General features: G+C 48.7%; 44 protein-coding genes (2 of these 44 only partly in view). 16 read left to right on the forward strand and 28 right to left on the reverse strand.

Features of this window, described 5'->3' with window-relative positions; genetic code table 11:
- From infB to LQ777_RS18295, 3 genes are all read right to left on the reverse strand, one after another.
- Positions 1-2144 carry the 5' portion of a translation initiation factor IF-2 gene (gene infB / locus LQ777_RS18285; protein ID WP_232559379.1) on the reverse strand. It extends 1267 nt beyond the left edge of the window, so 2144 of the gene's 3411 nt are visible here — the first part of the coding sequence; its start codon is at positions 2142-2144; its stop codon lies beyond the left edge, outside the window.
- A 168-nt stretch (positions 2145-2312) separates the two neighbouring features.
- Complete coding sequence (nusA, locus tag LQ777_RS18290) at positions 2313-3557, reverse strand: transcription termination factor NusA (RefSeq protein ID WP_232559380.1); 1245 nt, start codon at positions 3555-3557, stop codon at positions 2313-2315.
- A 77-nt stretch (positions 3558-3634) separates the two neighbouring features.
- Positions 3635-4147: a ribosome maturation factor RimP gene (locus LQ777_RS18295; protein WP_232559381.1), complete on the reverse strand. Its 513-nt coding sequence runs from the start codon at positions 4145-4147 to the stop codon at positions 3635-3637.
- Positions 4148-4483: 336 nt separating this feature from the next.
- Here LQ777_RS18295 and LQ777_RS18300 point away from each other — a divergent pair, with 336 nt between their 5' ends.
- Positions 4484-5464: an endonuclease/exonuclease/phosphatase family protein gene (locus LQ777_RS18300; RefSeq protein WP_341871358.1), complete on the forward strand. Its 981-nt coding sequence runs from the start codon at positions 4484-4486 to the stop codon at positions 5462-5464.
- A 22-nt stretch (positions 5465-5486) separates the two neighbouring features.
- Here LQ777_RS18300 and LQ777_RS18305 read toward each other — a convergent pair whose 3' ends face one another.
- The 5 genes from LQ777_RS18305 to LQ777_RS18325 all read right to left on the reverse strand — a co-directional run bounded on the left by LQ777_RS18305 (position 5487) and on the right by LQ777_RS18325 (position 8362).
- Positions 5487-5897, reverse strand: coding sequence for a molybdenum cofactor biosynthesis protein MoaE (locus LQ777_RS18305; RefSeq protein WP_232559383.1), 411 nt, complete (start codon positions 5895-5897; stop codon positions 5487-5489).
- 55 nt (positions 5898-5952) lie between these two features.
- On the reverse strand, positions 5953-6201 hold the full coding sequence (locus tag LQ777_RS18310; protein WP_232559384.1) for a MoaD/ThiS family protein: 249 nt from the start codon (positions 6199-6201) through the stop codon (positions 5953-5955).
- 150 nt (positions 6202-6351) lie between these two features.
- Positions 6352-6633: a hypothetical protein gene (locus tag LQ777_RS18315; protein WP_232559385.1), complete on the reverse strand. Its 282-nt coding sequence runs from the start codon at positions 6631-6633 to the stop codon at positions 6352-6354.
- Positions 6634-6699: 66 nt separating this feature from the next.
- Positions 6700-7722 (reverse strand): S1C family serine protease, encoded by a 1023-nt coding sequence (locus tag LQ777_RS18320; protein ID WP_232559386.1) that lies wholly within the window; start codon positions 7720-7722, stop codon positions 6700-6702.
- Between the two features lie 49 nt (positions 7723-7771).
- Positions 7772-8362, reverse strand: coding sequence for an RNA polymerase sigma factor (locus LQ777_RS18325; protein WP_232559387.1), 591 nt, complete (start codon positions 8360-8362; stop codon positions 7772-7774).
- A 144-nt stretch (positions 8363-8506) separates the two neighbouring features.
- On the opposite strand from LQ777_RS18325, the gene LQ777_RS18330 reads away from it, so the two are divergent.
- Positions 8507-8710 (forward strand): hypothetical protein, encoded by a 204-nt coding sequence (locus tag LQ777_RS18330; RefSeq protein WP_232559388.1) that lies wholly within the window; start codon positions 8507-8509, stop codon positions 8708-8710.
- 385 nt (positions 8711-9095) lie between these two features.
- Here the strand turns inward: LQ777_RS18330 and LQ777_RS18335 are convergent, their stop codons facing one another.
- The 3 genes from LQ777_RS18335 to LQ777_RS18345 all read right to left on the reverse strand — a co-directional run bounded on the left by LQ777_RS18335 (position 9096) and on the right by LQ777_RS18345 (position 14560).
- Complete coding sequence (locus LQ777_RS18335; RefSeq protein WP_232559389.1) at positions 9096-9353, reverse strand: hypothetical protein; 258 nt, start codon at positions 9351-9353, stop codon at positions 9096-9098.
- A gap of 117 nt (positions 9354-9470) precedes the next feature.
- Positions 9471-11168, reverse strand: coding sequence for a RagB/SusD family nutrient uptake outer membrane protein (locus tag LQ777_RS18340; RefSeq protein WP_341871359.1), 1698 nt, complete (start codon positions 11166-11168; stop codon positions 9471-9473).
- A gap of 119 nt (positions 11169-11287) precedes the next feature.
- Complete coding sequence (locus LQ777_RS18345) at positions 11288-14560, reverse strand: SusC/RagA family TonB-linked outer membrane protein (RefSeq protein ID WP_232559391.1); 3273 nt, start codon at positions 14558-14560, stop codon at positions 11288-11290.
- 329 nt (positions 14561-14889) lie between these two features.
- Here LQ777_RS18345 and LQ777_RS18350 point away from each other — a divergent pair, with 329 nt between their 5' ends.
- The 3 genes from LQ777_RS18350 (at position 14890) to LQ777_RS18360 (ending at position 21894) form a co-directional block, all read left to right on the forward strand.
- Complete coding sequence (locus tag LQ777_RS18350) at positions 14890-18501, forward strand: CRTAC1 family protein (protein ID WP_232559392.1); 3612 nt, start codon at positions 14890-14892, stop codon at positions 18499-18501.
- 110 nt (positions 18502-18611) lie between these two features.
- Positions 18612-20159, forward strand: a complete 1548-nt coding sequence (locus tag LQ777_RS18355; protein ID WP_232559393.1) for an FG-GAP repeat domain-containing protein — start codon at positions 18612-18614, stop codon at positions 20157-20159.
- A 67-nt stretch (positions 20160-20226) separates the two neighbouring features.
- A complete protein-coding gene (locus tag LQ777_RS18360) occupies positions 20227-21894 on the forward strand; it encodes an NFACT RNA binding domain-containing protein (protein WP_232559394.1) in 1668 nt (555 codons plus the stop codon).
- Positions 21895-21934: 40 nt separating this feature from the next.
- On the opposite strand, the gene LQ777_RS18365 is transcribed toward LQ777_RS18360, so the two are convergent.
- The 4 genes from LQ777_RS18365 to LQ777_RS18380 form a co-directional block, all read right to left on the reverse strand.
- Positions 21935-23149, reverse strand: a complete 1215-nt coding sequence (locus LQ777_RS18365; protein WP_232559395.1) for a glycosyltransferase family 1 protein — start codon at positions 23147-23149, stop codon at positions 21935-21937.
- Positions 23150-23295: 146 nt separating this feature from the next.
- Positions 23296-24894 (reverse strand): sensor histidine kinase, encoded by a 1599-nt coding sequence (locus LQ777_RS18370; protein WP_232559396.1) that lies wholly within the window; start codon positions 24892-24894, stop codon positions 23296-23298.
- Positions 24895-25220: 326 nt separating this feature from the next.
- Positions 25221-26318: a glycoside hydrolase family 5 protein gene (locus LQ777_RS18375; RefSeq protein WP_232559397.1), complete on the reverse strand. Its 1098-nt coding sequence runs from the start codon at positions 26316-26318 to the stop codon at positions 25221-25223.
- Positions 26319-26425: 107 nt separating this feature from the next.
- A complete protein-coding gene (locus LQ777_RS18380; protein WP_232559398.1) occupies positions 26426-29143 on the reverse strand; it encodes a DUF5686 and carboxypeptidase regulatory-like domain-containing protein in 2718 nt (905 codons plus the stop codon).
- A gap of 217 nt (positions 29144-29360) precedes the next feature.
- Here LQ777_RS18380 and LQ777_RS18385 point away from each other — a divergent pair, with 217 nt between their 5' ends.
- Complete coding sequence (locus tag LQ777_RS18385; RefSeq protein WP_232559399.1) at positions 29361-30728, forward strand: M24 family metallopeptidase; 1368 nt, start codon at positions 29361-29363, stop codon at positions 30726-30728.
- A 53-nt stretch (positions 30729-30781) separates the two neighbouring features.
- On the opposite strand, the gene LQ777_RS18390 is transcribed toward LQ777_RS18385, so the two are convergent.
- Positions 30782-31909 (reverse strand): efflux RND transporter periplasmic adaptor subunit, encoded by a 1128-nt coding sequence (locus LQ777_RS18390; protein ID WP_232559400.1) that lies wholly within the window; start codon positions 31907-31909, stop codon positions 30782-30784.
- A complete protein-coding gene (locus LQ777_RS18395; protein ID WP_232559401.1) occupies positions 31893-35210 on the reverse strand; it encodes an efflux RND transporter permease subunit in 3318 nt (1105 codons plus the stop codon). Before LQ777_RS18395 ends, LQ777_RS18390 begins: the two co-directional genes overlap by 17 nt.
- Positions 35211-35649: 439 nt before the next feature.
- Here LQ777_RS18395 and LQ777_RS18400 point away from each other — a divergent pair, with 439 nt between their 5' ends.
- Complete coding sequence (locus LQ777_RS18400; RefSeq protein ID WP_232559402.1) at positions 35650-36237, forward strand: hypothetical protein; 588 nt, start codon at positions 35650-35652, stop codon at positions 36235-36237.
- Between the two features lie 75 nt (positions 36238-36312).
- Here LQ777_RS18400 and fbaA read toward each other — a convergent pair whose 3' ends face one another.
- Complete coding sequence (gene fbaA / locus LQ777_RS18405) at positions 36313-37392, reverse strand: class II fructose-bisphosphate aldolase (protein ID WP_232559403.1); 1080 nt, start codon at positions 37390-37392, stop codon at positions 36313-36315.
- A 142-nt stretch (positions 37393-37534) separates the two neighbouring features.
- Here fbaA and LQ777_RS18410 point away from each other — a divergent pair, with 142 nt between their 5' ends.
- The 3 genes from LQ777_RS18410 (at position 37535) to LQ777_RS18420 (ending at position 40711) form a co-directional block, all read left to right on the forward strand.
- Complete coding sequence (locus LQ777_RS18410; RefSeq protein ID WP_232559404.1) at positions 37535-38182, forward strand: hypothetical protein; 648 nt, start codon at positions 37535-37537, stop codon at positions 38180-38182.
- Positions 38183-38276: 94 nt separating this feature from the next.
- Positions 38277-39050, forward strand: a complete 774-nt coding sequence (locus LQ777_RS18415) for a sugar phosphate isomerase/epimerase family protein (RefSeq protein WP_232559405.1) — start codon at positions 38277-38279, stop codon at positions 39048-39050.
- Between the two features lie 98 nt (positions 39051-39148).
- The gene (locus LQ777_RS18420) at positions 39149-40711 is read left to right on the forward strand and encodes a hypothetical protein (protein WP_232559406.1); all 1563 of its coding nucleotides are present in this window, start codon (positions 39149-39151) and stop codon (positions 40709-40711) included.
- Here the strand turns inward: LQ777_RS18420 and LQ777_RS18425 are convergent.
- The gene (locus tag LQ777_RS18425; protein WP_232559407.1) at positions 40680-40910 is read right to left on the reverse strand and encodes a DUF2905 domain-containing protein; all 231 of its coding nucleotides are present in this window, start codon (positions 40908-40910) and stop codon (positions 40680-40682) included. The two genes, LQ777_RS18420 and LQ777_RS18425, sit on opposite strands and share 32 nt — an antisense overlap.
- Positions 40911-41440: 530 nt before the next feature.
- Between LQ777_RS18425 and LQ777_RS18430 the strand changes: the two genes are divergently transcribed.
- Positions 41441-43483, forward strand: a complete 2043-nt coding sequence (locus LQ777_RS18430) for a DEAD/DEAH box helicase (RefSeq protein WP_232559408.1) — start codon at positions 41441-41443, stop codon at positions 43481-43483.
- Between the two features lie 58 nt (positions 43484-43541).
- Here LQ777_RS18430 and LQ777_RS18435 read toward each other — a convergent pair whose 3' ends face one another.
- Positions 43542-44627 (reverse strand): zinc dependent phospholipase C family protein, encoded by a 1086-nt coding sequence (locus LQ777_RS18435; RefSeq protein ID WP_232559409.1) that lies wholly within the window; start codon positions 44625-44627, stop codon positions 43542-43544.
- A gap of 91 nt (positions 44628-44718) precedes the next feature.
- On the opposite strand from LQ777_RS18435, the gene LQ777_RS18440 reads away from it, so the two are divergent.
- The 3 genes from LQ777_RS18440 (at position 44719) to radC (ending at position 46303) form a co-directional block, all read left to right on the forward strand.
- The gene (locus LQ777_RS18440) at positions 44719-45114 is read left to right on the forward strand and encodes a Dabb family protein (protein WP_232559410.1); all 396 of its coding nucleotides are present in this window, start codon (positions 44719-44721) and stop codon (positions 45112-45114) included.
- Between the two features lie 107 nt (positions 45115-45221).
- Complete coding sequence (gene rpsT, locus LQ777_RS18445) at positions 45222-45488, forward strand: 30S ribosomal protein S20 (RefSeq protein ID WP_232559411.1); 267 nt, start codon at positions 45222-45224, stop codon at positions 45486-45488.
- Between the two features lie 119 nt (positions 45489-45607).
- Positions 45608-46303: a RadC family protein gene (radC, locus tag LQ777_RS18450; RefSeq protein ID WP_232559412.1), complete on the forward strand. Its 696-nt coding sequence runs from the start codon at positions 45608-45610 to the stop codon at positions 46301-46303.
- A gap of 15 nt (positions 46304-46318) precedes the next feature.
- Here the strand turns inward: radC and LQ777_RS18455 are convergent, their stop codons facing one another.
- From LQ777_RS18455 to LQ777_RS18470, 4 genes are all read right to left on the reverse strand, one after another.
- Positions 46319-47470: a site-2 protease family protein gene (locus tag LQ777_RS18455; RefSeq protein WP_232559413.1), complete on the reverse strand. Its 1152-nt coding sequence runs from the start codon at positions 47468-47470 to the stop codon at positions 46319-46321.
- A gap of 57 nt (positions 47471-47527) precedes the next feature.
- Complete coding sequence (locus LQ777_RS18460) at positions 47528-48145, reverse strand: HAD family hydrolase (protein ID WP_232559414.1); 618 nt, start codon at positions 48143-48145, stop codon at positions 47528-47530.
- A 99-nt stretch (positions 48146-48244) separates the two neighbouring features.
- Complete coding sequence (locus tag LQ777_RS18465; protein ID WP_232559415.1) at positions 48245-49198, reverse strand: acetyl-CoA carboxylase carboxyltransferase subunit alpha; 954 nt, start codon at positions 49196-49198, stop codon at positions 48245-48247.
- A gap of 76 nt (positions 49199-49274) precedes the next feature.
- Positions 49275-50720: an MBL fold metallo-hydrolase RNA specificity domain-containing protein gene (locus tag LQ777_RS18470; protein WP_232559416.1), complete on the reverse strand. Its 1446-nt coding sequence runs from the start codon at positions 50718-50720 to the stop codon at positions 49275-49277.
- A gap of 143 nt (positions 50721-50863) precedes the next feature.
- Here LQ777_RS18470 and dacB point away from each other — a divergent pair, with 143 nt between their 5' ends.
- Complete coding sequence (dacB, locus tag LQ777_RS18475; RefSeq protein WP_232559417.1) at positions 50864-52393, forward strand: D-alanyl-D-alanine carboxypeptidase/D-alanyl-D-alanine endopeptidase; 1530 nt, start codon at positions 50864-50866, stop codon at positions 52391-52393.
- Positions 52394-52456: 63 nt separating this feature from the next.
- Here the strand turns inward: dacB and LQ777_RS18480 are convergent, their stop codons facing one another.
- From LQ777_RS18480 to LQ777_RS18495, 4 genes are all read right to left on the reverse strand, one after another.
- Positions 52457-52921, reverse strand: a complete 465-nt coding sequence (locus LQ777_RS18480; protein ID WP_232559418.1) for a response regulator — start codon at positions 52919-52921, stop codon at positions 52457-52459.
- Positions 52875-54362, reverse strand: coding sequence for a sensor histidine kinase (locus tag LQ777_RS18485; RefSeq protein ID WP_232559419.1), 1488 nt, complete (start codon positions 54360-54362; stop codon positions 52875-52877). The genes LQ777_RS18480 and LQ777_RS18485 overlap by 47 nt, the downstream gene beginning before the upstream one ends.
- A 97-nt stretch (positions 54363-54459) precedes the next feature.
- Positions 54460-54999 carry an ATP-dependent protease subunit HslV gene (hslV, locus tag LQ777_RS18490; RefSeq protein ID WP_232559420.1) on the reverse strand — a complete coding sequence of 180 codons (540 nt, stop codon included), beginning with the start codon at positions 54997-54999 and terminating at the stop codon, positions 54460-54462.
- 96 nt (positions 55000-55095) lie between these two features.
- A complete protein-coding gene (locus LQ777_RS18495) occupies positions 55096-55575 on the reverse strand; it encodes an Lrp/AsnC ligand binding domain-containing protein (protein WP_232559421.1) in 480 nt (159 codons plus the stop codon).
- A 489-nt stretch (positions 55576-56064) separates the two neighbouring features.
- Between LQ777_RS18495 and lepA the strand changes: the two genes are divergently transcribed.
- A protein-coding gene (gene lepA, locus LQ777_RS18500; RefSeq protein WP_232559422.1) for a translation elongation factor 4 crosses the window boundary here: on the forward strand, positions 56065-57671 show its 5' portion. It continues 181 nt past the right edge of the window; the window shows 1607 of its 1788 coding nt (coding positions 1-1607); it begins with the start codon at positions 56065-56067; the stop codon falls past the right edge of the window.

Raw genomic sequence — 57671 nt, forward strand, 5'->3', positions numbered from 1 at the left:
ACAATAATAACGACGTCGGTTACTTTCGCACCGCGTGCCCGCATGGCCGTAAAGGCTTCGTGACCCGGTGTATCAAGGAACGTGATCATCCGGTCGTCAGTCGCTTTCACGCTATAGGCACCGATGTGCTGCGTGATACCACCGGCTTCACCGGCGGCTACTTTTGCACGACGGATGTAATCAAGCAGCGACGTTTTACCGTGGTCAACGTGACCCATGATCGTAACGATTGGCGCACGAGGCTGAAGTTCATCCGGTTCGTCCGCTGTTACGTCAATACCCGCTTCCGTTTCATCTTCTGCCGATACAAACTGTACATCGTAACCGAATTCATCCGCAATAACCGTAATCGCTTCCGCATCTAACCGCTGGTTGATCGAGACGAACATACCCAGGTTCAAACAAACCGAGATAACTTCGTTGATCGACACGTTCATAAGCGAAGCCAGATCGTTTGCCGATACGAACTCCGTTACTTTCAGGATTTTTGCTTCCAGTTCCTCCTGTTCGCTGGCTAAACGATCACGTTCAGCCCGGTCGGCCCGGCGGTCACGTCGGCGGTCAGCTCCCCGGTTGGGCGAATTACCCTGCATCCGGGCGTTTGTCTGCTGAATCGACTTACGAACATCAGCTTGCGTAGGTGCTTCACGACGGTTTCCTCCGCTACGGCCACTGTTGTTGCCACCACCTGCCCGATCACGGTTTCCACCGCTACGACCATTGTTGTTATTACCACCACCTGTCCGGTTGTTGGTATTTTGGTTGTCTGACGAAGGCTGGCTCTGAGCGTTCCGATTTTGGTTACCCTGACCTTGCGGCTGGGCGTTATTGTTCGAATTCGCAGAACGGTTTGCCGGTGCCTGGTTACGATCACCCTGTGGTCGGTTGTTATCCCGTTGTCCACCTTGGTTGCGATCACCCTGCGGCCGGTTGTTATCCCGGTTTACAGGACTACGATCACCTTGTCCGTCACGAGGTCCACGGTCATTCCGGTTTTGATTACCTTGGCCTTGTGGCTGATTACCGCCTTGATTCGGCTGGTTGGTACCACCAACAGCTCCATCGCGACCACCGCGAATGCGTTTCCGTTTTTTCTTATCGGCGTTGCTATTGCCACCACCACCCTGACGCGGGTTGTTGACAGGCAATTCAATCTTGCCAAGAATTTTCAAACCACCAAGTTGATGGCTACCAGCCGCCCGAATTGTCTCGGTTTTAGCTGCTGGTTCCTCAGCGTCATTCGCGACTGGAGGAGTTGGCACAGGGGCAGCAGCTTTTGGCTGACTGCTTGCAGTAGTATCACGATTCTCCTGACGCGTCGGTTCCACCTTGGCAACTGGATTATTTACAGGTTCAGCTGGTTTAGGGGTCTCCACACGAGGAGCTTCTGTACGAGCTACTGGCTGCGCTGGTTCAGGCCGTGGCTGAACAGGAGCGACCGGAGCTGGCTCGATTTTAGGCTGCGCAACGGGTGCTGGCTGAGGAGTCTCCACTTTGGGAGCTACCGCAGGAGCAGGGGTTACCACAGGTGGTGTAACGGTAGGCTTAACCTCAGCAGGTTGAACCGGCTTCGGTGTTTCTACAGGCGGCTGTGCAACTACCGGTTGTGATGGTACTGGTTTAGCAACCTCCGCTTGAGCTGGCTCTACACGAGGTGTTTCTACTGGTTTCGCTACCTGCGGAGCCGGAGCTTTAGCCGCCGGAGCTGGTTTCGCGTTAAGATCAATTTTGCCGATCACTTTTAGCCCTGGCAAACCGGTTGCTGCGGTTTGCGGAGCTGGTTTTGACTCGGCTGACACTGGTTTAGGAGTGTCTACCCGAGGGACGTCTGTTTTAGGGGCGTCCGCCTTCGCGTCCGAAATAGGACGACCTGCGTCATCACGACGGTACAAAATAACCTCTTCCTCCCGACGACGCGGTGGCTCGGCGACCGCAACCGACGGTTCGGACCGGCGAGCTCCGTTCAGGAGTTCCGTTGATTTATACTCCTTCGCTAACACCTCCAACTGTTCCATGTTGATTTTGGTGTTAGGATTAATTTCCACCTTAAACCCTTTGGCAGACAGACTATTCGCAACAGAGGAAAGTCCTTTGTTGAGAATTTTTGCCACTTGGCTCAGGCGCATTGACTTATCTTCTGCCATACGTTCGGTCTATATTCGGCAAATTTAATGGTTGTTGATATGGTATGAACAACAGTTAGGGCAATAAAAATCCCTTTTCCTGATAATGAAGAATGAAAAGTTAAAAAGTGAGGACTAACTGCGTATTATTTCAGCCTCCATATCTAACTCGGCAATCGTTTATCAGGCCTACTCAAATTCCTGCTTGAGGATATTTACAATCTCCTCGACAGTGTCCTCCTCCAGATCGGTACGACGCACCAGTTCTTCTTTGCTCAGGGCAAGTACACTCTTGGCGGTATCGAGACCAACTTTACGAAGTTCATCGATCATCCACTCGTCGATTTCGTCAGAGAACTCCATCAAGTCAACGTCTTCGTCGTCTTCATGGCCTTCATTATCCCGGAAGACATCAATTTCCATGTCAACCAGTCGGCCCGCCAGTTTAATATTCTGGCCACCTTTACCGATTGCCAGCGAAACCTGATCAGGCTTCAGGAAAACAGATACGCGCTTCGTATCGCGGTCGATTTGCATCGAACTGATCTTGGCGGGGCTCAACGCCCGGCTTATCAGCAGTTCGAGGTTTTCGGTATAGTTGATAACGTCGATATTTTCGTTACCTAGCTCGCGCACAATACCGTGTATACGCGATCCTTTCATCCCAACACAGGCACCTACGGGATCGATACGATCATCGTACGACTCAACGGCTACTTTAGCCCGTTCGCCCGGCTCCCGGACGATCTTACGAATCGAGATTAAGCCGTCATAAATTTCCGGAACTTCGACTTCAAATAACCGCTCCAGAAAAACGGGAGAAGTGCGCGACAAAATAATCTTGGGTGTACCGTTGAGCATGTCAACACGGCTTACAACCGCTTTTACGGGTTCGCCTTTGCGGTACCGGTCCTTCGAAATCTGCTCTGTTCGAGGTAAGCTCAGCTCGTTATTTTCCGAATCAACCAGGATGATTTCGTGCTTTAGGAGTTGATACACCTCAGCCGTAACCAGATCACCCACCTGATCCTTGTATTTCTGATAAAGGAGTTCTTTTTCCATATCCTTTATCTTCTGAATCAGCGTTTGACGAGCGGTTTGTACGACCCGACGGCCAAAATCTTCCAGCTTCACTTCTTCGGCAACCTGTTCGCCAACCTCGAAGTCGTCCTGGATTTTGCGAGCCTCAGCGAGTGGAATTTTATCATAATCCCAAATATCCTCTGAGTCGTCGTCCACAATTTCCCGCGTTCTCCACATTTCCAGATCACCGCTTTCGGCGTTGATGATCACGTCAAAGTTCTCATCGGTACCGTATTTTTTGCGAATCATCGTCCGGAAGACATCTTCCAGAATGGCGATCATGGTGGGGCGGTCAATGTTTTTCGACCGGGCGAAATCGGCAAACGATTCGATTAATAATCCACTGGTCATGGTAGTGTTTCGTCTAGTTTCGTAAAGCGTTCATCAACGAGTGTTTGTACCTTCGTTAATGGCTAGTCCTTACGACTTCATTTGAATGATATTTCTACGACAGCCTTCTTAATCTGTTCAAACGGCACTGACACGGGGCCAGAAACGGGGGTTTCAACAGTCAGATTTGCTTCTTTCTTCTTTTTGCTCTTAGGTTTCTTTTCCGGCTCAATAATCAACACAATACCCGTGTCATCTGCTGATTCCAGTTTGCCCTTATAGGTTGTACCATTGGTCAGCAAAACGGCGAGGTTTCTGCCTATATTACGAATATACTGCCGTGGAAACGTTAATGGGAAATCGACACCCGGCGAAGAAACTTCGAGTGTAAATGGAGCTTCGCCGAAGAAATTTGACTCATCCATCTGTAAACCCAGCCGACGGCTGATGTCAGCGCATTCGTCAATGGTAATCCCAGCATCGCTGTCCAGCAGAATGGTAACCTTGATTCGACCACCCTGCCGGCCAACTACCTGAACATCAACAATGTAAATTTGTCCATTGTTCAGGTAAGGCTGTAATAGTTCGGTTATTTGTGCTTTATCGTCCATAAGGTAGGGCTAACAAAAAAGGGAGTTTGACTCCCTTTTTTCACTAACGCCATACGGTAATTATGGGGCAAATATACAGTATGTTTTGCGGTTTTGCAACTCCCTCGTCGGCGTCACATAGCGTGTTTGTCTGGCTAATGCCCTAATTTTAGCCCGAAAACGAATTTTGGGCTGCTCAACAACGCTATGTCGGTACGTTTCCAACTTGGTCGACTCGTTACATTTTTTTTTCGATCTTTATTCTGGTCACTCAATTTACTACTTGCTTTATATACCCTGTTAAGCTACTGGCTTTTACACTCGCTGCCTACAGAACACTGGACAGCCAGTATGGTCATGATTTCAATACCTGTAGCCTGGCTTCTCAACGGTATATGCATTATACTTTGGCTTACCTGGCGTCCCTGGCGGAGTTGGCTATCGGGTTTGGTGCTTATTATCGGGGTGTTGTTATTTGGCCAGCGAACCTTTGTCTGGAATTCGCCGGGAGTGTTGACCAACAACTATATCCCGCTAAAAGTATTTAGTTATAATGTCCAGTCGTTTGGACTGGATACTGAATGGGAGCGGATCGGCAGATCGCCTAGGGTACGACGAATAATTGATTACACCGTGAGGTATGATGCTCCGGTTAAGTGTTTTCAGGAGTTTTTTTCGTCAACAACAACACCCGACTACGACGCCGTTCGGAGATTACGCGAAGCTGGTTATAGCTATTCTGCTTTTCTGCATCCCGAGATGACCAACGTTCCCAACGGATCGGTTGGCGTAGCTATTTTTTCTATTTACCCAATCATTCACTCGGGACGGGAAATATTCAGCAGAGGGAACGGCTTGGTCTGGGCCAATATAAAAGTGGGGAATGATACCGTACGCGTCATCAACGTTCACCTGCAATCAATGGGCATCCGGGTTGGGAAAGTGCTTCGTCAGGAAAAACTGACCGGTGTCAAACACGAAACGCACGGTGTTCTCAGTGCCCTCCGCTATGGTTTCATCGAGCGACGTAAACAGGTGCAACAGGTTGAACGACACATCCGGGAAAGCGAATTTCCGGTGATCGTCACGGGCGATCATAACGACACTCCTTACAGTGTCGTCTATGAGCGCATGCGTCGCATACTTCCGAATAGTTACGAAGATGCCGGTCGTGGTTTTGGCTTCAGTTATAATAAACTACCAGGCTTTATCCGCATCGACCACCAGTTCCACGACCCACAGATTTCTTTGCTAAACTTTGAAACAATTAACTACGTCAGCTATTCAGATCATTATCCAATCGCAGGTACGTATTTAATCAACAAAGCGACGAAGTAATCCACCAGATGCTTCCGTGGATTTAGGGGTGCGCGTTGACCCAGACTTCACCATCCGTAAAAACCTCTTTTTTCCAAATCGGCACGGTTTGTTTGATCGTGTCGATCATGAACCGACATGCGTCGAAAGCATCCGCACGGTGCGCAGTTGCGACCCCGATGAAGATAGCTGTTTCGCCAATGGCTAATACGCCTTTTCGATGAATGATTGTATAGCGCAGGATAGGCCAGCGACGATGCGCTTCATCCGCGATTTTCTGCATTTCGCTGATCGCCATACGATCATAAGCTTCGTATTCCAGCCGGTCGACCGGGCGTTCCTGTGTGTTGTCACGGACAACGCCTAGAAATAAGTCAAGTGCTCCCGCCTGATCGGATTGCAGATACGTAAGAGCCGAAGCAACATCAATGGGATCGCTAGTTAGAGAAATCATGGTACAAGAAAAATTACCAGTAGAAGAAAAGTGGGCTACAGTAACCGGATTACAACTAACCTCCGCTAACGGGCGGAATCAGCGCAATCTCGTCTTTGCTGGTAAGCACTTGATCTACTTCCGCATACTCGCCATTGACAGCAACCAACAAGGACCGAATGCCAGACAATTTGGGGTATTCCTGATAGAGTTGATCAAGCAGGTCACTCACGCGGGCGCCTTCACTAATCGGCACAGACACAGCTGATTGACCGGTCAGGTCACGAGTAATACCAAACAGAAGTACCGAAACTGGGGTGTTCATCAAGTAAAATAAATTATATAGGATGGTAAGCAACGTTGTGGTGATAACGTTGCGAGGGCAAAATGAAGTTTCTCAGTTGACCAATAAAAAACGGTACCATTACTTTATAGTAACGGTACCGTTTTACTCTCAAAAAACGACAAAGATTCGTTATTTCGAGTTATCCATTTTGCGTTCGGCTTTTTTCATTTTCCGATCCGCTTTGTTAAGTGCTTTGTTTGTACCGTCTTTTACATCTTCAGCCGTATTTTTAGCGGCATTCGATACCTTCCGGCCAGCTTTTTTGGTCTCACGACCTGCTTTATCAGCCGCAGCATCAACTGTCTGACCTGCTTGACGAGCCGTTTCTTTTGCGTTTTGTTTTGTGTCCTGAGCTGAAGCAACGGTGATCGTGAACATCAGTGAAGCAGCCAGCAGCATTAATTTTTTCATAGTAGTTGAGTGTTTGTGAACTTACCTCTATAAAACTATCAATACCGTAAATTGTTCGAGAAGCTGCTACTCTTTATGCTTAAAGACTTTCACCTGATACACGTACGCTTGCATCCGTTTGATCTGTAATTTACGGGGTAAGCGAGCAAGGGTATTTTTATGGTTCAGCCGTATGGGTAACCCTTTTAGGGAATCGCCCGGAATATTATTCAGCGCTTTGAGCAGGTAGTTTGTTTTGACAGCGAAGCTTACCCCTTCCGACGTTGTCTGCTTGCCACTGATTATGCCAATCACGTTCCCTTTTTCGTCTAACAGCGGTCCACCTGAGTTACCGGGATTGACGCCAATAGCGACCTGATAAGCCGTTGTATCGCCCCTGTATCCAGTACCGGAGCTAAGGTAGCCCTCGCCATAAACGATTTCTTCACGCGGATAGCCTAGGGTAAAGACACGTTCACCCAGATCGCTCTGGCTGTTCTCGAAGCTATACGGTAACGACGGTAAAGCGCGAAACGCACTGTCGTCACAGAGTTGTAGAAAAGCCAGATCGTACGTCTGGTCGGCGTGAACAACCCGCGCTTTGTACACTTCACCGGCAGGACTCTGCACGTACACCGAATCAGCTCCCCGAACAATGTGATTGTTGGTAACCATATAACCATCGGCTGTCAGCATAAATCCAGAACCGGACACCTGGGCCGGATTGACAAACAACGCCCGGCCTCTGCCGTTAAGATCATTCATCAATTTGCGTTGAGATGATTTGACGGCCTGAATTTCTTTACTGAGCAAACTGTATTGCTGTTCCTGTTGCTGATGGCTCTGCCGATACGAATGATACAGAAAGATAGATCCGAACGTGGTAATGGCGGCTACGGTAGCGGCAACTGCCAGTGTCGTACGGTAGGTGCGCCACAACGAACGAACCTGGCCCGATGGCTCTTGCTCCATGCTGTACGTACTTACCTCTTCCCGCACAGCATCCATATCCAGACTCGAATGAATGGCGGCTAGTTTCTGCCGAAGTCGGTTCCGTTCGCCATAAGCGTGTAAGGCTGCTTCGATATCTCTTTCCTCATTAGTTTCCATTGTTGTCATCGTTCGTTAAGTACACAGATACCAGGGTACGGAATACTCCTCAATTTTGTTTGTACTCTGAAAAAAACAATCGCTTCAGCCGCATCAGGCATTTGTACTTCTGCGTCTTTGCGTTGTCCGCGTTGGTGTAGCCAAACTTATCCGTTATTGCCTGCATACTCAGATGCCGGATATAAAAATCTTCCAGCAGTGTGCGGCAGGGCTCACCAAGCTTTTCGAGCGAATCGGCCATTAAATCAAACTGTCGATCCCGCTCTTCATGCTCATTTAAATCACTGTCAATCTGCTGCCCCGCATCGTCATCGACGGCGGGCGTTTCTACGTCGCGAACCAAAAACCGATTGCGCTGCGTCAACTGCTTTAGCCAAAGACGACGGCCAACAGAATACAGGTACGTTTTCAACTGACAATGCAGCTCTAATGAGCCGCTTTGCACTTTCTCGTATAAAACAACGATGGCCTCCTGGTAAATATCTTTAGCATCGTCTTCGCTCCCGCTATTGCTTGTAACCAGGTGCAGCACCATTGGAAAATACCGTCGGTACAGTTGGTTAAGCACGTCATCGGAACCCGTAGCCAAGCCCGCCAGCAATTCATCGTCGGTTAATACGGGCCGCCTACTTTCCTTCATCGCCTTGGCTCATTACTTAATACAAAATCAATTTAAACGTAACCCAAAAAAAAGTTAAAAAAAGTTGGGTTACCTTTTTCCCTATCGAGTATTAACGTCGACATTGGTTTATTAATCACCCGTAAACAAAAACGCCCCAAAACTATGAAAGCAATTACGAAATCTGCCTTCTTTTTCATGGCTATGATCGCCCTTGCAACCTCTTGCAGCTCGAAAAAGACTGAAACTGAAACGACTTCGACCGATTCTACGTCAACCATGATGTCTGATTCATCGTCTACGATGGCTACAGATTCTTCGATGGCTGGTGATTCGGCTTCGACGATGTCATCTGATAGCGCGAAGTAATTTTTGCTAAGGCACAACTGCCGGTACTAAATACCGACAACGCTATAAACGTATGGAAGCCCCTCGACTATCGAGGGGCTTCTTTTTTTATCTGAATACAAATAGAATAAAAAAGCGGTTCATTAAAAGCCTTTCACGGCTTCATTAGCAAACGAATCCGTGAAAGGTGTATTTTTTTATGCAGCGTAGCACATCTGAGTAGCCCGTTTCGACAATCGATCAGTCGGCCCCAGAAATAAGCAGCGGCAACAAATCTAAAATCTAACGATTTTAGGCTTAACGAATAAGTCCACTCAATGCGCGATATACTGCATTGAGTGGACTTGTATTTTTGGCATCGTCATTGACTTGCCCCTACCTATTACACGAAAACAACTTTACTGAGTTACCGGCTTCCATTCCGACTACCGCTGTGACCGGAGTGGCCATGCCCTCCGCGTTCATAAGCAAGCTCTGCTGTGGTTTTGTTTTCCGTCGAGTGATCGTCTTCCGGACCCTGTTTGCTTTTATTCGAGCTTGTCATTTCTCGTTCAGCATTTGGACGGTCTTTACCGGTGTCATGGGCTTCCTGATTACGGGTCCGCTTATGATTTGCCTGCAAATCTTTCGAACCGGGCTGATCTGTGGTTTTGTTGTGAGCCATGATAGTAATCTTGTTGTTGAGTAGGATAATAACAAACCACTAATCCGATTGTTTTTACAGCAAAAATCCACACCGGTACCAGTGTGGATTTTTGTTAAAGTAACTAACTGTTTATGCTTAGTAGCCAGGATTCTGTTTCAGAATAGCTGCGCTACCATTTTGCAGGTCAAGCTGCGTTTGAGGAAGCGGCAGATACTCGTTCTTACCGGCTGTAAAGACCGCACCGCTATACGCATTCGACAGTTTCGTTTTCTCGTACGTCAGGAACGCCGTCAGCGTTGGCGCAGCAATACCCCAGCGTACCAGGTCGAAGAACCGCTGTCCTTCTTGTGACAGCTCTAGCTTACGCTCGAACCGAACCGTGTTACGAGCTACATCCTGCGACGAGAAAGCCGAAGCCGGATATGGGCTGATTACGTAGTTAGCGGCTGGCTTACCATCAGACGTTGTTACGAAACCGGCAGGATTGGCCGCGCGATTCCGTACTAAGTTGACGTATTCCATTGCCTTCGATAGACTTCCTACTTCTACCTCCGCTTCAGCAGCCATCAGTAGAACATCCGAATAACGCATCAGTACGATGTTCGTCGCCGACCAGCCTTTCGTCCAGTTCGATACGTCAGCCACTTTGCCTTGTTGAGCTAGGTAGAAAACGTATTTTTTCGTCGAGTACGGACCGCCAAAGCCTTGGTTACGAGTCCAGGCGCTGGTGAAATTACCATAATCCAGATAAGGAATACCCCGACGGCCAACCGTATGGTCAAGACGTGGATCGACGGTTTTGGTGTCAGGCGTGAAAGCATCAGCTGGCAGAAGCCCCATATCCGTTTTCAGCTCGTTGGTAGCATTGTCGTACGCGCCGTTAGCCTGAGCCATATCAATCGGCAGACCATTTGCACCCGTACGGAACGAGTTAGCTGCATCGAAGCTTGGCTTAAAGAAGTCGCAGCAAGTAGCGCCGATACCCGCACTATACGGATAGTTTAGGTTCAAATCGCCAGAAGCGGCATCTGAGCTACCGGCGTTTGCTACGTTCTGAGTAGAGAATACGGCTTCTTCGCTGTTTTCGTTGGCAGAGTTAAATACCTGAGCGTATTGCGATACGAGACCATATTTTTTACCGTTGGCCGTTTTACCGTTAGCGATAATGAGGTCGTATAGCTTCTTAGCATCAGAAAATTTCTTCTGATACATATACGTTCTAGCCAGGTAAGTAGCCGCAGCCCATTTGTTCGCGCGACCTGCCTGAGAATTCGTTTCAGCCAGGTTGTCATATGCGAACTGGAAGTCAGCCTCAATTTTAGGCCAGATATCGACATCGTTCTTTACAGTAGTAGCACCACTTCCATAATCTAACGTCTCGTCGATATAAGGAACCATGTTAAAGGTCCGCTTAAGATCAAAGTAATACAGGCCTCTCAAAAAACGAGCTTCGCCAGCAAACTGCTGCTTCGAAGCGGCAGTTACGGTAGAGGCAGCGGAAGGCAGGGTACGAAGTACCGAATTAGCCCGACTAACCCCTTCGTATAATGCCTGCCACCGAGAGTTCACTTCAGCACTGGATGCGTTAATTAAGTAGGTTTCAAACGGTGTAATCGCACTGAAGTCAGATGGATCAGACCCTTTGTTGGCATCCCCACCCATAATGCTACCATAAACCCAGTTCGTAGGACTGGCCGTTTGCGAAAAGCCCCGTCCGTTCAGTTGTGTGTAAGCACTAATCACCAAGCCTTGCAGACCGGCATTTGTTGTTATATCTGCGTTTTGCAACTGACCAGTTGGCGCTACGTCCAAAAAGGAATCTTTGCAAGACACTGAGATTACGGTCAAAAGTAGTGTAACCCCCACTCCTTTTGTGATTATATTTTTCATATTTATTAATTCTAGGAACAAAGTTAATGCGTTTCGAAAAGCTGTTAGCTTCTTGAGTTTAATTAAAAACCGATGTTCAGGCCCACATTATAGCTCCGGGTGATCGGATAGTTACCGATGTCAACGCCAAGGTTCTGGTCAGCCGCTCCACCAACACCTGGATCTAGGCCTTTATAGCCTGTAACGGTGAAGACGTTGTTAGCCGCAAGCGAGATCCGAACCCGGCTCAGGTTGACCTTGTTCAGCAGCGTCGCTGGCAAGGTATAACCAAGCGTAATGTTCTGCATCCGCAGGAACGATCCATTCTCAACATAGAACGAGTTAGGAACTGTGTTGGTACTGAGGTTTGCTACATCTTCAAAAATTGGCTGTGTCGTATTGGTATTTGTGGGTGTCCATGAATTTTTCACCCGCGCACTAACAGCTGCTCCTGAGAAAGATGGGTAGAAGTCGGTATACCACTTCGACATGTTGAATATCTTACCGCCCAGTGATGTATACAGATACGTAGCCAGATCAAATCCTTTGTACGTAAGGCGCAAATTCATACCGCCCGTGAACTTAGGTACTGGACTACCGATAAACGTACGGTCATTATTGTCAATTACACCATTACCATCTACATCGGCGTAACGGAAACGTCCCAGACCCGCTCCTTCTTGTTTTGGCGCAGCATTAATTTCTTCCTGCGTGTTGAACAAACCAAGTACTTTATAGCCAAAGAACGAAGCAATCGACTGACCAGGTTGGTTACGAGTCATAGGCAATGAAAGCCGGTTCGTAGGTGGGCTCACGTCGAAGTAAGGAACGCCTGGTGCCAACGTTAGAATTTTGTTGCTCAAGAAACTACCATTTACGTCCACTTCATAACCTAGATCGTTAGCCACTTTACCCCGGGTAATCAGTTGAATATCGATACCCTGGTTTCTCATGCTGGCGATATTTACCGACGGCGCTGTTGCACGGACACCTACGACACCCGCAATAGGTACTTGGTATAACAGATCTTTGGTATCCTTCCGCCAAACATCGAATACAACATCAAGCTTGCCGTTGAAGAACGAACCATCGATACCGATGTTTGTCGTGGTACTGGTTTCCCATTTCGCATTTGGGTTACCGATCCGGCTACGGAAGAAACCGGGATCTACACCCGAGTTACCACCGCTAATATCGTACGAGTTCGCGATGTTCGACTGAAACAAGCTGTACTGGTTGTTTGGGTTTACGTTATTCGAGTTACCCATTTGTCCCCAACCACCACGAACTTTCAAATCCGTGATAAAGGGCAGGTTTTTCATGAAGTCCTCACCCGATAACCGCCAAGCGGCCGAGAAAGCTGGGAAAACCCCGTAGCGGTTGCTAGCCCCGAAGCGTGATGAACCATCGCGACGAACTACTGCCGTAACAATGTATTTATCCATCAGGCTGTAGTTAACGCGGCCAAACTGCGAATAGAAGTTTACACCACTGAACAGATCACTGTTTGATTGCCGACCTGAAGCCTGTGACGTTGTGATACTAGCATACGCAGGATCCGTTGAGAATGGGTTCAGACCCACACCACTGATGTTCCGGCCAAATCCGTCGTTCAGTGCTTCAAGACCAGCTAACACATCGAGGTGATGGATACCAAACGTCCGCTTGTACTGAGCGGTATTTGTAAACGTCCAAGCGATTGTATAGCCAGCTCCTTCGTTGATACGGAAACCGCCGTTGTTTCCTTCGGCATTTTCGTAGGTATTACGCGACGTAGTTTTGTTGTAGTAGTTCGAGAGAACACCACCGATGCTACTGCGAACGGTTAAATCAGGGATGATGTCATATTCCAGATACGCATTCCCAAATAGGCTTACGTTGAAGTTCCGGTTATTTTTAGCCGCATCGCGGTTTGCTCTAGGGTTGGAAGGGTTGTTGAAACCTTTAGCTGCCGTACCTGCATAACCACCGAATACGTCGTATACGGGAACAATGGGAGCCATCCGAAAAGCAAGCAGAATATCATTCTCTTCTTGTGATGCATTTTGACCATTGGTACCGCCAAACTGACCGGTGTTATCGATGTAAGTGGCCTGTAAGTTCTCACCAAACCGCAGTTTCTTGTTCTTCAGAACGTCGAAATCCGAGTTAACGCGGAAGGTATACCGAGCAAAGTTGTTGTTCAGGATAATACCAGGCTGCGACTGCTGACTGACACTCACGTAATAACGACCGCTTTCACTTCCACCCGAGAAGCCAAGGGTATGGCGCATTAAAATAGGGACTCTAGTGATTGCTTTATACCAGTCTGTACCTTCTTTGTTGGCACGTGTTACTTGATAAACAGCGCCTAGAGAAGGATCGATATTGTACTTTGCCCGCTCAGCATTCAAATCGACTCCACCCGTTACGCCAAAGCGGTTACCAACCTGTATATATTCTGGCAAAACAGGGGTTGTTCCAGAACCATACTGACCACCAGCGATACCGGTAAAGCTGTCAGGTCCTATCGTTTCTCCATTGGCAACACGCCGATTACGGATAGCGTTCCAGGTCCAGTCAGCCTGTTCTTGTGGTGTTAGCAGAGCAGGCGCATGACCCGGATCGGTAACCCCGTACAGACCATCATAGCTAACGCTCAGTTTCTGAGCCCGGCGCTGGCCTTTCTTGGTGGTAATAACGATAACCCCGTTCGCAGCACGAGCACCATAGATCGAAGCGGCAGCCGCATCTTTCAGTACCGTCGTTGACTCAATATCGTCTGGGCTGATGAAACCACTACCCTGGGTTGGAACCCCATCAACCACGTACAAAGGCTGGTTACCACCGAAGGCACCAAATCCACGGACACGGATGGTGTTGCTAGCTCCAGGCTGTCCGCTGGCGATAACGGTTACCCCGGCAACGCGCCCTTGCAGCTGGGTTTCAACGTTAGCTGAAGGAATAGCCGCTAAGTCCCGCGCTTTTACCGTGGCGACGGCACCTGTATTGTCCCGTTTACTGTCCGTTGTATAACCTGTTACAACGACTTCATTCAGCGTAGAGGATTCTTCTTCGAGTTGAATGGCAACAGCCGTTTGGCTACCTACAGTTACCTGCGTTGACTTAAACCCAATTGCGGATATCGTAAGTACATCATCCGCTCCGCGCACAGACAAGGTAAAAGCACCATTGGCATCCGTCGATGTACCGATGGTCGTACCCTTAATAACTACGTTAGCACCCGGAACCGGATCGGTATTGCTACTCACTGTACCAGTGATCCGACGGTTCTGAGCAAAAACGGTTGTGCCCCACAGGAGCACCGATCCCCACAGCAGTAAAAACTGAAAGGTCTTGTAAAAATTTGTGTTCATAAAATTTGGCCTCATCAATTATTTCAAAACGGATCAATATTAATGAGTCGAATTAATTTTTCAAAGATCAATTTGTCATTTTTTAACGTTAACCTAATTTTATACTAACAAATACGTAAAAAACACCATGCGTATATTTACCAATTAACTGATTGTCAGAATATTGTATTTCATCCTTGTGAAATGATAATCTTTTGAGAATCTATAAATATTTTTTAATATTATGCCGTTATTCTCCAGTGAATAACAAAGGCAAAACCTCCTTTGTCTACACAAGAATCAGTTTATTGTACTAACGTCTAGCCGCTGTTTTTTTCATAAGTATTTTTATGACCTACCGTTATCTGTATTTTGTATTACTCTTTTTATCCAGTTACCTTATTACCTCCTGCCAGTCTTCGTCAAACCGATTATTTTCTTTGCTACCCGCTTCCGAGACGGGCATTACGTTTGCCAACCGGATCACCAACACTGACTCTACGAGTATTCTGGATGTTGAGTATTTCTATAATGGTGGTGGCGTGGCGTTAGGGGATTTTAACAAAGACGGACTACCCGATGTATTTTTTACCGGTAACCAGGTTGCGAACCGGCTTTACCTGAATAAAGGCGATTTCAAGTTTGATGACATTAGCACATCGGCAGGCATTACCGGGAACGGTAAGTGGTGTTCTGGTGCGACGCTGATCGATATCAACAATGATGGTTGGCTGGATATTTATGTCAGTGCGACGCTTAGTAAGTCTGATAAGCAGCGCGAAAATCTGCTGTACGTAAACCAGGGGCTACGTGATGGCAAGCCTGTCTTTCGCGAAATGGCGCATGAGTACGGCATTGCGGACGACAGCCATACGACCAACGCGGCCTTTTTCGATTACGACAACGATGGTGATCTGGACCTGTATTTGCTCACCGACCGCATCGATGAGTCGCCGAATGTGTACCGTACCAAAGTTAGCGATGGCTCTTCGCTGAATGCGGACCGACTGTACCGTAATGATTTTGACAAAAAACTCGGTCATCCTTTTTTTACGAATGTTTCGAAGCAGGCTGGGATCGTACACGAAGGGTACGGATTGGGCCTAAACATTACGGATATCAACCGGGATGGCTGGAAAGACATTTACGTAACGAACGATTACGTTTCGGATGACCTAATGTACATCAATAACCACGACGGTACGTTTACCGACCGGGCTGCCGAGTATTTCAAGCACACCAGCAACACGGCCATGGGGAATGATGTAACGGATATTAATAACGACGGCTTGGTTGATGTACTGGCGCTGGATATGTTACCCCGCGACAATTACCGAAAAAAGATGCTGCTGGCTCCCAACAACTACCAGACATATCTTTATAATGACGAATATAAGTTCAACTACCAGGTCGTACGCAATACGCTTCAGCTTAATCAGGGGCCGCGTCCTAATTCGAACACTCCGGCATTCAGTGAAATCAGCTTATTAGCCGACGTAGCCGAGACCGATTGGAGCTGGACACCGATGGCCGCAGACTTTGACCACGATGGCTTTCGCGACCTGATCATCACCAACGGATTTCCGCAGGACGTTACCGACCGTGATTTTATGACGTTCATCACCGAGAACGCCAACATTGCGACCAAAGATTATAAGCTTTCTCAAATTCCGGTAGTTAAGATCAGTAATTACGCGTTTCACAACAACGGCGATCTGACGTTTTCGGACGTTACGCAGAATTGGGGCATTGATAATCCTTCTTTCTCGAACGGGGCGGCTTACGGTGATCTTGACAACGACGGCGACCTGGACTATATCGTTAACAACATCAACGACTCCGCTTTCGTCTACCGGAACAACCTTATCGAGCGTAAGCCGGAAAAAGCCAATTACCTGCGCGTAAAATTTGCGGGTCCAACGTCGAACCCGATGGGCTTAGGCGCTTTCGTTGAATTGCACTACGGCGAAAACAACGGGCAACAGCAGGTGTATGAGCACAGCCCGTACAGGGGTTATCTGTCAACGGTTGAACCAGTCGCTCATTTCGGCTTAGGCAGCGCAAAGACAATTAGTGAAGTCCGCATTATCTGGCCAGGTACCGGGGGGCAAGCCGCACGGCAGCAGATCCTGCGGAACGTGAAAGCGAATCAGGTGCTAATCGTCGACAGTCGTAACGCGCATGAGCCTGTACCGGCTATCAAGCAACCGTCGAGTCTTTTCCACGAAGTAACCGACTCGCTAAAAATAGCTTTCCAGCATGAGGAGCCGGAATACATTGACTTCAACAACCAGAAACTATTACCGCATAAGTTTTCGCAGTACGGTCCCAGCGTATCGGTTGGCGACGTTAACGGTGATGGCTTAGATGACTTGTTTATTGGTGGCTCCAAATCGAAAAAAGGCCATTTCTTAATTCAGACAGCGGCCGGTTCGTTCGTTGACCGAGATTTATTGCCCGAACAGAAAGGTCCGGAGGATAAGCCGGAAGAAGACATGGGGACGCTGCTTTTCGACGCCGATGGCGATGGCGACCTGGATTTGTACATTGCCAGCGGTAGCATAGAAGGGCAGGCTAATACAACTGCTTTTCAGGATCGACTTTACATCAACGATGGGCCTAAAGGATCGGGTAAATTTATCCTGAGCCCCGGTGCAATTCCACAAAATGTGGTCAGCAAATCGTGCGTCAAAGCAGCCGACTTCGACCGGGACGGGGATCTGGACCTGTTTATCGGGGGACGTGTCGAGCCCGATCATTATCCAAAACCGGTATCAAGCTTTATCTTACGCAATGATGGCGGTTCATCGAAGACAGGCACACCTCACTTTACGGATGTTACAAAAACAGTAGCGCCAGGTCTGCAAACCATAGGGCTCGTGTGCGATGCGCTCTGGACTGATTCGGATAACGATGGTTGGCCCGATCTGCTGCTGGCTGGTGAGTTCATGCCGTTGACATTGCTGAAAAACCAACGCGGCAAACTAGAGAAAACCACTTCTGGTCTCGAAGGTCAGAAAGGCTGGTGGAATTCATTGGTAGCGGGCGATTTTGACCGGGATGGCGACATCGATTACATAGCGGGCAATTTGGGTCGTAACGCCCGGATGCGGGCCAGCGATACGGAACCAGTACGTGTCTACGCCGGAGATTTCGACAATAACGGTTTTTACGACGCCATACCGACGATTTTTATTCCCGATGCGGACGGAAAACGAAAAGAGTACTCCTTTCACGGGCGCGAAGATTTGATCAAGCAAATGATCGCCATGCGTCGCCGGTTCCCGTACTTCAAAGATTTTACAACGGCCAGCATCGACCGGCTACTTACGCCGGAAGAGCGACAGAGTGCGCTGGTCCTAGAAGCCAATTACCTGGAGTCTGCTTACGTAGAAAACAAAGGTGACGGCACGTTCGCACTTCATACGTTACCGACGCAAGCTCAGTTGGGACCCATCTTTGGCATGGTTGCCGAAGACGTTGATCGTGACGGCAATCTGGATGTCGTGCTGGTTGGTAACGACTATGGTGGCGAAGTTTTTGCGGGTCGGTACGACGCTTTGAATGGTCTGGTTCTTCGTGGCGACGGTAAAGGCAACTTTATCCCCCAATCAATTGCTAGTAGCGGTTTGTTTGTACCGGGCAACGCGAAAGGACTGGCGCAATTTACGGATAGCCGAGGACGGGAGTTGGTAGTAGCCACGCAAAATCGGGGTCGGCTATGCTTGTTCCGAAATAGTAAACCGGCTGCTAGCCTGCGGCTACGCCCTACTGATGCGTCGGCGTTACTTACCTTTGCGGATGGCAAGAGACAAAAAGTAGAGTTTACGTACGGCAGTTCGTTTTTGTCTCAATCGGCACGAACGTTACTGCTAAGTCCGTTGGTGAAAGCAGTCGAGATAACGGATTCACAAGGCCACAAACGGCAGGAACGTCCTCGCGTTGACGTAGCCTTAAAGTAAGTAATCCGCTTCACCCAAATCACTTGTCGGTGTAGACAAGTGATTTGGGTGAAGCGGCACATTTTTCATACTGCTCAGCAGCCAGCAGTAAAAAGAAGGGTACATCGATAGTGACTTATAATCATCATTTCTTTTTTCGGGCGTACAGTAAGTTAGTCGTCATTGCAGCCCTGGGAATTGCTATTTACAGTTGTCATTCAGGAGCCAGTGATCAGTTGGATAATCCGTTGGTTAAGGCAGGGCAGCAACTAGCGATCAAGCACTGCGGTTCGTGTCACCTGGTTCCTGAACCCAGCATGCTCGATCAGGAAACCTGGGACACCCACGTTTTACCCGCGATGGCTCCTATGCTGGGCATAGAATCGTACGGAAACGGCTATTATTTCGCGGGGCAGAAAGCGGCTGTCTCGTACGATAACTGGCAAAAAATAATGCTTTATTACAAAGCATTGGCACCCAGAAAACTTAAACCCGCCGACGTATCTACTTCGAATGACTGGTCCATTTTTTCGCTGACAAAGCCGCAGCGAGATACGACACAAACGTCGGAGACGACGATGGTTGTTATGGACTCAAGCCGTACCCATCTGTACTCCGGAGATGGAATACGTAATGACTTGACCTGCTGGGATCAGCAGCTACACCCGGTATGGCGAAAGCAGCTTAAGTCCCCACCTGTCAACGTAGCCTTTTACCGGGACAAGCAAGGCAACGAACGAGGAGTGTTTACTGGTCTGGGTACAATGGTGGCAGCCGATATTGCAAAAGGGGAACTACTTGACCTAGCGCTTTCTGGTAAGCCACGTAATGACTCGTCTACAATTCACAGCGATCTGCCCCGCCCGCTGCAATCACTAGCCGCCGACATCAATCGGGATGGACTAACCGACTGGATTGTATGCGGATTCGGTCACCTACGGGGTGGCTTGTACTGGCTGAAGCAAGAGAAAAATGGGCGGTTCACAAAACTGCCTATTAAAGAAATCCCGGGTGCTATTCAAGCCACCACGGGCGATTTTAACGCTGATGGCTGGCCAGATGTTATGGTTCTCTTCGCCCATGCCGACGAAGGAATCTGGCTTTTCCTAAACGATAAAAAAGGAGGATTTACTCAACAAAACCTGCTCCGATTCCCATCTGTCTACGGCTCAACCAGCTTTCAACTAGTCGATTTCAACAAGGATGGAAAGGTCGATATTCTTTACACCTGTGGTGACAACAGTGATTACTCTCAAATTTTCAAGCCTTACCACGGGGTGTATGTTTACCTCAACCAAGGTAATTTTCAATACAAGCAGGCTCATTTTTTACCCGTCAACGGTTGTACAAAAGCCATCGCCAACGACTTCGATCAGGACGGCGATTTAGACATTATCAGCATTTCCTTCTTCGCGGATTTTAAAAACAATCCGGCCGAAGGCTGTTTGTATTTTGAGCAGGAAAAAGCCTTTGAGTTTAAGCGACATGCGCTCCCCGTTAGCGACTATGGCCGCTGGATTTGCATGGACGTGGGCGACTGGGATCATGACGGCGATTCGGACGTAGTGTTAGGCAACTTTTCGAAGGGATTTCTCAACGAGCGCGATTTCAAACCCACCTGGGATACACACTTACCGTTTATCATCCTCACGAACACAACCAGAGATAAGAGCCGCTAAATATTTTAGGCAAAATGAAATGAGAAGCTCGTAAGCGGGGTTTTATAAGCTCTACCTTTGCCCGATTATGCATACGAACTATTATTTCCTTCGTCAACTGGCTCCCGCTCTTGAGACTCTATTGACCGGCCTCCGGTTTGTTGAGTGCTTCAGCCAGGATCGCGATGAGGTGGTGCTTGTCTTTGCCCAGGCCAAGGGAAAACAGAATTATTACAAGCCGTTTTACATAAAAGCCGTCTTACGGCCCGACTTTTCGGGGCTGTTGTTTCCTCAAACGGTGCAGCGCGCTCGTAACAATAGCGTCGATTTGTTTGAAGAAGTAACGAATTCACTGCCAGGGCAGGAAGAGGTTCAGGGCAGTAGTGACGAAACGGTAGAAGCAAATCGGCCGGGACGCGCGGTTATCGGTGTCCGCTCGTTTCTGAATGAACGATGCCTGGCAATCTTGCTGGAAGATAAGTACACTATGCTGTTCAAATTTTTCGGCAATCGTCCTAATCTCCTGGCGTTTCACGAGAATACGGTTACCGATCTATTTAATCAAAAGCTGTTGACAGATCGTCAGCTCGTGCTCGATGCCCTTGACCGACCTATTGATCAATCCTGGGAAGCGTTTGAAAAAGCAGGGTACGATCATCGAAAATTGTTTCCCACTTTCGGTAAGGTTGTAAACGAGTGGCTGAATGAACAGGCCGTCAATAATACGCTAACAACCCCGGAGGCCAAGTGGACGCTGATCCAGCAAACCTTACAGCAACTCGAACAGCCTCACTATTATTTAACCAAGCTTCATCACAAACCGACGCTTAGTTTGTTGCCTCTGGGCGATATACAACGTGAGCTTACGGACCCGGTCGAAGCCGCCAACCGTTTCTTTATTACGTACAATGGCCTAACTGCTTTTGAGCACGAAAAAGGGAACCTGCTTCGACTGCTGGAAAAGAGACGGAAGCGAGCTGAAGCCTTAATCGAAATTAACCTGCAACGCATCGTTGATCGGGAGGAAGGAGCCAGCCATGAAGAGATGGGTCATATTCTGATGGCTAACTTACATGACATTCCTATGGTGTCTGGAAGTAAATCGCCCGAAACCGTAACATTGACCGATTTTTACCGGGATCAACCCATCACAATCCGACTGAAACCAGACCTGAGTCCACAAAAAAACGCCGAGAATTACTACCGAAAAGCGAAGAACGAAAAAATCGAGGAAGACTATTTGACCGGACAGATCACAGCTCGGGAAGAAGAAATTACGCTTCTCGACCGGCAGAAAGCGGATCTTGAAGTAATTCAAACCTTAAAGGAGCTGCGCCGATACAGCAAGCAGCATAATCTACAGAGCGACCAGCTGGCTAATCAACTGGCAAGCGGTGACACAACGAATCTTTTTAAAGAGGTAATCATCGATAAGTTTCGCATTCTGATCGGACGAAACGCAAAAAACAACGATCTACTGACGCAGAAATACGCGTACAAAGAAGATTTGTGGCTTCATGCCCGCGATGTTGCCGGTTCGCACGTCATTGTAAAATATCAGGCCGGTAAACCGTTTCCCAAAAACGTGATTGAGCGAGCAGCCGAGCTAGCCGCCTGGTACTCAAAACGCCGAACGGACAGCTTGTGTCCGGTTATTGTGACGCCGAAAAAATACGTTCGTAAGCCCAAAGGCCTCGCCGAGGGCCAGGTAATTGTGGATAAGGAAGACAGCATTCTCGTTGTACCCCGCGAATAAAAAAATGGGCTAGGATGTCCTAGCCCATTTTCGCTGTAGTTTACTGCTCGATAGCAAGGCTTAGGTTGGCGACCATCAACCGGTTCATATCGTTCCAGGTGTGGTTCCAGGAATTTTCCATCAGGAAGCTGTCGATGGCGGCCCAGTCGGCTGGGTGTCCTCCGTTGAGCGCTTTCTCGATGGCCGCTTCGAAGGCATCCGCCGAATCAGCAATCTGGACGAAATCGGCGTTGCCGTAGGTACGCACTACATCACGAATTGGCGTAGACACAACGGGCAATCCACCGGCTAGATACTCAGGCGTCTTAGTCGGGCTGATGAATCGGGTTGAATCGTTGAGTGCAAAAGGCAGCATCGCAACGTCCCAGTTACCGAAATAAGCTGGTAGATCTTTGTACGCCTTCATGCCCAGGTAATGCACGTTATCTCCTTTCGGCAATAAATCCCGGCTGATCTTAACGATTGGACCGAGTAAGATAAACTGCCATTCGGGCCGACGCTGGGCTACTTCACCAAGCAATTTGTAATCAAACCGTTCGTCGATAACTCCACTAAAGCCAATCCGTGGGTTGGCTAGCGAACGCTGATCTGCCGGATCGGGCTGCGGCTGGCGAGCTGCCGAAAAATGCGAGAAATCGATACTGCTTGGGAACGCGAATACCTGCGAATGCCGGTTGCGCTTGGCTTCGTACAGGCTATGGCCGCCCGTAAATACGATATCGGCTTTGTCGATGAGTCGCTTTTCTTCGGCCAGCAATTGCGGAGGAGCTCCCCAGAAAGCCGACAGTTCGTCCATGCAATCGTAAATCGTCAGGCGCGGTTGCAGATGATCACTGAACAACAGAGCCATCGGAGTGTAATACCAAGCTATAAAATTCCCAATACGTTCGTTCTGCAAAAACTCATCCAATAGCTGACGCTGTAAGCGAATGGCTTCGTCAGGTTTCGTTCCATGAGGAAGATGCGGCACCAGCACGGTTAGCCGGTCGGTCTGCTGACAAGTAGTAAGTCGTGTTTCGTTACTCCAGATGGGCTCCTCAATAAACCATACACGGTAGTTTTTCGTAGCTCGGGTCAACAGATGTTGCGGACGTTGATAAACGAAGTTCCACCGTAAGTGCGAAAAACAGATCAGATCATGGACATCATCGACTGAGAACGAGGAGGAAGGGCGATTTGTACTAGTCGTCGTTGATGGGCGGCTAGTTAAATTAAGAGCATTTGCTGAATCAGGCGTTGCGTCCGTAATTTTCATAAGCTGTTAGCAGAAGAAGGGTGACAAATTAGAATGGCCAATAAAACACCAAACTTATATCCTTCTTCTGCGAAAACCTGATGTGTAACAAAAATGTTGATCAGCCGAAAGATTTATTGAGGCAGTGGCCCCTGCAAGAGTAGCCTCTACGCTCTAGGCAGAAAAACACGAAATATTGCACCGTTACCTTCCTGACTGCTCGCCGTAATGTAGCCGCCGTGAATATCAGCCACTTTTCTGCAAATGGCTAGACCCATTCCGGTTCCGTCGTACTGCATTCGGCCATGAAGCTGCTGAAAAATGGTGAATATTTTGTCCAGATAGCGCTCATCAAATCCGATTCCGTTATCAGCGACGGTCAGGACTGCAAACCGCCCCTCCGCCGACGGCCCATCTAACAGCGTTGCGGGCAAATCGGATTCCGTGGCTACATAGCCACTGATACGAACCTGGGGAGGAATTGGCGTTCCGGCAGAATCGATTTGCTGAAACTTCAGCGCATTACTGAGCAAGTTCTGAAACAACTGACGCAGCAAAGCTACGTCGCCCTGGACCATGGGCAGCGGATCGACAGTAAGCTGTGCCTTGCGATCATAAATCGTTAGTTCGAGATCGTCAGCCACTAAGTCAATCAACTTGTTGAGATCAACCGGACTAAATGTTTTAGCATCTCCCGATAGCCGGGAAAAAGTCAGCAGATCTTGAACCAATGACCGCATACGCCCCGCCGAGACCTGCATGCGCTGGATCAGATCGGTTGCAGCCGCACTTAATTCTTCAGTAAACTGATCGTTCAGCACATCACCGAATGAAACTATTTTCCGCAGCGGCTCTTGCAGATCGTGCGACGCTACGTAAGCAAACTGTTCCAGGTTATGATTCGACCGGTGAAGTTCCTGCACGGTTGCCTCCAGCTGCTGCTGCAATTGTTTGGCCTCCGTTACATCTTGTATTGTAGCAACAAATCCATCGTTCAGGTGATTGAGGGTAACGTTGAACCAGCGATCCAGCGACGGAGCATATTCTTCGAAACAAATGGCGTCTCCCGTATCGAGCATATGCCGCAACTGCTCCATCCATTCCGGTTTTACTGGATAAATATCGGTCAGCAGTAACCCCGTAAAGTGCATAGGAGTCTGGCTGATCAGCCGTTCGAACTGTTGATTAGTGAGTGCAATGCAAAAGTTTAGCAGGTTATGCTGGTCGTCGCGAACCGCTTCAAAGACGACGATAGAATTAGGCGAAGAGTTTAATACACCATTGAGTAGCGTGGTTTGTCGGGCTAATCGACGGGCGGCATGGTGCAGATCACTGGTTTCGCTGTAAGAAAGTAGCAGGCCGTCGTGACCAAACGGAGCCGCCGACTGAACGATCCACACGTCGTGGTCACCGACCTTATAAGTCTGCTCAACCCGCTGCGCTTCATTCGTTTCAATTACCTTGATGTAGGTCTGCCACAACTTCGTTTCGCGAACTGTCGGAAAAAAATCCGTTAGCAGTCGTCCTGTGATATCGGCGCTTTCTTCGTGGTTGTTACCCAGTGTATCGCGTAGTGCTGTATTATTGGCAAAACGATATTGAAAATTGACGATTGGTCCATCGGGAGAAGCCCCTTCGCGAACGGCCACAAGTCCTACTAAGCCGTTTATGGAATGATTCAGTACTTGTTGCCAGAGAAAGGCGCGCTCGTCAGTAGATAGTTCAAATCCGGGAGGTGCAGTTTGATAAAGAGACAGGTTAGTCATGAAGGTTACGGTACGATATTGGACAGCTACTTAATTATAAGAACTTCAGGATTAATGATTTCGTATAAATAGTTTAGTAGCAGGCAGAAAATAGGCGATTTTAGGTAAGTTGACTAGAGAGCCCAAACAGAAGTCAGGCAGGAATTTCAGACACTTGTAAATCAGCCATTTACGCATACAAGTGTTTATCCATCGAAACTAGCCATTTCGACATTCAAAGATGAGTAACTGTTTCGATATATTGTTTACCGATGAATAGATACGATCTAACCGCACCAGTGGGGTCTGACTACTCGCTACGGGCCTTTCTGCAACAGGCGGGACTACTAATATTTTTGTAACAAAGTTAGCATTCGTTCATCCAGCAGCATTCCCTGATGCTCTTTGTAGGTTACGTCGGCTCGGTCGCTGTTAAGGATACCGAATGCGCCCCGAAAATTCCAGAGCGCCCAGCCCCATCCGGCCTCTTTCCAAAGCTTCAGGTGATCTTCCATATACCGCAACGCAACGTCGTGGGGCGTTTTATTGTAACAACCCCACTCGCCAACGTGAACGCCTACCCCTTGCTTTTGTAGTTTCTTCCAGGGGTCAATGGTAATTTTTTTCAACGTCTCGGCGTTCCAGACCACGTTCATCCAAGTATTCGGCCAGGTAGGCGAAGGTGCGTCTTTCAGCATGGGCACCCATTCTGCCTTGTAGTGGCTCACATTCATCGGTAGGTAACCGCGCGTACTCTGACCAACATGCAGATTAACCAGGTCAAATACGGGCTGGTTACCGTATTGCAAGCCATCAACAATAATCAACCGGTTAGGGTCAACAGAACGAATTCCTTCGACCAGCGCCGTTACGACGCGAATGTATTTTGCCTCGTCGGTATTCGGCTCGTTGATCAGGTCGAACGAAACCTCCCGGTTAGGCCGACCTTTGTAACGCTCGGCCAGATGCTTCCAGTGAAAAACGGCAGCTTCCAACGCCCGATCATCGGTCCAGAGATCGAGTGGTTCGGCGGGCGGGTTCACGCAGTAGCCGGGAATCCGGTGCAAATTTAGATTGACGTGAATTTTATGTTGCTTTCCGTAGTCAACGGCCTGATCTACTTCTTTCAACACGCGCTCGTTTAGTTCGGTCCAGTGTGCCGGATCGGGCGTAGCCCAGCAATGGTACGACATAGGCAACCGAACGAAATTGAAGCCCCAGTTTGCAATCCATTCGAAGTCCCGTTCCTGATACGGTCCGGCAGGTTCGGGGCCGGTCGTACCCGCAACAAATTTTTCGAGTAGGTTAAACCCCCGCCAGCGCGGCAGCTTGCCCGGTTTTGGTTCCGGTAAAATTGACGAATCAGCGTCGGCCATAACGGATGTTAATTGGTTCAACCCAACGGCTGCGGTTAGCGATGTTTGCAGAAACAGACGACGCTCCATAAGCGATGTATACTGTAGGATGGCAACTGTATGCTAAACCATTCCGGCGATCAATAGGATTTCAATTAGCCGAAATAATAAGCTGGCCTCCCAGTCGTACGTCGTTCTTACCGCCCGAACTTAAGTGTCGTGCCTACCCGGAAACCCAATCCCTGGTATTTCGCATCCTGCCACTGCGAAACAATTTCTACCCGAAAAAACGGAAACACCTGCGGAATCAGACCGTCCAGTCCATAGCCTACTTCGGTATAGTTTTTAGAAACGAGCGTGTACAGGGAATGCACAAACAGATTTTCTTTCATACCGAGCAGCCGCATAAACGTTACCTGCGTAAGAAGAAACTTACGGAACTCGGCCAGCACGTGACCTTCTACAAAACGCTTGCCGGTACTGTACTGGTAATACGGCAGCATTCGGAATGTTGATACAACATCGCCCTGCTGCAAGAAAAACTGGTTACCAGCGAAGTGCTTGAAATCAGGAAAATATAGTTGCTTATCATTCAGGAAAGCGCCGGCTCCGATTTGGTAATTCAGACGGCTCCGAATACCCGTTTCGAACGAATGACTGATACTTGCCTGCAAGAAATCATAGTCGACAGCGGAATTAGCAATGCCGTGAATGCCTTTCCGGTAGTTGACACTCAGTAATGGGCTTTCATTATTGCGTAGTGCAGTCCGTCGGCCGTTGCGCATGGTGTACTGCATGGCCCCTAGCCGAGCCGATGCCGTCAGATTTAGGACTACTGCATTGTGTATTGGGAAGCCCGTGTTGGCCAGTTCGTTATTATCGGGTCGGTTTGCCGTAAACTCCCGCCTTGGCGAATCGATCCACGGTTTCAGATCCTCCCGATAATTCGCCAGTTCGGTCCGCTGGGCGTACTCTAACCCGCCCGTCAGACTGACGCGCTGCTTAAACGGTGTTGCCGTAACGGATAGATTCAGAAAATCTTTCTGGTACAGTTTGGCAAAGTTCTGCTCGAACAGCAGCGTCGTCAGCGAGTTCAGGAACGGGCTAATCGGATTGTTGGGATTGAACTGGTACAGATACCGCCCACCCGACAGACTCACGAGCGTATTTTTGTGCTGATAACTAGCCAACCCATACCCCACGAATTGCTTACGCCCAAACTGATAACGGCCCGTTCCGCCGATATTCCACTCCCCCAACGGAATTTTGCGGAATCGATTGATCGAGTCAACTCGGGCCTGGTACCGGTAATTAAGCGCCCCTTCCAACGTGTAGCCTTCTACGGTGTTGTATTCGATTCGCGTGATGGGGCTGGTATAAATTAGGGAACTCCGTTTGTTGAACCGCCAGGTATTACCACCGATCAGCTGCCCTACCGAAAACGCTTTTGACTTCTTTTGTTGTGTGGTGTCGCGTCCGGTGGTATCTTTTGTTCCGGGTGCTTTTATTTCCCGTGTCAGGCCCAAACTATCAGCCTTGCGGTAGCTCTTAACCTCGGCAGATGTCAGGGGCACCGACCGTAGTGAATCCCAGAAAACGTTAGACCGTTTACGCGCCAGGGAATCGACCTCCAGTGAGTCGTCACGCACTACCGTTACATCCTCTTTGCGATTTTTCCGGGCCTGCTTTTCCTGCTTCTCGTATTCTTTGACAAGCTGCCGTAAGTTCTTGGTCGAAAATTCTTTCTGTTTCTTGACTAGTTCATCAAACTGCTTTCCCTTGATATCGCTCTTGGCAAGCGTATTCGCGGGAGCGCCTTTTTTTTCATCGGCCACTTCGATATCCTCCACAAAAGCCGGGTTGACCACAAATTCGGTGAATGTCAGGTTACGGATGTAATACCCATTCCCTTTTACGCCCAGGTAGGAACCGCTGCCGCTGAACCGTTGGTTGGTTGGCATCCAGACACCCTGAATTGGTGTACATACGTGCCGGATACTGATCAGGATACCGATGTTGTTGACCGTTTCCAATTGCAGGCTATGGATTGCCCAGGTGTTTTCAATGATGTAAATAGTACCCCGAAAAACGCCCTCACCCCACTGCCGGGGAATAACCTGAATCTTGCTAATCTCAATTGCTTTTCCGTCCGGCCCATTCTCCCGAAACGTACCCTTGTATTCAAACTTGTAGTAAGCAAACGCTTTGGGCGACAACGGAGAAACCGTTCCGGCTATGGTTGGGTTGTAGAAGCTGGCGTTGTAGAACTGGTTAGGACTTAAGAAATCACCCTGTGAGTTGCGGTTGGCGATAATGCGCTGCCGATACGTATTGGGCTGACTAAACGACACTTCAGCAACGGTTTCGTTCAGCATCGGCACCCCCACCTTAAAATTGGCTTCTTTCTCCGCTTCTTTCAACTGCTTCCGAAACGCCATTTCGGCCAGGTTCGGCAAATCCGTTACGGTGAAGGATGACTTCGTGTACACCCGCGCTTTGAACCGCTGTACCTGCAACTGATGGAATCGGCTCTTGGCAATCGCCCGGCGCATAATGGTGTAAGCTGGATCTTCGTTACCCGCCTTCGTTTCCACTTCCGCGAGTCGCAGGGCCTGTTCTTCCAGCGTCACATCCAGGCTCGTAAAACCGGTTCCTACTTCTATTGATTTTTGAACAGTTTGAAAGCCCAGGTACTGAAAAACAACAACGTAATTTCCCGGCGCAAGTCCAATCTCGTACCGTCCTTCTGCGTTTGTGATGGTCCCGTTGGGCGTACCTTTGATCACAACAGCGGCATACGGCAAAGCCTCTCCCTGGACGTTTTTGACAACGCCCCGCAGGCCCGTGCTGCTCGTCTGGGCTAGAACGAATGTCGAGTAAAAAAAGGCAATGAATAGTAGTAACGTGGACTTCATACACGAATAGGTTGGTATTCAAATGGGTATAGCAAGCTAACGAACGAAAGGCACCATTCTATGCTTCGAGAGAAGATTTCAACTCGCGTGCCAGCCATACGCGAAGAGTGCTTTTGTCAACAGATACGCGAATAAACGCAATGGTTGGCAGTAGACACTGTTAAAAATCCATAAGGTCTTGCGTATCTTGCCACAAACTGCTCACAACCTGAACACTATGCATCGATCATTACAGTTTCTTCTTTTATTTTTCTTACTCTCTTCTACCCTATCCATTGCTCAGCCGTCTGCTGTGCTGACCGAACGCGAACGGGCGCGGGTGGTTGATGACATTTTGGATGACCGCTTCACGAATCTGCTGCCCCAACTTATGCGCCGGGAAGGCATCGATATGTGGGTGATTATCTCCCGCGAGTACAACGAAGATCCGGTTCTGCGGACGATGTTACCGTCAACCTGGCTATCGGCCCGCCGACGTACCATCATCGTCTTTTTCGACCAGGGGAAAGATGCAAAAGGAAACGATAAGGGCGTCGAAAAGCTGGCAATCGCTCGCTACGACGTAGGTAATTTACTCAAAGGAGCCTGGGATATCGACGTTCGCCCGAACCAGTGGGAAGCGTTGTCGAAGATTATCGAAGAGCGAAAGCCGAAGAAAATCGGACTGAACAGTTCCACCAACTACGGCCATGCCGACGGACTGTCGTTTACAGAGCACGAAGAATTTTTAAAGAAGCTACCAGCCGATTACCAGAAGCGGATTGTTTCGGCGGAGAAAATAGCCGTTGGCTGGCTCGAAACGCGGACCGAGAAAGAAATGGCGATCTATCCGCTTATTTGCCGTCTGTCGCACCAAATCATTCAGGAAGGCTTTTCAGAACAGGTCATTCAGCCCGGCGTTACCACGACCGACGATGTCGTCTGGTGGTTTCGCCAGCGCATCACGAATCTTGGTCTCGACACGTGGTTTCACCCGACGGTTGATGTGCAACGCGCCGACGAGCAGGATTTTAACCACCTGCGCACGTTTTCGAAGCGGCCCGACAAACAGGTGATCATGCCGGGTGATCTGCTTCACGTCGATTTTGGCATTACCTACCTGCGCCTGAACACCGATCAACAACAACACGCGTACGTGTTGAAGCCCGGCGAAACCGATGTACCGGAGTCGCTTAAAGCCGCTTTCAAGCAAGGCAACCGGTTGCAGGACATTCTTACCGAACAATTTAAAGCTGGAAAAACGGGCAATCAAATGCTTCTGGCCGCGCTGGAGCAATCGCAGAAAGAAGGTATCAAAGGAACCATCTACTCCCACCCGATTGGCGTTCACGGCCACGCGGCTGGCCCAACCATTGGCCTGTGGGATCAGCAGAAAGGCGTTCCCGGCGCTGGCGATTATCCACTGCTGGCCAACACTGCCTATTCGATTGAACTGAATGCCGCCGTCGAAATTCCGGAATGGAAGAAAGTGGTGCGGATCATGCTCGAAGAAGACGGTTTTTTCGACGGAAATACGTTCCGCTACATCGACGGTCGACAAACGGAAATTTATACCATCCCCCGAAAATTGGGATATGTCAAATAACAAAAAGAGCCGCAAGGGATGACTTGCGGCTCTTTTTGTTTACTTCGGTATTACTATTTCACATTTACCGGCGTACCATCGCGAATCTCTTCGTTGGCTGCCGTAATAAACTGATCGCCTTCGGTCAGCTGGCCAAATACTTCTACTTTGTCGTTGGCCTCAATTCCTCGTTTAACCGGCACATATTCCGCTTTCTTGTCTTTAACCCGAATCAGAAAAATGCCTGTTGTCGAGTTCACAACCGCCGATTTTGGGACAATAAACGTGCTGTTTTTAGTGGGCAGCGGTATGTTAACCTCCGCGATCATACCGGGCAACAACTTCTTGTCATTATTGATCACATCGACCTCGACCCGCTCCGACCGTAGTCGTTTGTCCAATGCGCCGGCCAACCGTTTCACTTGCCCGGTAAAGGTCTTATCGGGGAACGTCTTTACCGTAAAGCTCACCTGGTCGTTCTGATCGACATAGCCCGTGTACGTTTCGGGAACAGAAACTACCAGACGCAACCTTTTTTGCTCCGTCAACACAAAGAGCGGGAATTCAGACCCTTTGCCCGCTGGTCCGACATACGCGCCTGTGCTGGCATTCCGCGCACTGATAACGCCATCAAACGGAGCCCGGATTTGCAGGTATTGTCTCAGATCAGCCACTTCCCGATAGGCCGACTTAGCCGCATCCAATTGAGCCAGATCGGCATTGCGTTTGGCTAGTGCCTGATCCACGTCATTCTTCGAAACGGCCCCAGAAAATTTGCTGGCTTCGAGAATACGCTCGTAATTGGCTTTACTGGCGATAGACAAAGCCTCCTGCGCTTTCAGCTTTGATTCCGCCGACGCGAGCTGAGCGCCTAGTTCGGGGGCTTCGGCCAGGGCCAGCAACTGCCCTTTTTTTACTTCCGAACCGACATCCGCGTTCAGCGTTTTGATGTAACCCGTCACTCGGGCGTAAATATCGACATCCCGAAAGGCTACCAGTTCGCCGGGTAACTGTAGCGACGAAGCCAGTTTTCCTTTAGTCAGGCTAAACACCTCCAGAGCGGCCGGGGCTTCGGGAGCTTCGGATTCAGCTTCTTCTTCCTTTCCTTCGGATGAATGACAACTTGATAAAGCACTAAGCAGGAGTATTCCCCCCACAAGGGTAAGCAAACTACGGTATGGTTTATTAATGAACTGGTTCATAGGAGGATGGAATATAAAACTTACTTTCTTTGTCTTCAGGATCAAGCGATACCGACTCGGTCGAGGTGTTACCCTGTACCCAGGCAAATACCATCGGAAGAATAAACAAGGCCGCAAACGTCGATGCAATCAGACCACCAATCACGGCACGTCCCAGCGGAGCCGCCTGCGAACCACCTTCACCCAAACCTGATGCCATCGGAATCATCCCCACTACCATCGCAACACTCGTCATCAGAATAGGCCGTAATCGGACCGAAGCGGCTTCTTTGGCCGAAAGCAACGCATTGCCGTTTTTCAGGCGCAGTTCTTCGGCATTCGTTACCATCAGTACGGCGTTCGAAATAGAAACCCCCACCGACATGATCATACCCATATACGACTGCAAATTAAGCGTCGAACCAGTCAATATCAGCAGCAGCAGCGAGCCAAGCAATACCGCTGGTACCGTACACAAAACAACCAGCGATACTTTGAACGACTGGAAATTGGCAGCCAGCATCAGAAAAATAACGATGATGGCCGTGAACAAGCCCGTTTGCAGACTGTCCAGCGTTTCGATCAGTACTTGTGTCAGCCCCTGCATTTTAACCGTCAATCCACGGGGTAGTTCGCCCAGCGAATCGATGGCTTTCTGCACATCGTGCGCAGCGGTTCCCAGGTCCATATCGTTCAGGTTGGCCGTAACCGATAGCACCGGAATAGCCCCGACGTTGTCGTTTTCGCCGTAAGTCGTTCCGGTCCGGATGGTCGCGACATCGCTTAGTACCGGCCGGTTGGCGTTTGGCGTAATCGGAATTTCACCCAGATCGTTGACGCTTTTCATCTGGTTTTCCGGGACCTGCACCTGTACACTATAGCTCTGATTCGACTTTGGGTCGATCCACACGCTTTTCTCGGTATAACGCGACGACGAGGTCGAAGCAATCAACGAACGCGAGATAGACGACATATCCGTTCCTAACTGGGCAGCGCGGGTCCGGTCAACCGTTACGTTGATCGTTGGATACTTCGTAGCCTGCCCGATCTGCACATCACGCAGGTATGGGATCTTCTGAAGTTTCGCGATGACTTTATTCGCGTACTCTTCGTTTTGTTTTTTGTTTTTCCCCGTCAGCTTTACTTCAATCGGCGTTGGTGACCCCTGACTCAGGATCTTATCGGTCAACTCAATCGGTTCAAACGAAAGCTTAACGTCAGGTAACGCTTTGTTAATGCTGGCTCTGAATTTGTCTTTCAGTTCATCCAGGTCAACGTCATAGTCTCTTTTCAAACTTACCTGCAAAACGCCTTCCTGCGGTCCCGCCATAAACAGGTAAATCGGACTCGTCGAAAACTGAGCACCGTGCATCCCAACCATCGCTGACGTAATTTCGATGTTTTCCTTACCGACCAGCTTGTTCAGCACGTCAATGGTTTTGAGCATGGTGGTTTCGGTTTTTTCAAGCCGGGTTCCGTCGGGATTCCGCAACCGAACCTGAAACTGTCCCCCACCCGCTTTGGGCAACACGTCCCGGCCAATCGTCGTGATCAGCAGTCCAGCAATCGCCAGTGAGCCAACGACATAAACCAACACGATAGGCTTCCGGTACGGCATCGACCGCTCCATGAATCGCATGAAACGAGCCCGTACTCGTTCGAAGAAGCTGATTTTACCGTCGTTGTTCGCGTCGATCCGGTGCGCCATTTCTTCTTTCTGACTCAATATATCGTCGTGCGAATGATGACCATTCGAGCCGGTTTTACCGGTACCATTGACCGATATACGCTGCCCGTTTGCCGCTAGCACATCCTGTTTCGTGCCTTTTCCGTTCCCAACGGCATTGTGCTCTTTCATAAACCAGTTGGCCAGAACAGGAACCAGCGTCTGTGCCATCAGGTACGAGGTGATCATCGAGAAACCAATCGCCAGCGAGAGCGGCAGAAACAAGGCACCCGGAATGCCTTTCATGGTAAAAGCGGGTGCAAACACCGCCAGAATACAGAACAGAATCAGCAATTTCGAGAACGCGATTTCCTTACAGGCATCCCAGATGGCGAGCGCTTTGGGTTTGTGCATGTCCATATGCTGGTGGATATTTTCGATGGTTACCGTACTTTCATCGACCAGGATCCCGATAGCCAGCGACAACCCGCTCAGGGTCATAATATTGATCGTCTGCCCGAATAAGGACAGGAACAGAACGCCCGCAATGATACAGGTAGGAATGGTCACGATAACGATCAGCGCCCCGCGTAAATCACCCAGGAATAGGAGTACCATCAACCCCGTCAGGATAGCACCAATGGCGCCTTCCGTTATCAAGCTTTCTACGGCATTGATCACATAGACCGACTGGTCAAACGTATAGGTAAGTTTTACGTCTTCTGGCAATAGAGCCTGGAAGCGCGGCAGAGCCGCTTTCAAGTTCTGAACAACCTCCCAGGTCGATGCATCCGCCGACTTGGTAATCGGCAGATAAACCGAGCGTTTTCCGTTGACCAGCACGTAACCCTGCGTGATATCAGCGCCATCTTCAATGGTGGCAACGTCTCTCAGATACAGGTTCTGCACGGTACCGGTGTACAGCGGAATATTACCAAAATCATCAATTGTCTTGATGGTTGTATTGGCCGGCGTAAAATAGTTTAGATCGCCCACCCGCACGTTTCCGGCGGGGGTTGCCTGGTTGTTGATACGCAGAGCAGCTACCAGCTGATCGGGGGTCAGGTTATGCGCCCGCAGTAGAGTCGGGTCTGCTTTGATAACCACGGAACGCGAGTTACCGCCGAAGGGCGCTGGCGATACCAGACCCGGAATCGACGTAAAGCCGGAACGAATGTAAACGTTGGCTAAATCCTGTAATTCGTTGTTGGATCGATTGGGGCTGCTCAATACCAATTGCCCGACCGGCAACGTGGACGCATCGAAACGCAGAATAAACGGCGGCTGCGAACCGGGCGGAAACACCGCCTGTGCTCGGTTGGAGTAAGCCGACACTTCCGCAGCCGCCTGCGCCATATTGGTGCCTTCGTAGAACGACAGTTTAAGCAGCGTTATCCCCTGAATATTTTTGGTTTCAATACTTTTTACCCCCGATACATACAGGAGCAAGTTGACATACTGCTTACCAAAAAATGCCTCCATCTGGTCGGGGGTGTACCCACCAAACGGTTGAGAAATGTAAATAACCGGCAGATTCAGGTTTGGGAATATGTCAATTTTGATGGTACGAACGGCACCTACGCCGAAGTAAAATAAGCTAGCTACGATAACCAGAATCGTAATTGGCTTACGCAACGCGGATCGAATTAAATTCATTACTCGACTGAGCTAGTTAAATTGTTTACCTACAGATTGCATCCGAATCTGAAGCGTCACCCGGATTCTTACTAGTTTTCCAGAAAATATTACATTTCCCAGAATTCGATCTCAAAAGTTACGAATTTGACTGGTACTTTCCCAGGCTTATCAAAATGCTTTATAGCCTGACTGACCGTGTAAAAAATTTCCGCAACCCTCTATGCATGATCTACTTATGCATATATACCGAGTAGAAATCCTTAGTGTTTATTGTAAGCTTTGGTGATACTCAGTGCCTTTCGAAGAAGCCGATCTGATTTGTACTAGACTAGAAAAAAGTATTATTAAAAAGAGTTCAATGCTACAATTATAATTATGCGCATAAAGATCAATACATACCTTATATTTGACCCCGTTTTAAACAATCAATTCTCATTAGTTCATTTTATCATTCACCATGCAACGTAAAGTTTATTTACTTCTATCCACTCTGTTCACTGCCACCTTATTAAGCTGCTCGAAGTCTGATGACAACGTAACTCCCGCCGTAACCGTCACCCCTAAATCGCTGGCACGCTCTTGGTCTTTCTCTGATGTTAGCGTCAAGACACAGGCTAAATCGTATGTTATTCCATCTACCATCATAAAATCAGCAGATCAGAGAATATTTGGAGATGACAATACTATAACTATCGATTCAGCAGGTACATTTAGCTATTTGGAAGATGGCAACAAAATGACTGGCAAATGGAAGTTAGCGGATGCAAACACATTAGTGCTGACAGAAGCCGACGGTGAAAAATCGAACTGGAAAGTCAATAGCATCACCAGTACGGACATCGAATTGGCCAGTGTTAATGTGGATCTTACAAAAGGCATGACCAACGGTAATACCACTGTTTACTCGGATGAAGAAAATAACGTTGGGTTCTTGTCCCTTGTGCTTCTAACTTCCCTTGACAAGAAAGTGGGTGGCCCCTTTGACATGACCAATGAGCCGCAGCCTACGAGTGTTCAGCTGATTATGAAGGGTAAAGCGAAATAAGCTTCCTTTATTTAACAGCTTCTAAATAAAAAGGGCCTGTACAGTGTACAGGCCCTTTTCGTTGTTCGTATACATTTACGCCAGACGGTTGATGCAATTCAGATCTTCGAATGCTACTTTCAGGCGTTGTACCATGCTTTCTTCACCTTTACGAAGCCATACCCGTGGATCGTAGTATTTTTTGTTTGGCGAATCCGCTCCTTCGGGGTTACCCAGCTGCGATTGCAGATAGCCTTCTTTCGCTTTGTAATACATCAGAATACCTTCCCACATGGCCCACTGCATGTCCGTGTCGATGTTCATTTTCACGGCTCCGTAGCGGATCGCTTCCCGGATTTCGTCACGGCTCGAACCTGAACCACCGTGGAATACGAAGTTAACAGGCAGTGGTCCGGTGTTGTATTTCTCCTGGATGTAATTCTGTGAGTTGTTCAGAATAATCGGCGATAACTTCACATTACCGGGTTTGTACACACCGTGTACGTTTCCGAAGGCCGCAGCAATCGTGAAGTTTGGCGAAATTTTGCTTAGTTCTTCGTAAGCATAAGCGACTTCCGAAGGCTGGGTGTACAGTTTCGAATCGTCAACGTCTGTATTGTCAACGCCATCTTCTTCACCACCCGTTACGCCCAATTCGATTTCAAGCGTCATACCAATCTTGGCCATCCGCTCGAAGTATTTTGCGCAGATTTCGATGTTCTCTTCGAGAGGCTCTTCTGATAGGTCGAGCATGTGCGACGAGAAAAGCGGTTTACCTGTCTGGTCAAAGTGTTTTTCGCCAGCCGTGAGCAGACCGTCGATCCAAGGCAGCAATTTCTTAGCGCAGTGGTCCGTATGCAGGATTACGGGTACACCGTACAGTTCGGCAACGTGGTGCACGTGTAATGCTCCCGAGATAGAGCCTACAATAGCAGCCTGTTGTTTGTCGTTGGGCAAGCTTTTTCCAGCGTAGAAGATACCTCCTCCGTTCGAGAACTGGATGATTACCGGCGAGTTAACAGCTTTGGCCGTTTCTAACACGGCATTGACGGAGTCCGTACCGACAACATTGACAGCCGGAAGGGCGTAATCATTTTCGTTGGCGTGGCGGAAAATTTCGGTGACGCCTTCTCCGGTTACAACGCCGGGTGCAAAACGTGTGGCTACTTCGCTCATAGCTAGGGCTAAATTTTGGATTCGTTCAAGAAATAGTTTACCGAAAGATATTCGATTTAACTATTTGATTTCAGGGACAAAATTGCGGATATTCTGTAAATATTGCTACTATTACTTGATCTTACCTGTAATTCATCAATCCATGCCTTTTCTACTCCTTTTTGCTTTTCTTCTGGCTATTCAAAGTCAATTTGCTCATGGTCAGAAAGTCTATCCTGAATTGCCAGAACAGGACTATACTGTCTACTCCGCCGTTATCAATGAATACGCAAACTGTGGCGATACCAAATATGCTTCCCGGCAAAATCAGTTGATCTTTGTGAATACCGTTACCGAAGTCAAAACCCGGCATGGCTTTAGTTTTGACTTCGTAAACATACCGCAGGAATTAAACGAGTTGCTGCCCGCTCAATCCACCTTTCAGAATGAGCCGGCCTGGAAACAATTTATTGCGTCGATTGATACAAGTGCGTTTACTAAGCACACACTTACACGACCCATCAAAGCGCAGTGTCAACAGACCCAACTGTGGACGGATGCGCAGAACGCGTATTATTTTAGCGAACAAACAGCGCCACAACGAGGCTATGATGCCCTGCAAAAAGACTACGAAAACTTCGGCGCTATCGTTAGTTTCTCCAAAGTTGCTTATTCCAATGACCGTTCAAAAGCCGTTTGCTATTACGCCAGCGTACGTGATGGCTTAGCGGGCTCCGGCTATATTCTTTTTCTGGAACGATCAGGTACCTCCTGGAAAATAGCAGGGCGGGCGATGCTCTGGATAGCCTAGCTTGTTTTTCGAATGCGTTTTCTACCAACTTTGACGTACTAAACTAAGTCCTGAAACCATCTTGAAAACCTTATTTTTTTGCCCCTTGTGGGGAATGGAAAGTTTATCGTATCCCGAAGCCGCCCGTCGTGTAAAAGCCGCCGGTTATGACGGCATGGAAATTTCGGCGGGGCCTGACAAGCGCAAAGAAGCGGTTCAGGTAACGCACGATCATGGTCTCGAACTTGTACTGATGGCGTTCGGTGGGGGCAGCAACTTCCCTGAACACAAAAAGAAATACCGCGACGACCTTCTGGACATTGCTTCGCATAAGCCGCTCTTTATAAACGCACACACGGGTCATGACTACTTTACGTTCGAGCAAAATGCGGAGTTGATCCAAGTAGCAACCGAGGTGCAGAAACAAACCGGCATTCGTATTTTGCACGAAACCCACCGGGGACGGTTCTCGTACAGCGCTCCGGCCATTCAGTACTACCTGCTCAAAATTCCGGAACTGCGTCTGACCGCCGATTATTCACACTGGGTCAACGTAGCCGAGTCGTATTTAGGCGATCAGGCCGACAACGTGAATCGCGCCATTGCGGTCAGTGATCACATCCACTGCCGGGTTGGTCATCCCGAAGGGCCGCAGGTCAACGATCCCCGAGCCCCCGAATGGAAGGACGCCCTCGAAAGCCACGCGAAGTGGTGGGATGCGATTCGAGACCGCTTACAGAAAGCCAATACCCCCACCCTAACCGTCACCTGCGAATTTGGACCAGCCGGTTATCTGCCAACCCTGCCGTACACCCAGCAGCCGATTGCTAGCCAGTGGGACATTAACGTGTTTATGAAAGATTTTTTGAAAAAACGGTGGCAAGTCTAGCCGTTTTCTGGTTCTCCATATACGTAGAGTTCGGCCAATGCAATAAGATTTCGCCGGGATCTGTGTAATTGGAAAACGTACTTCGTAAATTCGGCTATATGACTCGACTTTTTATCATATGCTTTCTGCTTCTGGCCGTTATCCAGCGTCCGGCAAAGGCTCAATTGGCCCAGTCACTCCGAATTGAGATCCCGTCGGACCCCAACGAGTCAGAATCCTTTGACGTAACTCCGCTGGCCGAACGAGGGGTACTGATGACTATCCAGTCGGGCGGTTATTACGACAATGCCCCAATCCTGTTCAATTTCCAACGCTACAACAACGATCTCAAACAAATCTGGCGCACCGAGTTCAAACAAGACATCAAATTCCGATCTGTTCTTTCCTATAACAACGATCAGTACGTTTATTATCTTTTCCGGGAGTATGATACCGATAAGTTTCAGTTTCTGCGGCTACACCTTGACGATGGCGTTATTGAAACATTTGACGGCATCTTGCTCGATCAATTTGACATTCGACAGTTCAAAGTAATGGGTGGGCAGGCTTACGTCGGAGGCTATCACCACAGTCGCCCGGTCGTGATGTCGTTTTCTTTCTTCGACCACTCAACGAAGGTGCTGCCCGGCATGTACGTCAACCACATGGAAATCAGCAGCCTCGAAATTGACGAAGCGCGGCAGGAAGTTAACGTACTGGTTCACTCGACAAAGCGGCATTGCCGGTTCTCAATCCGGACGTACGCGTATGATAGTAAGCTGGTAAGAACAATTGATTTTGATAAAGCAAAATACACCCTGATCTCCGGCAAACTCTTACCGGTCAGTCAGAATGAATCGGTACTCGTCGGTAATTATTCAACCGACTGTACGCCTTATTCGCAAGGGATTTACGTAACGCGCATCCATCACGGCGATCAGGTCGATGCATCAACCGAAGCGGTAAATAACACGCAATACATTGAATTTTCGCAGCTTCAGAATTTCTTTAATTATATGAAACCCCACCGGCAACAGAAACTGCTGGCACGGGCCATGAAAAAGAAAGAAGAAGGCAAAGATTATAAGTTTCGGTATCGGCTGCTTGTACACGATCTTCAACCCACGCCCGATGGGTTAACATTGGTTGCCGAAGTGTATTACCCGCAGTATCGGGGCAATACGTTGGCGTACAGCGGTTATCTGCGCGGAGCTGATCGCTACGAAGGTTACCGGTACACCCACGCTTTCATTTGTGGGTTCGATCTTCAGGGAAAACTGCTTTGGGACAACTGTCTTCCGATCAAAGAATTGCTTAGCCCGGAGTTAACCGAAATGGTTCAAGTATCGCACCAGGGCGACCGAATGGTGCTTGCCTACCCCAACGACGGCGAAATTACAACGGAGGTCATTCAGGGGAATAAGGTTCTGAAAGAAACAGAAAAGTTTAAGCTTCAAACCAACACGGAAGACGAGAAGGTGACGTATTCAACGCAGGAAAATCTGATGGCCTGGTACGACCGGCATTTTCTCGCCTATGGCTTCCAGAAAATTGCGCCTTCGAAGAATTACGCCAGTCAACGAGAAGTCTTCTACCTTAATAAACTTACCTATACCCCAGAACCTGTCGACACAAAATCAGCCAACGCAGCTAGCCGAAGAAACGGCGGATCAGAACGATAACCAGGTTCAAGACAATACTAACAACGATACAAGTCACGATAGGAAAGTAAAACCCTCCACCGTCTTTCCCCTCAATTCGGATGTCGCCGGGTAGGCGGCCTAACCAGTTCAGTTTGTCGCCCAAAAAGTAAAAGACAATCCCAATGACCATCAGTACCGCCCCAATGGCGATGATGTATTTAGCGATACCTACGTTCATGCGGTCTATTCTAACGAGTTTGAAACACTAACAGTCAGCGATGGGCAAATGATTTCGGCGCTTAATTGCCAATGTTATTAATACATCAGGAGTTTGAACTTTTTTATTCGACCAGCGTGTTATCAAGACGTAAACATTCTGAAATAAGTCCAATCATTTTAAGCCAAATTTGCTTTTTTCCGGATTATTTCTTAGTTTTGCACTAGATTTTTACAAGCGACATCCGTCGTTTCTCTGTTTCTCTCCTTTTTTATACGCTGAGCTAGGTCTGACAGAGTCCGGTATGGATGTACAGGATGGGTTTCTGTGTGGATTCTCTTGCGCGTGGGCTAATCGTCTAATTGTTCGGGTCAGTAGCTGACTTATTGTCGTCCTCCTTTGCTAGGGTGAGACCAGGCCGCAGAAGCGGTTTGTGGTCCTTGTTGGGTCGTTTGGGCAATCGTTCGTTGGGCAATTCTTGCAGTATCGCGCCGTTTATGGCCACTAACTCGTCTTCGCTTGGATGATTATGACAATCTTTTTCCAAGTTAATGAACACGACAAACACAAACATTGACGGTCAGGACGAAAACCTGATCGTAGATCAACAAACAACCGACGTTGCACAAAACGACGCAAACGACGTAGAAACGCCGGTTTCGAACACGGAGGTTCAGCAGGCTGTCGCCGAAGTAGTTTCTGTAGAAGACGCTCCTGTAGATAGCGCTCCTAAAGCCGATCCGAACAAGCCTTTGTTCTCTAGTCTGGACATTTCCGATGAACTGTTACAGGCGGTTACCGATATGGGTTTCACTAGCCCATCGCCCATTCAGGCCGAAGCGATTCCACCGATTCTTGCTGGACGTGACGTTATTGGACAGGCACAGACGGGTACGGGTAAAACAGCCGCTTTTGGTATTCCGGCTCTTGAATTGATTGATGTTCAGGACCGTTCGGTCCAGACACTGATCCTTTGCCCAACGCGTGAGCTGGCTTTACAGGTTGCCGATGAGATCAAAAAATTGGCAAAATACAAGCGTGGTGTTCGCGTTGAAGCGATTTACGGTGGTGATTCCATCGAGCGGCAGATTCGTTCGTTAAAGAGTGGTGTTCATATCGTGATCGGTACACCAGGCCGGGTTATGGACCACATGGAACGGAATACCCTCAAGCTCGACCACGTTAAGATGATGATTCTTGACGAAGCGGACGAAATGCTGGATATGGGCTTCCGGGAAGATATCGAGAGCATTCTGGACGAAATGCCCGAAGAGCGTCAGACGATCCTGTTCTCGGCTACGATGTCGAAGCCGATCATGCAGATCACGCAGAAATTCCAGAAAGATCCGGTGCTGGTGAAAGTTGTCAAGAAAGAATTGACAAACACCAACATCGAACAGGTTTATTTCGAAGTAAAACCAAAGGCGAAAGTTGAGGTTATGTGCCGTCTGATCGACATGTACGACCTGAAACTGCTGCTGGTTTTCTGTAATACGAAGCGGAAAGTCGACGAGATCGTTGAAGACCTGCAAATTCGGGGCTATCAGGCCGAAGGGTTGCACGGTGATCTGCGTCAGGCACAACGCAACAATGTGATGAGCAAATTCCGGTCGGGTACAACCAGCATCCTGGTTGCTACGGACGTGGCTGCTCGTGGTATCGACGTTGACGATGTAGACGCGGTGATCAACTTTGACATTCCGCTCGACGAAGAATATTACGTACACCGCATTGGCCGGACGGGCCGCGCGGGCAAATCGGGCCGGGCGTTCTCGCTGGTTGGCCGGGACGAAAAATACCGTTTCCGCGAAATCCAGTCGTACACCAAAGTACGCGTTGAAAAAGGCGTAATTCCTTCTTTTGAAGATATCGTTGGTGTCCGCAAAGCCCGGTTCATCGAACAAATCCGGCAGACCGTTGCAGACAGTCAGGATCTCGACCTGTACACGGACATGCTTACCCAACTGCAACACGCGGGCTTCTCGACCGAGCAGATCGTAGCCGCCCTAGTGAAACGCAGCATGGGTCTGGAGAAAAACGAATTTGCCGATCAGAACCTTGGTCTGGAAGATGACCGTCGTCGGGAACGCAATGAAGGTCGTGATCGCTATGCTGATCGGGGCCGTGGTGACCGGGGCGAAAGCCGCTTTGGCGATCGTCGGGGTCGTAGCGAAGGAGCGGGTAGCCGCTTTGGTGATCGGGATCGCAATGACCGGGGTGGCTCACGCTTCGGTGATCGGGATCGTAATGATCGGGGTGGTTCTCGCTTCGGTGATCGCAACGAAGGTCCACGTGATGGAGGTGGCCGCCGTGGTTATTTCGACCGCGACGATCAACGTGCTCCCCGCGAACGCGATGCGAACATGACTCGTCTGATGGTAAGCATCGGTCGTAAAGATTACGTCCGTCCGGGCGACATCGTTGGTGCCATTGCTGGTGAAGCTAATATTCCCGGCAACACAATCGGCAGCATCGATATTTTCGACAAGCACACCTACGTTGACGTTCCGAAAGAAGTTGCCAACCGCGTTCTTGACGTGATGGAAGGCAATACAATTAAAGGACGCCGGGTGAACATTGAGATTGCTCGGTAGTTTTAAACCATAGAAGTACGCAAAAAGCCACCCGAGAAAGGTGGCTTTTTGTTTTTAACTAATCTTCGCTTCGGACGGAGAAAAGGCGCTTAAGCCAGCTTTTCTTTTCGTCGTCGTCTTCTTTTCGTTCCTGTTCAGTCAGGTCATACTTCGCCAGCGACCTTAGATCGGGTTGCCCGGCATCGACCCAGCAGGTATACCAAAAATCGCCGACCATTTTGACCGACGCGCGCATCTGTCGCTCAATCTGCCCACTAAGCCGCTCGTGATACTGTTGCGAAAAAGCAGACGAATAAACTTTGGTAGTAACCCCGTTACGCTCTTCAAAACCAAATTTGCGGCTTTCGCTAACCTCGGTCGTTAGTTGCTCTTCAAAGCGCAACACCGAATCCAGCGCAGCATTAGCGTTAAACACAGCTCGCCAGGCCGCTTTCTGAGGAGAATAGACATACTCGGCCTGCCCGGTCAGAAAATCGTACTCAGCACTGAACAGTTCGGGCAAACGCGACTCCCAAAAGCCGTGGATACCCTGTTGATTCGTTAATTGTCCATTGTAATTTCGGGTTGTGTGTAATGGCACATTAGCATCAGCAATGTAATGGCCAAGATCGGCGGCTACGCGTAGAATCCGTCGGATATTTCGTTGTTTAAACGCTTCTGTTAGGTGATACTTGGTCAATTGGATCTGCCAGGGTACCAGACCATGCAACGCCAGCGAGTCCTCCCCGTAACGTTCGGTGGCTTGTTTATAGAATCGAGGCAGCGTGGTAGACGATGTATCCGGGTAAGCATCCAGATCTATGAAATGCCTTGGAGCCTCCCCTACCACCGCATAACGCCGTTTGTCAGGATTAACAGCATTATCCGTTAAAAACTGAATGTGCTTTTTAAAGAACGGCATCATCTCGGCGGGCAGTGTAAAAACGGCTAGCCGGTTAATCTGCTGATGCGCATAAAACCCCCATACCGGTCCCCGATCTTCTACCCAAAGGTGATTAGTACTTTTCCTTGATTCGTTCGAATGAGTGGGAGCAAGTTCGCGTATCTTTTCTGTCTGAGCAGCATAGCCGTTAGAAAGGCTTTTATAAAAAAGAACAGAAAAATAAGTCAACCAAATAAAACGACTGTATATTTGATAAAGCATGGTACTTTACAGTTAAAATATTTAACTATTCATAACAATCTCCATGCCAAAGCAAATAAAATTCTAAAAATTACATAAATTACAACTGATCATGAATGCCAAATCCCGGGGCTATGCCATTATTGTTGTGCTGATGTGTGCTTTCGCTTTGACAATCTACGGTGCCTATTCACCCGCAAGAAAAGCGCAGAAACAGCAGATCGTCTGCATAAAATTTAAAAAAGGGGTCGAAACCGCAGCTGTTGAACAGCATATGCACAGTTTTGCGGCCCTAAAGCACGAAATTCCACAGATCGTCAATTACACATCAGGTAAGACGATTTTGCCCAATCAGGCCGTTGCCGACTACGATGTTGTGCATTATCTGACCTTTCAGAGTGAAGCCGACATTCGTGCATTTGAGCAAAGTAGCGCTTACAAACAGTTTGTTGCGCAGAGCCAGGCCATTTGGGATAAAACCTTGATCGTCAACGCTGATATTCGGTAGTTGTTGAGCAAAACTTAGGGAATTTTGGCGGGAATTATTGATAATTCCAATCAAAATTCCTATTTTTGCGCCCTCATATCGCGATAACGATTTTATAATACATACAAATGGCAAACCATAAGTCAGCAAAAAAAGCCATCCGGTCGAGCGCTAAGAAGCGGTTGTTGAACCGTTACCAGCACGTAACGACTCGGAACATGGTAAAAAAACTACGTACCACGACCGATCACGCAATGGCGGTTGAATTGTTCAAGTCGGTTTCTTCAGCTTTGGATAAACTTGCAAAACGCAACATCATCCACAAAAACAAGGCTGCTAACAATAAATCGAAACTGGCTCGTTTCGTAAACGGACTGAAAGTAGCTACCGCTTAGTATAAAGCAAGCACTTCTCGTTTGTAAACAACTTTTTTGGTTATGAAACCTTATCTCTTTGCGGATAAGGTTTTTTTATGCACTTTGGAAGCGTAATACCCCGTAACAAATCCGCTTTCATGGCTTACGAAAACGCTGGTACCATTCAAAGCTGGGCTGAAGAAGACCGGCCTCGCGAAAAACTCATGCTTAAAGGCAAAGCCGCGCTTTCCGAAGCCGAGCTTATTGCCATTCTGATTAATTCCGGCACAGTTGACCTGACCGCCGTTGACGTAGCTAAAATTATTCTTAAAAGCGTTGGTAACAACCTCAATGAACTGGCTAAACTCAGCATTAAGGATTTGTCTAAATTTCGGGGAATCGGCGAAGCAAAGGCCATTAGCATCGTTGCGGCACTCGAGCTGGGCCGACGTCGTAAAGAACAGGATCGCCCCCAGCGAGCGCGGATAACCTGCTCTCGCGATGCCTACAACGAGTTACGCCCGCACCTGCTCGACAAACCGCACGAAGAATTTTGGATTTTACTCCTGAACCGAGCGAACGAAGTTCTCCGACCGGCTCAGATCAGTTCGGGTGGCGTATCGGGTACGGTTGCCGACGCCAAACTTATTTTTAAGCAGGCCGTTGAGCATTTGGCTTCGGCAATAATTCTTATTCACAACCACCCGTCCGGAAATCTTACGCCCTCGCAAGCTGACAAAGACTTAACGCGTAAACTAAAAGAGGCAGGTCGGGTATTGGAAATTCCCGTACTCGATCACCTGATCTTTACCGACAAAAGTTATTTCAGTTTTGCCGATGAAGGGTTGTTATAATAAAGATTAAGGTGCTTATGAAATTAGGAAAGGCTTCGGACTAAAGCAGAGTATAAAAACAAGCAATGCCAGCCAGCCTAATACCTTTCGCTTGGTATCGAGTGGTTCCTGGAGTTCTGTTTCGGGGTGATAGACACCCAGGAAACGCCCCAAGACAAACACAAATACCAGAAAACCAGAGTACCCTTCCCACTGAGGCTGAATCCACGAAAAGATTAGCTGCATAACGACTACGCTCAGGGTAATCAACAACGAGGTCATGCGGCTTTCGCTGATGCGTGAAAAAGCCAGGTACAAAAAGGTAATGTAAAGCCCGAACGAGACTAATTCCGAGAAGAAAGCATCATCATTGGCCAGGGCAAAATCCGACGGCTTAAACACGCCCAATCCGGCATAGAACGCAAAAACAATAAACAGTGACGGAGCAACCCACCGGTACAAGTCACGACCTATGAGCGCATACAAAATATGCCCGCCATCCAGTTGTCCGATTGGAATCAGGTTGAGGGAAGTAAAAAAGAGTGCCAGATACCCTGCCAGCAAATACGGGTAATGAATCATTTCGTACCTATGTGGTATCCGCGCAGGATCGGCTACATACGTTTTAAAGAAGGTAAACAGTAGGTTATCGCCTAAACCGACTGCTCCGCCCGGCGGAAGGTTTTGGTAGGCATACTGTCCGTAATCCAGTCCCCATTTCTGGTACTCCGGGTGGATGGTAAAAATAAATTCGGGTGGCGGCAAATGCGAAAACCCGTACCAAAGCACTACTAAAGCTAGTACAAACCCGGCTAGTGGACCAGCAATGCCGATATCGAAGTATTTTCTACGGCTATTAATGTAATCCTTAATGCGGATAAACGCGCCCAGCGTCCCGATGCTTTGTCCGATACCTAACCAGAGCGGAATATAGTACGGCAGCGAAACGCGTACGTTGTTGGCCCTCGCCGTGAAGTAATGCCCGAATTCATGGACAGTCAGGATAGCCAGAAATGGAATAGAGAACTGAAACCCGTCCACAAACTCCTTCCAGCCCAGCGTTGGCATATTCTCGAACGGAATAAACAACCGGCCATACATCCACTCTGCTCCGGACATCGTGGTTGTAATCAGGGTAATTAAAAAAAGACCTCCTTGTAGGAGGTACGTTTTTGTACGTTGGCGCATTAATGCTTTATGCTGTATATGATCTACGATGTAGCCGTATGTCGTACAGGCAATACACTATAGATTTTCGTTTAAGTAATCCAGAATCGTCTTAGGTGGCTGAACCTGCACAGCCCGAATACCTAACTCAGCAGCCGCCCGGATGTTCGCGGCATTGTCATCAAAAAAGGCCGTTTCCTCGGCAACCAGGCCAGCCTCACTTAGCACATGCTGATAGATTTCGGGTGATGGCTTAGCTATCCGGACTTCATAGGAATAAAAGACCCGTTCAAAGATTTCATCCAGTCTTGGTTGGCCCATAGCAGTTAGCACTTCGTTAACGCGCCGAATATGGATAGGACTGGTGTTACTTAGCAGAAAAATGCGGTAATGTTGTTTCAGTTCTTTGATGCGCTCAATTCGTTCAACAGGCAGATCAAGCAGGATGGTATTCCAGGCCGTATCGATAACCTCATCGGCCCAGGCATCATTTTTCAGCAATTGCCGGATGTGGCTCCGAAAGCCTTCATCGTCGAGGATACCTGTTTCGTAGTGATTGATGAAATCGTACTGCTGCCAAATTGTTTCGACCTCAGCCTCGGGTAAGTTAGCCAGCGTAGCAAAGTTCCGAATAGGCGCCGTCAGATCAATTGGAATAATAACGTCGCCGAGATCAAAAATAAGGTTATGAAGCATGGGTCCAGAATAGTATCGTAAAAACGATTACGCTGATAACGATGATTATAACAATCATTTTAGCAGCGTAATGCGGTAATAGAAAGAAAAAGATCAGCGCTATTCGATGACAACACCCATCGAACAGAATTTATCGATACGCTGGCTGATTCGTTCCTGCGGATCAATTGCATTCAGTTCGCCCAGTGCATCGAGAATAACTTTTTTGAGTTGGTAAGCCATCTGCTGATGGTCGTTATGAGCGCCACCCAGCGGCTCTTCAACAATACCATCAACCAGTTTGTACATCTCCATATCACGCGCGGTAAGCTTCATGGCTTCAGCCGCCTGCTCTTTGAAATCCCAGCTACGCCAGAGGATCGTTGAGCAGTTTTCCGGCGAAATAACCGAGTACCACGTATTTTCAAGCATCAGCACGCGGTCTCCGATAGCGATACCCAATGCGCCCCCCGACGCCCCCTCACCAATGACGATGCAGATAACCGGTACGGTAAGCATGAACATTTCCTTGAGGTTACGTGCGATGGCTTCGCCCTGTCCGCGCTCTTCCGCTTCCAGCCCTGGAAAAGCACCCGGCGTATCGATCAGCGTAATGATTGGTTTATTGAACTTCTCGGCTAGCTTCATCAGCCGCAGCGCTTTCCGATAGCCCTCCGGGTTTGGCATACCGAAGTTACGGTGCTGACGCTGTTTGGTGTTGCGTCCTTTCTGCTGGCCGATAATCATAACGGTTTGACCGTCCAGTTCACAGAATCCACCCACCATCGCCGGATCATCACGCACAGTACGGTCACCATGCAATTCGACGAACTGCTCGCACATGAGCGAAATGTAATCGAGTGTATAAGGCCGGTCTGGATGGCGCGACAGCTGAACCCGTTGCCACCGTGTCAGGTTTTGGAATATTTCCCGGCGCAGTTTATCAATACTTTGCTCCAGTACACCAACGGCCTCACTAACATTTACATTACTGCTTTGGGCTAGTCGTTTGGTTTCTTCCAACCGCGCTTCCAGATCAGCGATGGGCTTTTCAAAATCAAGGTATGTTCTCATAAACTGGTCATTCGGAGCGAGACAAGAGCAGTAAAACAGCGTTGACCGGTTCTACTTCTCACTTCTGTCTCCCACACTATAAGTCAAAGCTCTCGCCTTTTTTGGGAATAACAACCTGCGGATAACCTGCTTCGGCCAGTGTAGCCTTGAAGGATTCCATGCTTTCGTATTCACCGTGGACGAGGAAAATATTTTTAAGCGTTTCGGGCGACTGCATCTCGACGAAATTCATCAGATCATTCCGATCACCGTGACCGCTAAACACGTCAATTTTTTCGATGTTAGCCAGTACCTGATGGTCTTTGCCTTTGATGCTCAGCGTTTGTTGCCCGTTCAGCAACCGCCAGCCGAGCGTTCCTTCGGCGCAGTAGCCAATAATAAGAATTGTCGAGTACGGGTTGCTGATGTTTTCGGCAACGTGGTATTCGACGCGTCCGCCCTGGACCATGCCCGACGACGAGATAATGATGCAGGGTTCGCCGTAATTCGATACCGCTTTGCTGGCCTTGGACGATTCGAGAAACTGAAAGTTCTGGAAGTCAAACAGCGCTTCGTTCTCCGCGTAAAACTCCTTGGCTTCGCCGTTCAGCATTTTGATGTGCTGCGAGTAGATCTTTGAACTCTCGAACGCCATAGGGCTATCTGAGAAGACCCGTATCGGTGGGAAGTCACGCTCAGTATAGAGCCGATTCAGCGTATACAGCAATGCCTGCGTACGCCCAACGCTGAACGAAGGAATAATGAGACGCCCTGGAATATCAATGCAGGTTCGCTGAATAATATCGGCCAGCGCATCTTCCGGCGACATCAGATTCTCGTGGAGCCGATTGCCGTAGGTGCTTTCGCAGACCAGGTAATCAACCGGTGGTACGGGTGCGGGGTCAACCAGCAACGGATAGTTTTTCCGACCTATATCCCCCGAAAAACAGATGCTTTTCCGAACGCCATTCTCGAACACATTGATGACGATATGAGCCGCTCCGAGCAGATGCCCCGCCGGAATAAAGGTAACATCGACGCCGTCGGCTACTCTAAACTTGCGGTTGAAAGCAATCGGGACGACATTCTCCATCGTCTCGCGCACCTGCCGATCCAGAAAAAGATCTTTCTGCATCTGTGCCTGCCGATCCTTGACGCGCTGTTTTTTACTGGCGTTCAGTTCGTTAATCCGCTTTTGATTGAGCGAAGCCGCATCTTTCAGCAGTACATTCGTCAGCGCAAACGTGGGTTCTGTGCATAGGATCTGCCCTTCGTACCCTTCCCGAAAAAGGTTAGGCAGGTTTCCTGAATGGTCTACGTGCGCGTGGGTCAGCAGCACTAAATTTATACTTGAAGCCTCAAATGGGAAAAAACCCATGTGAGGAGTGGTTTGGGCGATATCCTGTGATCCGGCCTGCCCGTTGGACTTGGGCCGTTCCATGTCCGACCCACAGTCAATCAGGATGCGGTAATCATCCTCCAACTCCAACAGGTACATGCTGCCTGTTACCTGTCGGGCCGCCCCCATAAACGATAATTTCATGCGTACAGCTTAAAAAACCTATGTCGTTTGTTCGATGTCTCGTAAAGGGTGGGAGTTAACACAAGCTAGGTGGTCAGTATTACGTAAGTTTGCAAAAGTACGAAATACAGCCCGAATCCCCTAACTGTCTCCAAACGCTCTTTATGCCCCGCTTGTTCCTATTTATTTTTTTATTAACCAGTCTGTTCCACTGTTCTGTTTCAGTAAACGCATTTTCCGGCTCGAATTCTACTACCGACTCACTGGCAACTCAGCGTTTGTTGGCCCGTGTCGAAGCGTTTCAGTCAAGTCCAGCCGCTCGGTTTGGCACTGTAGCTTTGTCGGTTCGTCGGGTAAGCGATGGGGCTGAGATTATTGGTTATAATGCCCGCCTAAGTTTACCCTCAGCCTCTACCCTGAAGCTTATCACAACAGCTACAGCAATGATTGTACTGGGCAGTAATTACACATACACGACAACACTGGAATACGACGGCATACTAAAGGACAGTACATTGACGGGCAATCTTTACATTCGCGGAACGGGCGATCCTTCGCTGGGGAGTTGGCGGTTTCCAGCTTACTACGACCTGAGCGCTTTGCTGAAATTCTGGTCGGGAGCGGTTAAAGCGGCTGGCATCCGCCGGATTCAGGGCGCGGTAGTAGGCGATGCCCGCTTGTATACCGATTTGACCACGCCCGATACCTGGCCTTATGGCGATCTGGGTAATTATTACGGGGCTAACCTGAGTGCGTTGAACATCAACGAAAATCTGTATCGTGTATTTTTTAAAACTGGTAAATCAGTCAACGTTCCGGCTGGCGTATTACGAACCGACCCATCCCTACCCTACCTCACGTTGCAGAATAGTGTTGTTACAGATGCCGCTCATACCGGCGATCAGGTTACTATTTATGGAACACCGTTTATGAATCAGCGATGGTTGACGGGCAAAGTACCCATTGGAGAGCCAGACAATGAATTCAGCGTGAAAGGATCGCTTCCCGACCCGGCCTATTTTGCGGCTTACGCTCTTCAGGAGCAGCTACGCCAAGACAGCGTAGCGATCAGCGGTTTACCCATATCCGTCGGCGGAGGATTGACCAGTACTATTACCGAAAACGGTAAGCGAACAGCATTAAATCAGCATCGATCGCCCACGCTGGCCGAGCTGATTCAGCAAACCAATTTTCAGAGTATCAATCTGTACGCCGAAGCCCTGTTACGAACAACGGCGCTGACGTTAAAAAAATCGGTTCGTTCGACTAGCGCTAGCATTGACGCGCTCACTGAATTCTGGAAAGCCAAAGGGGTAGATGTATCCGGTTTCCGGATTCGGGATGGCAGTGGTTTATCAACTGTTGGCGCCCTTACCGCCGACAACATGACGGGTATTCTGAGCGTGATGGGTCGGGACAAATCGTTTCCCCAATTCTATGAAACGATTCCGGTAGTCGGCCAGACAGGAACCGTTAGAAGCCTGGCGCGTGGCACAGCCGCAGCCGGTAACATTCGGGCAAAGAGTGGCTCTATTGAAGGCGTCCGGGCCTACGCCGGTTATTTTACCGCAGCAGACGGCGAACGGATGACATTTTGCGTGTTGGTCAACAAATTCACCCCTGGTCAAAACCGCACCGTAACGGCAGAGTTGGAAAAGATTTTTGTGGGACTGGTTGGGCTAAGTGGAAAATAGCCGATAGCTGTTTGGTTTACACAACCGTCGATCCGGACCGTTGTAAACCAAACAGCTACGTTTTTATCCTTCTACTTCATGATCGCAAACGGTAACGACATTGAACCAATACTGGCCAATGGCTTTTGTCACTTCGCTGAGCCGCTGAAAGGTAGGCGGTTTAGTAATAAAGCTATTCGCTCCATTAAAATAGGATGTCTCGATATCGTCTTTTGCATCAGAAGTCGTTAGCACCACAATGGGAATGTGGCGAAGCTCATCGTTCGCTTTGATTTCCCGCAAAGCCTCTCGGCCGTCTTTACGGGGCATATTCAGGTCCAGCAAAATCAGCTCAGGCAACGTATGGCCCGATTGCGCATAGCGTCCCTTGTAGTTCAGAAAATCAAGCAAATCTTCCCCGTCTTCCGCGAACGAAATACGGCTGGATGGGTAATGCTGATGAAATGCTTCACGAGTGAGGTAACGATCGTCCTCATCATCGTCAACTAGCAGAATATGAATAGCTCTCTGTTGGGTTTGATCGGTCATAATCTTGTAGTGATTGACTTTCAGGCAAGACAACGATAAACGTTGTTCCCTGTCCTGGCTGACTTTTAGCGGTTATGTATCCGTGGTGCGAAACCGTGACCCGCTTACAAATGGCTAGCCCGATACCTGTACCTTCAAATTCACTCTTGCCGTGCAATCGCTGGAAAACTTTAAAAATATGGTCTAAATATTTTTCGTCAAAACCAATTCCATTGTCCTGAACCGTGATTTCCGAGTAAAGTCGTTCTGAAATCAATTCAGGGTAGGCTGACCCCTTCACAGAACGGGCCTGTATTCGAATCAACGGCTGCACATCCGGCCTGGTGAACTTCAATGCGTTGGAAATCAAGTTTGTAAACAGATGATCCATCTGACTGCTGATAGCCGGAATCGTTGGCAAGCTGCCCACCTCGACCCGAACATTTAGCCCCTTGATACGCAATTCCTGATCGTCAAGGATACGCTGAATAATCATACCCAACGGCACCGGTTTGAACTCTTCCTGATGGTTGGAGATGCGGGAAAAATTAAGCAGATCCTTAATCAATTTTGACATACGCTCAGCAGAATGAACAATCTTGTTCATAAACAAGAGGCTGTCGCCATCAAACAAGTTACCGTAACGATCCGTAATCAGGTTGGCAAACGACTGAATCTTCCGGAGCGGCTCCTGCAAGTCATGGCTGGCAACGAACGCAAACCGCTCTAACTCTTCGTTAGACGATTCCAGTTGCCGGATTTGCTCCCTCAGTCGCGCTTCGTATGCTCTCAACTGGTCTTCGTTCTGCTGCCGTCTGGCTAGCTCCTGTTCCAACAGTTGATAAGAAACAACCAGTGATAGGAATGTAAGCAGCGATAAAGCGAATATGATGATAAGCGTATTGCGGAATGAGCGGGCCGCCTGGCGGTTTCGGGTTTCCATCAGCGACCGTTCGGTATCGACCATAACGGCAATATGCCGTCGGAGCACATCCATTCGGCGCTTACCCTCCCCGTTTAAACTGCGGGTGTAGGGCACATTCATCGAGCGATTTTTAACGCGCAACTGCGAAAGCGCCAACTTATCCGCTACCAAATGATCGAGTTTACCCGCCCGCTGTATCTGTACGGTATTGTCATTGTCGGCCATGAGCGTGTGCAGCTGCTCCAGTCGGCTTGGAAGCACCGTTATGGCTACCTGATAATTGTCCAGGTAAGCTGAATCGCTGGTGATAATATAGCCTCGCGATCCCGTTTCAACGTCTTTGACCAACGATAAAATACTTTCCAGTGAACCGACAACCTCGTAGGTGTGGCGAACGCGTTCAGTATCTGTACGATACTGATTATAACTGTAAAATGACAAAGTGAACCCTGACGCAATGAGAACCATCGCCACGAAGAAGCCCAGCGCAATGCGTCGGTTCATAATCTTCGGGGCCGATTGTTTGAGTAATTTCATTACGCTAATAAAATCTATAGACTGCAAATATAAATAAAGAAATGGGCAAACTTGCCTTTGTTAAGCCGTCTATAGAGGGTTGATCACCTGGCACTTTCTAGAGTGTTTCGACAACTAAATTGTGATTCGTGTAAATACACACATCAGCGGCAATGTGTAGGCTTTCGCGTACCATTTCTTCGGCGGATAACGAGGACGCATGCTTCTTTAGAGCTACGGCCGCCGATTGGGCATACACCCCACCTGACCCAATGGCTGCAATCTCGTTGTCGGGCTCAATAACATCACCCGTACCTGATACCAGCAGCAAATCATCTTTGGTAGCGACAATCAACATCGCTTCCAGTTTGCGTAAATAGCGGTCTGTACGCCACTCTTTTGCCAGTTCGATAGCCGCTCGCTTCAGATTACCGCCGTAAGCGTTCAGCTTTTCTTCAAATCGTTCGATTAGTGTAAAGGCGTCAGCCGTTGAACCGGCAAAGCCAGCCAGCACTTTACCGCCCATTAGTACGCGAACTTTACGGACATTACTTTTGGCAACGGTATTGCCCATAGTGGCCTGGCCATCGGCGCCTAGTGCGACTTGACCATTGTGCCGGATACCGACCACCGTAGTTGCATGAATTATAGGTTGCATGGAATAAAATTGTTAGCTTCTATAACGCACAAAAGCCTGTTTACGGTTCATGTAGTGCCGTTTGCTCATCTCCCATAAGGCGTCGTGATGCAGAAGTCATTCTTTCACTTCGGCAAATGGGATAGGCCGATTAACGCTCTCTTCCAGGGATATAAACGTTTCGGTGCGTTGAATACCAGCCACTTTTTGAATCTTGTCGTGCAATACTTCACGCAGATGCTGCGTGTCGCGGCAGACGATTTTGGCAAAAATGCTGTAGATACCCGTTGTGTAATGAACGTTAACTACCTCCGGAATTTTTTCCAGTTGTTCGGACACTTCACCATACAGTGAGCTTTTATCGAGGTAAATTCCCAGAAAGGCGCTAATGTCCCAACCCAGTTTGGCGTGATCGATCACCAGTTGCGACCCGCGAACGATACCCATCTGCTTTAACTTGTTCATTCGAACGTGAACCGTACCTCCCGAAACAAAAATACGTTTACCGATTTCGGTGTAAGGCATGTTGGCGTCCTGCATTAATAAACTCAGTATTTTTAGATCAGTATTATCAATTTCTAAATTTTTCTCGGTCATTTTTAGTTTGTTTTTGATAACTGTTAACAATAATAGCCATTTTTTAAATATATTATAAATTTTGCGAATTTTTTATATGAAATTTGCAATAGAGCAATAGACTGTATTATCTTTGCATTGTCAAGTTGATCGAGCGGGGTCACACGCCGGTCTTCTTGATAACTTTTCTCACACTGTAGGATGTCGAAATTGGCAGACGTGCCCTCCTGTCTCGGGGGTGGTGATAAAGGATAAACGCAGCATAATGCCGCCTGCAAAGGCGACTGGGGTTGACCACCAGAGTTGTACTGTGGCTAACTGCACCGTGGGCGGTTCGAGTCCCCCTCCTACAGCATTTGGTTTTTAGTTTGTTGATGAAGTGTAATTGAACACGCCGGCTCCCTGATGAGTCCGGCGTTTGTTTTTTTGTGCCCGTTTAGATATAAGCGAAAGGCGGACTTTTTTAGTTATTTTTGCCGTTTAGTAGTAAAGACTCCTCCGTTTTACAACGTGAAACATATCCGTAATTTTTGCATTATTGCCCATATCGATCACGGCAAAAGCACGCTAGCTGACCGACTGCTCGAATTTACCAAGACTGTAGGGTCCCGCGATATGCAGGCTCAGTTGCTCGACGACATGGATCTGGAGCGCGAGCGGGGCATTACCATCAAGAGCCACGCCATTCAGATGGACTATATGTACAACGGTGAGTTGTACACACTGAACCTGATTGATACGCCCGGCCACGTCGATTTTAGCTACGAAGTGTCGCGATCCATTGCTGCCTGCGAGGGTGCACTGCTACTCGTTGATGCCTCACAGGGTACGGAAGCGCAAACCATTTCCAACCTCTACCTGGCGCTCAACAACGATCTGGTCATTATTCCTGTATTGAATAAGATTGATCTGCCCGGTGCCATGCCCGAAGAAATTAAGGATGAGATGGTCGATCTGCTGGGTTGTGATCGCAATGACATTATTCCGGCATCGGGTAAAGAAGGCATTGGTGTTCCAGAAATCCTGGCGGCCATCGTCGAACGGATTCCCCCACCAAAAGGCGATCCCAACGGTCCTTTGCAAGCGCTGATTTTCGACTCGCATTTCAACTCCTACCGAGGTATCGAAGTTATTTTCCGTGTCAAGAACGGCCGCATTCGCAAGGGTGATAAGGTAAAGTTCATGAACACCGGTAAAGAATACTTTGCTGATGAAATCGGAACGCTACGCCTGACCCAGGAACCCAAAGACGTTATCGAGTGTGGTGACGTAGGATACCTGATCTCGGGAATTAAGGTAGCCAAAGAAGTAAAGGTGGGTGATACCGTTACAACCATCGATAACCCCGCCAGTGCCGCCATTCAGGGTTTCTCGGAAGTGAAACCGATGGTCTTTGCCGGTATCTATCCGGTAGAAACCAGCGAGTTTGAAGACCTACGCGACGCGATGGAAAAGCTGCAACTCAATGATGCAGCTCTGGTTTGGGAGCCTGAAACATCGGCGGCTTTGGGTTTCGGATTCCGGTGCGGCTTCCTGGGAATGCTCCACATGGAGATTGTACAGGAGCGGCTGGAACGCGAATTCAATATGACCGTTATTACCACCGTACCGTCGGTGCGGTTTGAGGTATTGACAACCAAAGGTGAAGCTATTCAGGTGTCGGCACCCGCTGACATGCCCGAACCAAACCTAATCGATTTCATTGAAGAACCGTTTATTCGGGCGCAGATCATCAGCAAGTCCGAGTACGTCGGTGGCATCATGAGTTTGTGCATGGACAAGCGAAGCATTCTCAGAAATCAGGTTTACTTGACCGCCGACCGGGTAGAACTTCAGTTTGAAATGCCACTAGCCGAAGTTGTCTTTGACTTTTTCGACAAATTGAAGACGATCTCTCGTGGCTACGCGTCACTTGATTACGAATTCATGGACAACCGCGAATCGGACATGGTGAAGCTGGATGTGATGCTCAACGGCGATAAAGTCGATGCGTTATCGGCCATTGTCCACCGGTCGAAGTCGTACGAGTGGGGTAAAAAGCTCTGCGAAAAGCTTCGCGAACTGATTCCTCGTCAACAATTCGAAATTGCCATTCAGGCCGCCATCGGTCAGAAAAT

The organism is Spirosoma oryzicola, assembly GCF_021233055.1.
Classification (GTDB): Bacteria; Bacteroidota; Bacteroidia; order Cytophagales; family Spirosomataceae; genus Spirosoma; species Spirosoma oryzicola.

Excerpts from the sequence above, each read along its gene's own strand:
- LQ777_RS18485 (WP_232559419.1), bottom strand. The coding sequence starts at position 54,362 with ATGAAATTACTCAAACAATCGGCCCCGAAGATTATGAACCGACGCATT.
- dacB (WP_232559417.1), top strand. The coding sequence starts at position 50,864 with ATGCCCCGCTTGTTCCTATTTATTTTTTTATTAACCAGTCTGTTCCAC.
- hslV (WP_232559420.1), bottom strand. The coding sequence starts at position 54,999 with ATGCAACCTATAATTCATGCAACTACGGTGGTCGGTATCCGGCACAAT.
- LQ777_RS18315 (WP_232559385.1), bottom strand. The coding sequence starts at position 6,633 with ATGAAAAAATTAATGCTGCTGGCTGCTTCACTGATGTTCACGATCACC.
- LQ777_RS18385 (WP_232559399.1), top strand. The coding sequence starts at position 29,361 with ATGCATCGATCATTACAGTTTCTTCTTTTATTTTTCTTACTCTCTTCT.
- LQ777_RS18335 (WP_232559389.1), bottom strand. The coding sequence starts at position 9,353 with ATGGCTCACAACAAAACCACAGATCAGCCCGGTTCGAAAGATTTGCAG.
- LQ777_RS18400 (WP_232559402.1), top strand. The coding sequence starts at position 35,650 with ATGCAACGTAAAGTTTATTTACTTCTATCCACTCTGTTCACTGCCACC.
- LQ777_RS18310 (WP_232559384.1), bottom strand. The coding sequence starts at position 6,201 with ATGAACACCCCAGTTTCGGTACTTCTGTTTGGTATTACTCGTGACCTG.
- radC (WP_232559412.1), top strand. The coding sequence starts at position 45,608 with ATGGCTTACGAAAACGCTGGTACCATTCAAAGCTGGGCTGAAGAAGAC.
- LQ777_RS18435 (WP_232559409.1), bottom strand. The coding sequence starts at position 44,627 with ATGCTTTATCAAATATACAGTCGTTTTATTTGGTTGACTTATTTTTCT.
- LQ777_RS18300 (WP_341871358.1), top strand. The coding sequence starts at position 4,484 with ATGATTTCAATACCTGTAGCCTGGCTTCTCAACGGTATATGCATTATA.
- LQ777_RS18495 (WP_232559421.1), bottom strand. The coding sequence starts at position 55,575 with ATGACCGAGAAAAATTTAGAAATTGATAATACTGATCTAAAAATACTG.
- LQ777_RS18370 (WP_232559396.1), bottom strand. The coding sequence starts at position 24,894 with ATGACTAACCTGTCTCTTTATCAAACTGCACCTCCCGGATTTGAACTA.
- nusA (WP_232559380.1), bottom strand. The coding sequence starts at position 3,557 with ATGACCAGTGGATTATTAATCGAATCGTTTGCCGATTTCGCCCGGTCG.
- LQ777_RS18415 (WP_232559405.1), top strand. The coding sequence starts at position 38,277 with ATGGAAAGTTTATCGTATCCCGAAGCCGCCCGTCGTGTAAAAGCCGCC.
- LQ777_RS18410 (WP_232559404.1), top strand. The coding sequence starts at position 37,535 with ATGCCTTTTCTACTCCTTTTTGCTTTTCTTCTGGCTATTCAAAGTCAA.
- fbaA (WP_232559403.1), bottom strand. The coding sequence starts at position 37,392 with ATGAGCGAAGTAGCCACACGTTTTGCACCCGGCGTTGTAACCGGAGAA.
- LQ777_RS18390 (WP_232559400.1), bottom strand. The coding sequence starts at position 31,909 with ATGAACCAGTTCATTAATAAACCATACCGTAGTTTGCTTACCCTTGTG.
- LQ777_RS18480 (WP_232559418.1), bottom strand. The coding sequence starts at position 52,921 with ATGACCGATCAAACCCAACAGAGAGCTATTCATATTCTGCTAGTTGAC.
- LQ777_RS18380 (WP_232559398.1), bottom strand. The coding sequence starts at position 29,143 with ATGAAGTCCACGTTACTACTATTCATTGCCTTTTTTTACTCGACATTC.
- LQ777_RS18470 (WP_232559416.1), bottom strand. The coding sequence starts at position 50,720 with ATGAAATTATCGTTTATGGGGGCGGCCCGACAGGTAACAGGCAGCATG.
- LQ777_RS18365 (WP_232559395.1), bottom strand. The coding sequence starts at position 23,149 with ATGAAAATTACGGACGCAACGCCTGATTCAGCAAATGCTCTTAATTTA.
- LQ777_RS18295 (WP_232559381.1), bottom strand. The coding sequence starts at position 4,147 with ATGGACGATAAAGCACAAATAACCGAACTATTACAGCCTTACCTGAAC.
- LQ777_RS18325 (WP_232559387.1), bottom strand. The coding sequence starts at position 8,362 with ATGAAGGAAAGTAGGCGGCCCGTATTAACCGACGATGAATTGCTGGCG.
- LQ777_RS18460 (WP_232559414.1), bottom strand. The coding sequence starts at position 48,145 with ATGCTTCATAACCTTATTTTTGATCTCGGCGACGTTATTATTCCAATT.
- rpsT (WP_232559411.1), top strand. The coding sequence starts at position 45,222 with ATGGCAAACCATAAGTCAGCAAAAAAAGCCATCCGGTCGAGCGCTAAG.
- LQ777_RS18420 (WP_232559406.1), top strand. The coding sequence starts at position 39,149 with ATGACTCGACTTTTTATCATATGCTTTCTGCTTCTGGCCGTTATCCAG.
- LQ777_RS18360 (WP_232559394.1), top strand. The coding sequence starts at position 20,227 with ATGCATACGAACTATTATTTCCTTCGTCAACTGGCTCCCGCTCTTGAG.
- LQ777_RS18425 (WP_232559407.1), bottom strand. The coding sequence starts at position 40,910 with ATGAACGTAGGTATCGCTAAATACATCATCGCCATTGGGGCGGTACTG.
- LQ777_RS18330 (WP_232559388.1), top strand. The coding sequence starts at position 8,507 with ATGAAAGCAATTACGAAATCTGCCTTCTTTTTCATGGCTATGATCGCC.
- LQ777_RS18375 (WP_232559397.1), bottom strand. The coding sequence starts at position 26,318 with ATGGAGCGTCGTCTGTTTCTGCAAACATCGCTAACCGCAGCCGTTGGG.
- LQ777_RS18350 (WP_232559392.1), top strand. The coding sequence starts at position 14,890 with ATGACCTACCGTTATCTGTATTTTGTATTACTCTTTTTATCCAGTTAC.
- LQ777_RS18320 (WP_232559386.1), bottom strand. The coding sequence starts at position 7,722 with ATGGAAACTAATGAGGAAAGAGATATCGAAGCAGCCTTACACGCTTAT.
- LQ777_RS18430 (WP_232559408.1), top strand. The coding sequence starts at position 41,441 with ATGAACACGACAAACACAAACATTGACGGTCAGGACGAAAACCTGATC.
- LQ777_RS18465 (WP_232559415.1), bottom strand. The coding sequence starts at position 49,198 with ATGAGAACATACCTTGATTTTGAAAAGCCCATCGCTGATCTGGAAGCG.
- LQ777_RS18455 (WP_232559413.1), bottom strand. The coding sequence starts at position 47,470 with ATGCGCCAACGTACAAAAACGTACCTCCTACAAGGAGGTCTTTTTTTA.
- LQ777_RS18345 (WP_232559391.1), bottom strand. The coding sequence starts at position 14,560 with ATGAACACAAATTTTTACAAGACCTTTCAGTTTTTACTGCTGTGGGGA.
- LQ777_RS18305 (WP_232559383.1), bottom strand. The coding sequence starts at position 5,897 with ATGATTTCTCTAACTAGCGATCCCATTGATGTTGCTTCGGCTCTTACG.
- LQ777_RS18440 (WP_232559410.1), top strand. The coding sequence starts at position 44,719 with ATGAATGCCAAATCCCGGGGCTATGCCATTATTGTTGTGCTGATGTGT.
- LQ777_RS18395 (WP_232559401.1), bottom strand. The coding sequence starts at position 35,210 with ATGAATTTAATTCGATCCGCGTTGCGTAAGCCAATTACGATTCTGGTT.